The sequence below is a fragment of the Luteimonas sp. RIT-PG2_3 genome (genome assembly GCF_054902115.1).
The window spans coordinates 57,672-98,605 of sequence record NZ_JBUBPF010000013.1 but is presented as its reverse complement, the minus strand read 5'-3'; the positions used below and the strand labels follow the sequence as shown (position 1 = coordinate 98,605).

The 40,934-nt window shown below is 67.9% G+C and carries 45 protein-coding genes, 2 tRNA genes, 2 other RNA genes and 1 pseudogene (1 of these 50 only partly in view); 33 read left to right on the top strand and 17 right to left on the bottom strand.

What is annotated here, in order from left to right:
* Positions 1 to 114 precede the first annotated feature (114 nt).
* Positions 115 to 753 (bottom strand): N-acetylmuramoyl-L-alanine amidase, encoded by a 639-nt coding sequence (locus ACYX7E_RS16840; RefSeq protein WP_462081753.1) that lies wholly within the window; start codon positions 751 to 753, stop codon positions 115 to 117.
* A gap of 22 nt (positions 754 to 775) precedes the next feature.
* Between ACYX7E_RS16840 and ACYX7E_RS16835 the strand changes: the two genes are divergently transcribed.
* The 4 genes from ACYX7E_RS16835 to ACYX7E_RS16820 all read left to right on the top strand — a co-directional run bounded on the left by ACYX7E_RS16835 (position 776) and on the right by ACYX7E_RS16820 (position 4,988).
* Complete coding sequence (locus ACYX7E_RS16835; RefSeq protein WP_462081752.1) at positions 776 to 1,276, top strand: MOSC domain-containing protein; 501 nt, start codon at positions 776 to 778, stop codon at positions 1,274 to 1,276.
* The gene (locus ACYX7E_RS16830) at positions 1,273 to 1,803 is read left to right on the top strand and encodes an alpha/beta hydrolase (protein WP_462081751.1); all 531 of its coding nucleotides are present in this window, start codon (positions 1,273 to 1,275) and stop codon (positions 1,801 to 1,803) included. The genes ACYX7E_RS16835 and ACYX7E_RS16830 overlap by 4 nt, the downstream gene beginning before the upstream one ends.
* Positions 1,804 to 1,850: 47 nt before the next feature.
* Positions 1,851 to 3,989, top strand: coding sequence for a bifunctional 23S rRNA (guanine(2069)-N(7))-methyltransferase RlmK/23S rRNA (guanine(2445)-N(2))-methyltransferase RlmL (gene rlmKL / locus ACYX7E_RS16825; RefSeq protein WP_462081750.1), 2,139 nt, complete (start codon positions 1,851 to 1,853; stop codon positions 3,987 to 3,989).
* A gap of 126 nt (positions 3,990 to 4,115) precedes the next feature.
* The gene (locus ACYX7E_RS16820; RefSeq protein ID WP_462081749.1) at positions 4,116 to 4,988 is read left to right on the top strand and encodes a pirin family protein; all 873 of its coding nucleotides are present in this window, start codon (positions 4,116 to 4,118) and stop codon (positions 4,986 to 4,988) included.
* 163 nt (positions 4,989 to 5,151) lie between these two features.
* Here ACYX7E_RS16820 and aqpZ read toward each other — a convergent pair whose 3' ends face one another.
* The 5 genes from aqpZ to ACYX7E_RS16795 form a co-directional block, all read right to left on the bottom strand.
* Positions 5,152 to 5,880 (bottom strand): aquaporin Z, encoded by a 729-nt coding sequence (gene aqpZ, locus ACYX7E_RS16815; protein WP_462081758.1) that lies wholly within the window; start codon positions 5,878 to 5,880, stop codon positions 5,152 to 5,154.
* A 110-nt stretch (positions 5,881 to 5,990) separates the two neighbouring features.
* Entirely contained in the window at positions 5,991 to 6,434 is a 444-nt protein-coding gene (locus tag ACYX7E_RS16810; protein WP_462081748.1) for a hypothetical protein, read from the bottom strand.
* Between the two features lie 110 nt (positions 6,435 to 6,544).
* The gene (locus ACYX7E_RS16805; protein WP_462081747.1) at positions 6,545 to 7,405 is read right to left on the bottom strand and encodes a pirin family protein; all 861 of its coding nucleotides are present in this window, start codon (positions 7,403 to 7,405) and stop codon (positions 6,545 to 6,547) included.
* A 193-nt stretch (positions 7,406 to 7,598) separates the two neighbouring features.
* A complete protein-coding gene (locus ACYX7E_RS16800; RefSeq protein WP_462081746.1) occupies positions 7,599 to 8,144 on the bottom strand; it encodes a DNA-deoxyinosine glycosylase in 546 nt (181 codons plus the stop codon).
* Between the two features lie 125 nt (positions 8,145 to 8,269).
* Complete coding sequence (locus tag ACYX7E_RS16795) at positions 8,270 to 8,800, bottom strand: SixA phosphatase family protein (protein ID WP_462081745.1); 531 nt, start codon at positions 8,798 to 8,800, stop codon at positions 8,270 to 8,272.
* Positions 8,801 to 9,181: 381 nt separating this feature from the next.
* Between ACYX7E_RS16795 and ACYX7E_RS16790 the strand changes: the two genes are divergently transcribed.
* On the top strand, positions 9,182 to 9,751 hold the full coding sequence (locus ACYX7E_RS16790) for a manganese efflux pump MntP (RefSeq protein WP_462081744.1): 570 nt from the start codon (positions 9,182 to 9,184) through the stop codon (positions 9,749 to 9,751).
* A gap of 108 nt (positions 9,752 to 9,859) precedes the next feature.
* Positions 9,860 to 10,054: a hypothetical protein gene (locus ACYX7E_RS16785; protein ID WP_462081743.1), complete on the top strand. Its 195-nt coding sequence runs from the start codon at positions 9,860 to 9,862 to the stop codon at positions 10,052 to 10,054.
* A gap of 136 nt (positions 10,055 to 10,190) precedes the next feature.
* On the opposite strand, the gene ACYX7E_RS16780 is transcribed toward ACYX7E_RS16785, so the two are convergent.
* The gene (locus tag ACYX7E_RS16780; protein ID WP_462081742.1) at positions 10,191 to 10,604 is read right to left on the bottom strand and encodes a DUF6165 family protein; all 414 of its coding nucleotides are present in this window, start codon (positions 10,602 to 10,604) and stop codon (positions 10,191 to 10,193) included.
* A gap of 108 nt (positions 10,605 to 10,712) precedes the next feature.
* Here ACYX7E_RS16780 and ACYX7E_RS16775 point away from each other — a divergent pair.
* Positions 10,713 to 10,803: transfer RNA gene (locus tag ACYX7E_RS16775), tRNA-Ser, on the top strand.
* Positions 10,804 to 11,136: 333 nt separating this feature from the next.
* Complete coding sequence (locus tag ACYX7E_RS16770; protein ID WP_462081741.1) at positions 11,137 to 11,400, top strand: hypothetical protein; 264 nt, start codon at positions 11,137 to 11,139, stop codon at positions 11,398 to 11,400.
* Positions 11,401 to 11,549: 149 nt separating this feature from the next.
* Here ACYX7E_RS16770 and ACYX7E_RS16765 read toward each other — a convergent pair whose 3' ends face one another.
* Positions 11,550 to 12,617, bottom strand: coding sequence for a glycosyltransferase family 9 protein (locus ACYX7E_RS16765; protein WP_462081757.1), 1,068 nt, complete (start codon positions 12,615 to 12,617; stop codon positions 11,550 to 11,552).
* Between the two features lie 28 nt (positions 12,618 to 12,645).
* Here ACYX7E_RS16765 and ACYX7E_RS16760 point away from each other — a divergent pair, with 28 nt between their 5' ends.
* The 6 genes and pseudogenes from ACYX7E_RS16760 (at position 12,646) to ACYX7E_RS16735 (ending at position 16,604) form a co-directional block, all read left to right on the top strand.
* Positions 12,646 to 13,404 carry a 3-deoxy-D-manno-octulosonic acid kinase gene (locus tag ACYX7E_RS16760; protein WP_462081740.1) on the top strand — a complete coding sequence of 253 codons (759 nt, stop codon included), beginning with the start codon at positions 12,646 to 12,648 and terminating at the stop codon, positions 13,402 to 13,404.
* Entirely contained in the window at positions 13,404 to 14,207 is an 804-nt protein-coding gene (locus tag ACYX7E_RS16755; protein WP_462081739.1) for an MBL fold metallo-hydrolase, read from the top strand. Before ACYX7E_RS16760 ends, ACYX7E_RS16755 begins: the two co-directional genes overlap by 1 nt.
* On the top strand, positions 14,204 to 15,238 hold the full coding sequence (gene moaA, locus ACYX7E_RS16750; RefSeq protein WP_462081738.1) for a GTP 3',8-cyclase MoaA: 1,035 nt from the start codon (positions 14,204 to 14,206) through the stop codon (positions 15,236 to 15,238). The genes ACYX7E_RS16755 and moaA overlap by 4 nt, the downstream gene beginning before the upstream one ends.
* A gap of 72 nt (positions 15,239 to 15,310) precedes the next feature.
* A pseudogene (gene moaC / locus ACYX7E_RS16745) lies at positions 15,311 to 15,793 on the top strand (cyclic pyranopterin monophosphate synthase MoaC); the annotation flags it as partial.
* Positions 15,794 to 15,900: 107 nt separating this feature from the next.
* Positions 15,901 to 16,143: a MoaD/ThiS family protein gene (locus ACYX7E_RS16740; protein WP_462081737.1), complete on the top strand. Its 243-nt coding sequence runs from the start codon at positions 15,901 to 15,903 to the stop codon at positions 16,141 to 16,143.
* Positions 16,140 to 16,604, top strand: a complete 465-nt coding sequence (locus ACYX7E_RS16735; RefSeq protein ID WP_462081736.1) for a molybdenum cofactor biosynthesis protein MoaE — start codon at positions 16,140 to 16,142, stop codon at positions 16,602 to 16,604. The genes ACYX7E_RS16740 and ACYX7E_RS16735 overlap by 4 nt, the downstream gene beginning before the upstream one ends.
* A gap of 301 nt (positions 16,605 to 16,905) precedes the next feature.
* Here ACYX7E_RS16735 and ffs (ACYX7E_RS16730) read toward each other — a convergent pair.
* The 3 genes from ffs (ACYX7E_RS16730) to ACYX7E_RS16720 form a co-directional block, all read right to left on the bottom strand.
* An RNA gene (gene ffs / locus ACYX7E_RS16730) (signal recognition particle sRNA small type) lies at positions 16,906 to 16,982 on the bottom strand.
* Between the two features lie 93 nt (positions 16,983 to 17,075).
* An RNA gene (ffs, locus tag ACYX7E_RS16725) (signal recognition particle sRNA small type) lies at positions 17,076 to 17,172 on the bottom strand.
* Between the two features lie 60 nt (positions 17,173 to 17,232).
* Positions 17,233 to 17,325 (bottom strand) — tRNA-Ser (locus ACYX7E_RS16720).
* Between the two features lie 120 nt (positions 17,326 to 17,445).
* Between ACYX7E_RS16720 and dnaX the strand changes: the two genes are divergently transcribed.
* From dnaX to ACYX7E_RS16700, 4 genes are all read left to right on the top strand, one after another.
* Positions 17,446 to 19,311, top strand: coding sequence for a DNA polymerase III subunit gamma/tau (gene dnaX, locus ACYX7E_RS16715; RefSeq protein WP_462081735.1), 1,866 nt, complete (start codon positions 17,446 to 17,448; stop codon positions 19,309 to 19,311).
* Between the two features lie 9 nt (positions 19,312 to 19,320).
* A complete protein-coding gene (locus ACYX7E_RS16710) occupies positions 19,321 to 19,641 on the top strand; it encodes a YbaB/EbfC family nucleoid-associated protein (protein WP_462081734.1) in 321 nt (106 codons plus the stop codon).
* Positions 19,642 to 19,723: 82 nt separating this feature from the next.
* Positions 19,724 to 20,320, top strand: a complete 597-nt coding sequence (gene recR, locus ACYX7E_RS16705) for a recombination mediator RecR (RefSeq protein WP_462081733.1) — start codon at positions 19,724 to 19,726, stop codon at positions 20,318 to 20,320.
* Positions 20,321 to 20,439: 119 nt separating this feature from the next.
* Positions 20,440 to 20,787, top strand: coding sequence for a histidine triad nucleotide-binding protein (locus tag ACYX7E_RS16700; RefSeq protein WP_462081732.1), 348 nt, complete (start codon positions 20,440 to 20,442; stop codon positions 20,785 to 20,787).
* 102 nt (positions 20,788 to 20,889) lie between these two features.
* Here ACYX7E_RS16700 and ACYX7E_RS16695 read toward each other — a convergent pair whose 3' ends face one another.
* The 4 genes from ACYX7E_RS16695 to ACYX7E_RS16680 are packed head-to-tail and all read right to left on the bottom strand — an operon-like array spanning position 20,890 to position 25,327.
* Positions 20,890 to 21,378: a Slp family lipoprotein gene (locus tag ACYX7E_RS16695; RefSeq protein ID WP_462081731.1), complete on the bottom strand. Its 489-nt coding sequence runs from the start codon at positions 21,376 to 21,378 to the stop codon at positions 20,890 to 20,892.
* Between the two features lie 13 nt (positions 21,379 to 21,391).
* Positions 21,392 to 23,389, bottom strand: coding sequence for a transglutaminase TgpA family protein (locus ACYX7E_RS16690; protein ID WP_462081730.1), 1,998 nt, complete (start codon positions 23,387 to 23,389; stop codon positions 21,392 to 21,394).
* Positions 23,382 to 24,368 carry a DUF58 domain-containing protein gene (locus ACYX7E_RS16685; protein ID WP_462081729.1) on the bottom strand — a complete coding sequence of 329 codons (987 nt, stop codon included), beginning with the start codon at positions 24,366 to 24,368 and terminating at the stop codon, positions 23,382 to 23,384. The genes ACYX7E_RS16690 and ACYX7E_RS16685 overlap by 8 nt, the downstream gene beginning before the upstream one ends.
* A 5-nt stretch (positions 24,369 to 24,373) precedes the next feature.
* Positions 24,374 to 25,327: an AAA family ATPase gene (locus tag ACYX7E_RS16680; protein WP_462081728.1), complete on the bottom strand. Its 954-nt coding sequence runs from the start codon at positions 25,325 to 25,327 to the stop codon at positions 24,374 to 24,376.
* Positions 25,328 to 25,454: 127 nt separating this feature from the next.
* Between ACYX7E_RS16680 and ACYX7E_RS16675 the strand changes: the two genes are divergently transcribed.
* Positions 25,455 to 27,299 carry an ArnT family glycosyltransferase gene (locus tag ACYX7E_RS16675; RefSeq protein WP_462081727.1) on the top strand — a complete coding sequence of 615 codons (1,845 nt, stop codon included), beginning with the start codon at positions 25,455 to 25,457 and terminating at the stop codon, positions 27,297 to 27,299.
* 60 nt (positions 27,300 to 27,359) lie between these two features.
* A complete protein-coding gene (locus ACYX7E_RS16670; RefSeq protein ID WP_462081726.1) occupies positions 27,360 to 28,685 on the top strand; it encodes a hypothetical protein in 1,326 nt (441 codons plus the stop codon).
* A gap of 181 nt (positions 28,686 to 28,866) precedes the next feature.
* Here the strand turns inward: ACYX7E_RS16670 and ACYX7E_RS16665 are convergent, their stop codons facing one another.
* Positions 28,867 to 29,475 carry a Maf family protein gene (locus ACYX7E_RS16665; protein WP_462081725.1) on the bottom strand — a complete coding sequence of 203 codons (609 nt, stop codon included), beginning with the start codon at positions 29,473 to 29,475 and terminating at the stop codon, positions 28,867 to 28,869.
* A 77-nt stretch (positions 29,476 to 29,552) separates the two neighbouring features.
* On the bottom strand, positions 29,553 to 29,909 hold the full coding sequence (locus ACYX7E_RS16660; protein WP_462081724.1) for a hypothetical protein: 357 nt from the start codon (positions 29,907 to 29,909) through the stop codon (positions 29,553 to 29,555).
* A gap of 170 nt (positions 29,910 to 30,079) precedes the next feature.
* Here ACYX7E_RS16660 and ACYX7E_RS16655 point away from each other — a divergent pair, with 170 nt between their 5' ends.
* The 13 genes from ACYX7E_RS16655 to ACYX7E_RS16595 all read left to right on the top strand — a co-directional run.
* Complete coding sequence (locus tag ACYX7E_RS16655) at positions 30,080 to 30,589, top strand: YceD family protein (protein ID WP_462081723.1); 510 nt, start codon at positions 30,080 to 30,082, stop codon at positions 30,587 to 30,589.
* Positions 30,590 to 30,621: 32 nt separating this feature from the next.
* Positions 30,622 to 30,816: a 50S ribosomal protein L32 gene (gene rpmF / locus ACYX7E_RS16650; protein ID WP_462081722.1), complete on the top strand. Its 195-nt coding sequence runs from the start codon at positions 30,622 to 30,624 to the stop codon at positions 30,814 to 30,816.
* Positions 30,817 to 30,963: 147 nt separating this feature from the next.
* Entirely contained in the window at positions 30,964 to 31,947 is a 984-nt protein-coding gene (locus ACYX7E_RS16645) for a beta-ketoacyl-ACP synthase III (protein ID WP_462081721.1), read from the top strand.
* Between the two features lie 164 nt (positions 31,948 to 32,111).
* The gene (locus ACYX7E_RS16640) at positions 32,112 to 32,909 is read left to right on the top strand and encodes a BUD32 family EKC/KEOPS complex subunit (RefSeq protein WP_462081720.1); all 798 of its coding nucleotides are present in this window, start codon (positions 32,112 to 32,114) and stop codon (positions 32,907 to 32,909) included.
* 93 nt (positions 32,910 to 33,002) lie between these two features.
* Positions 33,003 to 33,947 carry an ACP S-malonyltransferase gene (gene fabD / locus ACYX7E_RS16635; RefSeq protein WP_462081719.1) on the top strand — a complete coding sequence of 315 codons (945 nt, stop codon included), beginning with the start codon at positions 33,003 to 33,005 and terminating at the stop codon, positions 33,945 to 33,947.
* A gap of 117 nt (positions 33,948 to 34,064) precedes the next feature.
* Positions 34,065 to 34,808 (top strand): 3-oxoacyl-ACP reductase FabG, encoded by a 744-nt coding sequence (gene fabG, locus ACYX7E_RS16630; RefSeq protein WP_462081718.1) that lies wholly within the window; start codon positions 34,065 to 34,067, stop codon positions 34,806 to 34,808.
* Positions 34,809 to 34,983: 175 nt separating this feature from the next.
* Positions 34,984 to 35,223 carry an acyl carrier protein gene (acpP, locus tag ACYX7E_RS16625; protein WP_462081717.1) on the top strand — a complete coding sequence of 80 codons (240 nt, stop codon included), beginning with the start codon at positions 34,984 to 34,986 and terminating at the stop codon, positions 35,221 to 35,223.
* A gap of 187 nt (positions 35,224 to 35,410) precedes the next feature.
* Positions 35,411 to 36,649, top strand: coding sequence for a beta-ketoacyl-ACP synthase II (gene fabF / locus ACYX7E_RS16620; RefSeq protein WP_462081716.1), 1,239 nt, complete (start codon positions 35,411 to 35,413; stop codon positions 36,647 to 36,649).
* A gap of 55 nt (positions 36,650 to 36,704) precedes the next feature.
* Positions 36,705 to 38,054, top strand: a complete 1,350-nt coding sequence (locus tag ACYX7E_RS16615; RefSeq protein ID WP_462081715.1) for an aminodeoxychorismate synthase component I — start codon at positions 36,705 to 36,707, stop codon at positions 38,052 to 38,054.
* A gap of 154 nt (positions 38,055 to 38,208) precedes the next feature.
* A complete protein-coding gene (gene mltG / locus ACYX7E_RS16610) occupies positions 38,209 to 39,261 on the top strand; it encodes an endolytic transglycosylase MltG (protein ID WP_462081714.1) in 1,053 nt (350 codons plus the stop codon).
* Positions 39,262 to 39,263: 2 nt separating this feature from the next.
* Positions 39,264 to 39,923, top strand: coding sequence for a dTMP kinase (tmk, locus tag ACYX7E_RS16605; protein ID WP_462081756.1), 660 nt, complete (start codon positions 39,264 to 39,266; stop codon positions 39,921 to 39,923).
* Entirely contained in the window at positions 39,920 to 40,870 is a 951-nt protein-coding gene (locus ACYX7E_RS16600; protein WP_462081713.1) for a DNA polymerase III subunit delta', read from the top strand. Before tmk ends, ACYX7E_RS16600 begins: the two co-directional genes overlap by 4 nt.
* 13 nt (positions 40,871 to 40,883) lie before the next feature.
* Positions 40,884 to 40,934 carry the beginning of a PilZ domain-containing protein gene (locus ACYX7E_RS16595; protein WP_462081712.1) on the top strand. The gene runs 309 nt beyond the window's last position, so only the first 51 of its 360 coding nucleotides appear in the window; the start codon lies at positions 40,884 to 40,886; its stop codon lies off the right edge, out of view.

Here is a 40,934-nt window from a genome sequence, read left to right as displayed (position 1 = left end):
GTGGAGGCGGGGAGCGCCGGGGCAATGCTGCGACAGAGCTGGGGTCGACGGCCCGATTATAAAGTGGATGCCGGGGTTGCCGCCGACATCGCCGACATCGCCGGTGCCGCGCAGTCAGCGCAGGCGTTGCAGCGTGCTGGCCGCCAGCACCCGATCCCAGGGGAAACGGGGGCCGGGGTCGCGCTTGCGGCGCACCTTCAGGCCGGGATCGTCGCTGGCGGCGACCTCGTCGGTGTCGAGGTCCTCGTGGCCGGCGATCCAGCGCAGTGCCGGCAGGCGCACCTGCAGCACGTCCAGCCAGGCGACCAGGCTGGCGATCTGGAGGTCGGGATAGGCCTCGCCCGGTTGCTGGCAACGTGAATCCAGCCAGTCGGGATAGCGCCCGGTATTGACCAGCTCGATGCCGACCGAGCGCGGGTTGTAGCCGCGTACATGGTGGGCGATGCGGTCGGGCGGCACGTATTCGACGACGCTGCCGTCGCGGTCGATGTACCAGTGCCCGCTGTTGCCGGTACCCGAGCCCGCATACAGCACGCGTTCGCCATAACTGCGCGCGGTCGCCAGGTCGGGCAGCTCGGTGCAGTGGATCACCACCAGGTCGATCGCGTCGAGCGGACGCGCATCCAGTTGCGCCACGTAGGGCAGCGGTTGTAGGCGTGCGGTCGCCGTCGGGGCCTGTTGCGACGCGGCTTCGGGCGCCTGGTCAGGTGCGCGCGACCGCGCGGGATCGGCATTGAAAGGCGGTTGGCGCATGCGTCGATGCTAGCATTCCACCATGAGCACGACGTCGACCGGATCCGCGCAGCAGCGCCTGATCAAGCAATTTCCACGCAGCGGAGAAGTCCGCTGGATCGGCGTGCGTCCCGCCCGCGGCGTCAGCATGCGATCGCTGGCATCGGTGGCGGCCACCGCCGGCGCCGGCCTGGACGGCGACCGCTATCCCGGCGGCAGCGGCAAGCGCGGCGTCACCCTGATCCAGGCCGAGCACCTGCCGGTCATCGCGGCCCTGAGCGGGCACGCCCAGGTCGAGCCGGCGACGCTGCGGCGCAACCTGGTGGTGTCGGGCATTCCGCTGGTGGCCCTGAAGGGGCAGCGTTTCCGCATCGGCGAAGTGCTGCTGGAAGGCACCGACGACTGCGATCCCTGCGCGATGATGGAAGCCGCGCTGGGTCCCGGCGGCTACAACGCGATGGTCGGCATGGGCGGACTGTGCGCCCGCGTGATCGAGGGTGGACTGCTGCAGGTCGGCGCCCCGCTGACATGGGTGGCGTCATGAGCCTGCGCGGTCATTGCATCCTGTCGCATGGTTTCGAGAGCGGTCCCGATGCCACCAAGGTGACCGCGCTGGCGGAGGTCGCCGAGCGCCTGGGCTGGAGCCACGAACGCCCGGACTACACCGACCTGGATGCCCGCCGCGAGGTCAGCGACCTCGGCGACGTGCCCGCACGGGTCGCGCGTCTGCTCGGACTGGCGCAGGCCGCCGCCGCGCGCGGTCCGGTGCTGCTGGCCGGCTCCAGCCTGGGCGCGTGGATTTCAGGGCGGGTGTCGCAGCAGGTCGCGGTCGAAGGCCTGTTCCTGATGGCACCGCCGATCCGCATGGGCTCGGCGCCGCCGTTCGAGGCGGCCGATGTCCCGGTCAGCATCATCCATGGCTGGCACGACGAGCTGATCCCGGTGCAGCACGTGGTCGAATGGGCGCTGCACAGGCAGGCTTCGTTGCTGCTGGTCAACGATTCGCATCGCCTGTCCGATCACGTCGCCGCGTCGGCAAGCGCCTTCGCCGCATTGCTGGGCCGGCTTTGAACACCGCCGCCGACCGCCCTGGCCCACACCCCGAGACTGCATCGCCAATGAAGCTTTTCGTCAGCTGCGCAAAGGGGCTGGAATACCTGCTGGCCGATGAACTCGCCGCGCTCGGGTTCGCGCGCGCCACCGCGACCATGGCCGGCGTCAATGCCGAAGGCACGCTGCAGGACGCGCAGCGCGCGGTGCTGTGGTCGCGACTGGCCAGCCGCGTGCTGTGGCCGATCGCCGAATACGCCTGCGACGACGAACAGATGCTCTATGACGGCGCCCGCGCCGTGGACTGGGAGCAGCACCTCGACCCGACGATGACGCTGGCGATCGATGCGCACGTCTCCGGCGACGGCATCACCCACGCGCGCTTTGCCGCGCTGCGGGTCAAGGACGCCGTGGTGGATGCCCTGCGCGAAAGCACCGGCGTGCGTCCCGACATCGATACCGAATCGCCCGACCTGCGGCTGAACCTGGTGGTGCGCCGTGGCCGCGCGATCGTGTCGATCGATCTTGGCGGCGGGCCCTTGCACCGGCGTGGCTGGCGGCGCGCGCAGGGCGAGGCGCCGCTGAAGGAAAACCTGGCGGCGGCCGTGCTGATGCGTGGCGGCTGGCTGCAACGCTATGCCGACGGCGGCCAATTGATCGACCCGATGTGCGGCAGCGGCACCTTGCTGATCGAAGGCGCGCTGATGGCGGCCGACGTCGCACCAGGCCTGTTGCGGCATGGCGACCGGCTGCCGTCGCGTTGGCGCGGCTTCGATGTCGAGGGCTGGCACGCGCTGCGCGAGGAGGCGATGCGCCGCGAACGCGCCGGACGCGACGCCTTGCGACTGGCGTTCGACGGCAGCGACCTCGATCCGCATGCGATCCGTGCCGCGCGCGAGAACGCGACGGCGGCCGGCCTGCGCGACATGATCGGTTTCGATGTCCGCGACCTGACCGCGTTGCCTGCGGTGGATCCGCAACGGCCTGCCGGCCTGGTGGTGTGCAACCCGCCCTACGACGCGCGCCTTGCCGCCGATGCCGCGCTGTACCGCGCGCTGGGCCAGACCCTGCAGCGCGCCTTGCCGCACTGGAAGGCCAGCCTGTTGTGCGGAGATGCCGAGCTTGCCTATGCAACCGGTCTGCGTGCGAAGAAGACCTACCAGCTGTTCAACGGCGCGATCGAATGCACGCTGCTGGTCTGCGATCCGCTGCAGCCGCCGCAACGCGTGTCGACCACGCCGCGCGAGCTGTCGGAAGGCGCGCAGATGGTCGCCAACCGCCTGCGCAAGAACCTCAAGAAGCTCAAGTCCTGGCGCGAACGCGAAGGCATCGACGCCTTTCGCGCCTATGACGCCGACATTCCCGAGTACTCGGCGGCGGTCGACGTGTATGTCGAAGCCGATACACGCGAGACCTGGCTGCACGTGCAGGAATACGCGGCGCCCGCGGAAATCCCCGAGGCCGTCACCCGCAAGCGTTTCGGCGACGTGCTGGCCGGTGTGGCCGATGTGTTCGGCGTGCCGCGCGAGCGCATCGCGGTCAAGACCCGTACGCGCGGCAAGGGCGGCAGCAAGTACGGCAGGTTCTCCCAGCGCAACGAATTCATCCACGTCCGCGAAGGCGATGTCCGCGTCCGCGTGAACCTGTTCGACCATCTCGATACCGGCCTGTTCCTCGACCATCGGCCGCTGCGCCTGCGCATCGCCGAGGACGCCGGCGATACCCGTTTCCTGAACCTGTTCGCCTATACCGGCGTCGCGACCTTGCACGCCGCCGCCGGTGGTGCGCGCGCGACCACGACCGTCGACCTGTCAGGGACCTACCTGCAGTGGTGCGCCGACAACCTGCGTGAGAACGGCCATGCCGGTGGCCGGCATACCCTGGTGCAGGCGGACGCGATGCAGTGGCTGCTGGCCGAGCGGAGCGAGTTCGATCTGATTTTCTGCGATCCGCCGACGTTCTCCAACTCGGCGCGCGCCAAGGATTTCGACATCCAACGCGAGCACGTCGCCCTGCTGCAGGCGGCCGTGGCCAGGCTGGCGCGCGGTGGCGTGCTGTATTTCTCCAACAATTTCCGCCGCTTCCGACTCGATGCCGAGGCGGTGGCGGCGTTCGCCGATTGCCAGGAGATCAGTGCGCAGACGATCCCGGTCGACTTCGAGCGCAACCCGCGCATCCACCGCGCCTGGCGGCTGACGCGACGTTGAGCCGCAGGCCGGCGCCCGGCCTGCCGCCCACCTGCGCGGCGTAACCTTGCGTTCCATCGGTGGCGATGGTGGCGCCTGGCGCGCGGCCGCATGTTGTCGGGGTTCATCGATTCCCAGGAGCCTGTCATGACCGCTGTTGTCCCCAGCTACGCCCGCATCGCCCGCAAGATCCGCGGCAGCGCCGCCTCCGATGGCGCCGGCGTCAAGCTGACGCGCGTGATCGGCGGCCATGAACTGCCAGACCTGGATCCGTTCCTGTTGCTCGACGAGTTCGGTACCGATCGCGCCGAGGATTACCTGGCGGGTTTTCCGGATCATCCGCATCGCGGTTTCGAGACCGTGACCTACATGCTCGATGGCCGCATGCGCCATCGCGACAACCACGGCAACGAGGGCCTGCTGGTGCCCGGCAGCGTGCAGTGGATGACCGCCGGCCGTGGCCTGGTCCATTCGGAAATGCCCGAGCAGCAGGAAGGCCGGATGCGCGGCTTCCAGCTGTGGGTCAACCTGCCTGCCAAGGACAAGATGAGCGACCCGCAGTACCAGGAGTTTCCGCCGGAGCAGTTGCCGGTGGCGACGCCTGCGCAGGGCGTGCAGGTCAAGCTGATCGCGGGTGAGGTCGTGGCCGCCGACGGCAGCCTCGTGCGTGGCCCGATCGTGCAGCCGGCGACCGCGCCGGTCTATCTCGACATCACCCTGGCGCCCGGCGCGACCTGGTCCTATGGCTTGCCCGACGGCCACAACGCGTTCGCCTATGCCTTCGAAGGCGCGCTCGAGATCGGCGAGGGTGAGGATGCGCGCGGACTGTCCGCGCAGGAACTGGCCGTGCTGGGCAGTGGCGATCTGCTGCAACTGCGTGCCGGCGATGCCGGTGCCAGGCTGATCCTGGTGGCGGGTCGTCCGTTGCGCGAACCGGTGGTGCGCCACGGTCCGTTCGTGATGAACAGCAAGCAGGAAATCATGCAGGCGTTCGTCGATTTCCAGGAAGGCCGTTTTTGAAACACGGGCCTGGATGACAGGCCTGCGTCACGCCTCCCGGCGCAGCTCGTCGCCAGGGGTGTACCCAGCTCGGCACCCAGTTCCGCGCAGAAAAGAAGAAAAAAAGCACGCCCCCGTCGGGGCGTGCTTTTCCGTCATGCAGACGCGGCGTGCGGATGCGACGTCAGCGCGGCTGGTCGGTGCTGCCCAGCCACTTGTAGGCGATGCCGCCGATCATGCCGCCCAGGATCGGCGCGAGCCAGAACAGCCACAGCTGATTCACCGCGCCCGCGCCCGCGAACAACGCGACGCCGGTGGAGCGCGCCGGATTCACTGAGGTATTGGTGACCGGGATGCTGATCAGATGGATCAGGGTCAGGCCGAGGCCGATCGCGATCGGTGCAAATCCTGCCGGCGCCAGCTTGTGCGTTGCGCCCATGATGATCAGCAGGAACACCGCCGTCAGCACCACCTCGATCAGGAAGGCCGCTGCGACCGAATAGCCGCCTGGCGACAGCGCACCGTAGCCGTTGCTGGCGAAGGCGCCGGCTGCGGTCGGGTCGATGGCGAATGTGGGACTGCCGCTGGCGATCTGGAACAGGATCCAGCCCGCGAAGATCGCCCCCAGCACCTGGGCGACGATGTAGGGCAACAGATCCTTCGCCGGGAAGCGACCGCCGGCCCAGAGGCCGAAGCTCACCGCCGGATTGAAGTGTCCGCCGGAGATGTGGCCGAACGCGTAGGCACCGGTCAGCACCGTCAGGCCGAACGCCAGTGCGACCCCGAGGAAGCCGATCCCCAGCGGATTGCCGTCGCCCCCGAAATTCGCAGCCAGCACCGCGCTGCCACACCCCCCCAGGACCAGCCAGAACGTGCCGAGGAACTCGGCCGCGAGTTTCTTGATCATGCGTATTTCCCCTTTGCTTGAGTCAGGCCCGAGGGCCGTTGGAAAAGCCTGATGATCGTCATGCTTTCGCTGTTTGAAAATCGTTAAACGCGGTCTGACGGGCGATGGCGCCCGGGTTATTGGCTACCCACCCTGGCGTCTGCGAACTGCAGGCCCTCGGCGGTCTGCCGGATCTGCGCGAGTTCGGCCTCGGAGGAGGCGCGCAGGATGATGTGGGCGACCCGCTCGCGGTCCAGTTCGAGCAGGGCCTCGCGGATCATCGCCTGTGGCTGGAAGGGGTCTTGTCCGGCGTACCAGCGCACGTCCTGGCCGTCGATGACCGAGGCTTCCGCGCGCTGGCTGCGGCTCGGCTTGAACGCGGCATCGGCACTGATGCGGACGGCGAACGCCTGCTGGCCGTCGTCGCGCATGGCCTTGCAGAACAGGAAGCCGGGGCCATCGATGCGTTCCCAGGTCAGGTCAGATCCTGCCGGCAGGGCCGGGCAGGCGGCGCGCGCCTGTGCGGGCACGGCCAACAACGGCAACGCCGCAAACAGCGGCAGCAGCGTCAGGATTCTCATCGATGTCCCCAGTTCGGCACGTTCTGCACGATGGATGGAGCACCCGGCAGGGGCGCGTCCAGCAGTCGGCTAGGGATACCCGCTGGGTGCCCGCCGTGCCGTGACTGCAGTCACCGTTCCGGCAAGGGGATGAACTCGGGATCGCCCTCGATCTGGCCGAAGCGGCCTTCGAGCCAATCCTGCTTGGCCTGTTCGATGCGTTCCTTCGAGGACGACACGAAGTTCCACCACAGGTGGCGGGGGCCATCGAGGGGCTCGCCGCCGAACAGCATCGCCTTCAACGGCGTCTTGGCCCGCAGGATCGCCGGTGAGCCCGGATCGAGCACCAGCAGGTGACGGTTGGGCACGTCGACGCCATCGAGCTGGGCCTCGCCATCGAGGATGTAGAGCGCACGTTCCGGGTGCGAGGGGGCGATGACGGTCTCCGCGTCGGGCGCCAGGTCCAGCGCCACGTTCAAGGTATCGGCGAACACGCGCACCGGCGATTCCTCGCCGTCGCTGCGGCCGGCAATGATCCGCGCGAGCACACCCTTGCGTTCGATCCTCGGAAGCGTCGCCGCGGCATGGTGGTGGAACGCCGGAGCGGTTTCCTCGTGCGCCTTCGGCAGCGCGACCCAGGTCTGCATGCCGTGCAGCGGATGCCCGTCTTCGCGCTGGATCGTCGGCGTGCGTTCGGAATGGGCGATGCCGCGTCCCGCGGTCATCCAGTTGACGTCGCCGGGATGGATGTCTTGCCGCGAGCCCAGGGTGTCGCGATGGCCGATCGCGCCGGACCACAGGAAGGTCACCGTGGCCAGCCCGATATGCGGATGCGGGCGCACGTCGATGCCGCTGCCGGGTTCGAACACGGCCGGCCCCATGTGGTCGACGAACACGAACGGACCGATGCTGCGCGCCTGCAGGGTCGGCACGGCGCGACGGACCTGCAGTCCGCCGATGTCGTGGACGCGGGGGGCGATGATCGTGGTCATGGCAGGCTTCCGGTTCGGTGGCGAAGGCGCAGGATGGCACGCATGGCGTCGATCGATCGAGCGGTCCGGGAAACGGATCGTTCCGGCATCCGGCGGCGTGGTTGCGCGTGGCCGCCCAGGCCCGCCCACATGCCAGCTCGGGCCGCTCGCGCCGCTCGTGCGCAGCCGTAGGGGGCGCTTGGCCGGGACAGGTTCAGCGCAGGCGGCGCGCGTCTCCGTTCTGCAGCGCTGCGGTCACTGCACGCCAGGCCTCGAGTTTGTCCCCGAATCCGCGCGCGGCGTGCGCGGGGCTGGTCGACGGCAGCCGGTGCAAGGCAGGCATGCGCGGCAATGCGTTCAACGTCGGCAGCACGTGCCGGCGGAACGCGGTCTCGGCCGCGGCACCGTTGAAGAACACACTGTGGATCGCCGCATGCGCTTCGAGGAAGCCGACGATGTCGTTCGCGACCACGCTGCTGCTGTCGATGCGCGCGTCCAGGCTGCCGGGCCGCACGCACGAGGCCATGACATCCCACAGCGCGATGCGTGCGCCCTGCAATGCCAGCAGTCGGTCGGGATACGGCAATGCGGCATCGGCACCGACCAGAGCGCCCATGATCGGCCAGAACTGGTTGCGCGGATGCGCGTAGTAACGCACGGCTGCTAATGAGGCCGTCCCGGGCATGCTGCCGAGGATCAGCACCTGCGCATCGGCACGCGCTGCGGGCGGGAAACTCTGGACGGGCGTTGTTGCTGGCATGCGGGAACCGGTTCCGGGGGGCGCGCTTCAGCGTGGCATGCGCGGTGTCGAGCGCGTGCATGGCCGGCATCGCGTGACTGCGTTGGCCGCGCGCCGGTACATGCCTTGCATGCCAACCAGCGAGGTCACGGCATCTGCAACGCGCGCAGCCGCGGCGGCTGGCCCGCGCCGACCTCGACCTCATACAGCTGGTCGTAGACCGCGTCGTCCATGTCCGGCACCGGACACTGACAGAGCGCGGACACGATCGCCGGCACGGTGTTGCTGTGTCCGGCGATCAGCACGCTGCCGTTGGCATGGTCGCGTTGCAGTTGCGCGGCAAACACGCCGGCATCCACCGCAGCATCGTAGGTCGTGATCGCAACCGCATGCGCGGTGGCGGTCGGCTCGACGGTCTGCTGCGTCCTGCGATAGCCCGAGGCATACGCCGCGACGATGTCGCGAGCGGCCATCCGCTGGGCAAGCCGTTGTGCCCTGGCATGGCCTTGCGCGCTCAGGTCCGGATCGCGCGCGGTATCGCTGGCCTTCTCGGCGTGGCGGACCACGATGAAGGTGCTGGTCGGCGCCGTCGATAACGACTGCGCCAAGGCCTCCATGGCCGCTCCGCAGGCAAGGCCCGCGAGCAGGCTGGTGGTGATCAGGATGTGTGTACGCATGCGCGCACTGTAAGCCATGCCGGGCGGGTGCAGATATGCCGGCAAACACGCGTCTCAAGGCTCGCCATATAGCCGCCGCTATATTTGTTTGTGTCGACGTGCATTGTTCGCCCGGTCTTTCCGTGCAGCCGGAAACAGCTGTTTTTGCAGGTGCGCGGTTACAATTCGTCCCGCACATCGTGCTTCTGCCGATGCGTATCCTCTCTGGGGAGTAGCCTGCGTCCGGTTCGCGGACGCGCATCCGTCAACATGCTTGGCCTGCACCGGCCATGGCGGACGCAACCACTCGGTTGGCGAGACCAGCGGGCAATCGGCGTGGCCACGGTCGGGCGCGTCGGCTGCTTGTCTGTCCGCAAGCCCCGACCGCCGAACCCCCTGCAGATGAATCCTGTTTCGATGTTGTTGCTTGGGCTGGCCATGTCCACCGACGCGTTTGCCGCGGCGCTGGGCAAGGGTGCAGCGATGTCACGACCGCGCTGGTCGCAGGCCTTGCGCGTCGGCCTGATCTTCGGCGTGGTCGAAGCGATCACGCCAGCGATCGGATGGTTGCTCGGCTACGCCGCCTCGAGCTACATCGAAGCCTGGGATCACTGGATCGCCTTCGGCCTGCTGTCGCTGCTGGGACTGCACATGATCTGGAAGTCGCTGGCGGCCGATGCCGACCAAGCGCCGGCCGAGGGCCTGCGCGGTGGCACGTTCGCGGTCGCACTGACCGGTCTGGCGACCAGCATCGACGCGATGGCGGTCGGCGTGGGTTTGGCCTTCGTCGACGTCAGCATCGTGGCCGTGGCCCTCGTCATCGGTCTGTGCACCTTTGGCATGGTCACGCTGGGCGTCATGGCCGGCCGCGTGCTCGGCACGCTGATCGGGAAACGCGCGGAAATGCTGGGCGGCCTGGTCCTGATCGCGGTCGGTGCGACGATCCTCTACGAGCACCTCTCGGCGACATGAGGCGACAGCGCTGGCGTCTGCCGGGCCTCACCCAGGTTTTCGCCCGCCTTCACGATGCGCCGACGGCCGTCTGTTCAGGATGGACGGTGCGGAACCGAGGGCAGGTACATGGGCAGATGGCTGCGCGACAGGAAGGGGCGGGAGGTCAGGCTGGCACCGGATTTCGATCTGGTCGAGAACGTGCTGCACGCCGACGGTGTCCCGCTGCTCAGGCTGGAATCACCGGACAACATGGATCCGATGATTTTCCAGGCCATATCCCGCGCACAACGCGAGCTGGCAGGCGCCGAGGCAGAGGCCTGACGAAGGGGAGCGGTAGTTCCGGTAGTTCAAGGATCGAGGCCGCCTGAAGATCATTCGGGCGTATGGCGCGCTTGCTGCCTGCTAGCCCTGCGATGCCGGGGCTGTCCGGTGACGCGACCGGGAGGCCTTGGCGCCATCAGCTCTTCGAGGACTGCCCGGCCCGGTAGTCCTGGTAGGACTTCTCTTCGACATAGCTCGAGCCCAGCGCCAGGTTGATCTCTTTCTTGATCCGGGCACGCTCGTCGTTCTCGAAATAGACGCTGCGCGCCAGCGCCACGAAGGCCTCGTCGAAGGCGCCGGCCTTCTCTTTGAGGCGGATATCGTCTTCGATGACCCACAGGCGCTCGTTGACGGCCTTGAGCTGGGCGCGCAACTGCACGATGTCGCGTCCGGCGGCGGGGTGCACCATCCAGGTGTTTTCGAGCGCGGTCAGCTCATTGCGGACGTTCGTCAGCTTGGCGGCGTCGCTCATGCGCTCGGATTTGATCTGCAGGATGGCGATCTTGTCGAGCAGTTCGCCAAAGGACACGGGCACGGAAATCTCGGACATGGCGGGCTTCGTGAAAAAAGAGGCACCCAGTGTACCCGCCCGCCTTGTCGGTCAGCCTTCGCCCCCGTATGATTGCGCCCCCGGTGTTCATTCGCCGGGACCGCACACGGAGAGGTGGCAGAGCGGTTGAATGTACCTGACTCGAAATCAGGCAGGCGTTTATAGCGCCTCGGGGGTTCGAATCCCCCCCTCTCCGCCAGATACGCAAAGCGCCCCCTCGTGGGGCGTTTTGCGTATCTGGGCATGCGGGCGGATGAGAAGTCCCGCCGGGGTTCGACAGATCGGCAGGATGCCGATCTGCACGGCCCGCGCCGAGTAGCGATCGGACTGCCTCGGAGAGGAGAGGGCGATGATCAAGTGATTGATCGATAAGGTGGTTGCCGGGATGGTCGGGATGGGGAGCTTCCGCCAGGTCCAACCGATCCCGTGCGCGATCCTGATTCCGGGGTTTTTCGCTTTTCGGACCCTCTGGCGTCACATGGAGCGCACAGCCGCTGCCGCATCGTGACTGGCAGCCAACTGGAGCAGGGCCATGGACAGTCGGGTTCGAGCAACGCTGATGCTGATCTCTGGTCAGATCGCAGCGATTGGCGTCGCCCTGAATCGACTGATCGTGCGGTCATCGAATCGTGGCGCGACGGAAGCCGACATCGCCCGCTCGATCAATCGGGTGGCAGACGATGCAGAGGAAGAGGGCTCAACCGACCGGAAAAATGTAGCGAAGGGACTCCGGGAGCAACTGAACCTCATGGTCGGGCCGGATCGCCATAACGATGAGAACTCCTCCCCTCATTGAAACGGGGTGTAGCGCCTCGACGGCAGGATGCCATTGATTTCGGTGATTCAGATCCTGGACGCAGGTTCGCTGGCTCACATCACCTGTCTTCGTCCTTTCGGTCATCACCCTGTCCAGGGTGGTCGGCCTGAACCTGCGCGCGGTTGGCCTCAGACCGGGCGACTGCCGTGATTGGCGACATAGCGCTCGAATGCGGCGATCGCGTCGTCCACGGTGACCAGGGCCATGACGTCGTCGAATTCGATCTTGGTGCCCCATTTCAGCGCCGTCGCCGGCACGTTGCGGAACTTGCGCGCGGCGTCGTCGTAGCGGTCCACGCAGTAGCGCAGGTCGGAGTAGGGACCACTGCGCACGGGGTTGCTGGCCGCGTGCAGGCCCAGCACCCGGGTCCCCATCGCATTGGCGATGTGCATCGGACCGGAATCGGGGGTCATCACCAGGTCCGCGCGGGCCAGCAGGGCAGGGAGCTGCTTCAGGGTGTCCTTGCCGACCAGGTCCAGGGCCGGGGCCCGCATCGCCGCCAGGATCGCGTCGCTGGTGTCGCGTTCGAGCTGGCTGCGGCCCCCGCACAGCACGATCCGCCAGCCGCGCGCGGCGGCATGGTCGGCCACCGCGGCGTAGCGGTCGGGGTACCAGTTGCGGCGCACATGGCTGGAGCAGGGGGAAATGACCAGCGTCGGCTGGCCGTCGTCCGGCCATTGCGCGTGCGCCCAGGCATGCGCATCCACGGGCACCGGCATCGTCCAGACGACATCGCGCTGCACCAGCCCCAATGGCTCGCAGAAGCTGCCGATGGCGTCCAGCACATGGATGCCGGGCCGGTCGGGGATGCGTTCGTTGATGAACAGCCCATGCAGGTCCTTCGACCGCGCGCGGTCGTAGCCGACGCGCCTGCGCGCAGGGATGAAGCCCGACAGCAGGTTCGCGCGGGCCGCCACTTGCATCTGCAGCAGCACGTCGAAGCGCCCGCCCGCCAGGCGTCGCTTGAGGTCGGCGCGCAGTGCGCGCATGCCGGCCAGTCCGCTCTTCTTGTCGTAGACGACCAGTTCCACGTCCTTCAGCCCGTCCAGCAGGCGCTGTTCGCCCTTGCCGATGACCCAGGTCAGCGCGACCTCCGGCCAGGCCGAGCGCAAGGTGTGGATCAGCGGCAGCACGTGGGTGACGTCGCCCAGCGCGGACAGCCGCAGCAGGCAGATCGAACGCGGCGGTTGGGGCAGGTTGCTCAAGGCTTGTTAGACTCTTTGGATGGTCGCGTTCGACGCCACTGAAAGCCTGACGCCGTTCCACGATCCTCGTGGAAGCGGGGAGTATGGCGCGATTCTGTTCGACGCCACGCAGCTGCGGCAAGTCGATCCGCGCTGGTTCGATCCCGAGCAGTGGGGCGCGCGTGCGCAGCAGGTCAGCGGCAGTGGGCGGGGCGGGGCCTGGTTCATCGATGCCAGCCATGGTCCCTGCGTGCTGCGCCAGTACCTGCGTGGGGGTCTGGTGGCGAACTTCAGCCGCGAACGCTACCTTTGGCAGGGTGCGCACAAGGTCCGCAGCTTCGCCGAGTTCCGGCTGTTGCGCGAGCTGCTGAAGCTGCGCCTGCCGGTGCCGCAGCCGATCACCGCCTGTTACCTGCGCAACGGCCTGAGCTACCGCGCCTGGATCCTGATCGAACGCCTGGTCGACGTGACCTCGCTGGCCGAGCTTGCGGCGCAGTCGCAGGGCGAGGGCGTCTGGGGCGACACCGGCCGGCTGATCGCGCGCTTCCATCGCGCCGGCCTGGATCATGCCGACCTCAATGCCCACAACATCCTGTTCGACGCCAGCGGAAAGGGCTGGATCATCGATCTCGATCGGGGCCAGTTGCGCATCCCGGAGACCAGATGGCGCGAGGGCAACCTGGCCCGCCTCAAGCGCTCGCTGCTGAAATTGCGCGGATCGCGCCCGACCGAAGCGGTCGAAGACGACTTCAGGCTGCTGCGCGAGGCCTACGACGCCTACTGGGCGAAGGGGTTCTGATGTCCTGGGCCCTGCGCTTCCATGGTGTCGGCAATGCCTCGGCGACCGAACTCGGATCGCCGATGGCGACAATCGAGCGCGACGGCGCGCCGTGGTTGACGATCGACTGCGGCAATGAAGGCCTGAGCGCCTGCCTGCAGCGCTACGGCGCACCGCCGGATGCACTGTTCATTACCCATACCCATCTCGACCACGTCGGCGGGTTCGAGCGTCTGTTTGTCGCCAACTATTTCGATCCGGCGCGCCGTGGCCGCACCCGGCTCTATGTGCCGGCCAGCGTCGTGCCGCTGCTGCACCAGCGCGTCGGTGCGTATCCCAATGTGCTGGCCGAGGGCGGCGCGAACTTCTGGGACGCCTTCCAGCTGATCGCAGTTGGCGATGCCTTCTGGCACGACGGCGTGCGTCTCGAGGTTTTCCCGGTGCGCCACCATTGGCCGGACTCCGCCTATGGCCTGCGCCTGCCCGGCAGCCTGCTGTGGAGCGGGGACACCCGGCCGATTCCTGAAATGCTGCGCAAGTACGCGGCCGAAGACGAGCTGATCGCGCACGACTGCGGCCTGCATGGCAATCCCTCGCACAGCGGCATCGACGACCTGGAGCGTGAGTACCTGCCGCAATGGTTGCAGCGCTGCGTGCTGTACCACTACGCCAGCGCTGCCGATGGCGACGCATTGCAGGCGCGCGGCTACCGGATCGCGCGCCAGCACGACCTGTTGCCTTTGAAGGCGCCGACATCCGCGATGGATGCGACGACCACGGGTCCCCCCTCCGCGGAACATCCCTCAGCGGAGCCGGCGACATGAACGCGCTGACGGATCCCGGACTGCATGCGGCCTCGCTGCCGTTGGACCGGCTGGGCCGCCCCTTGCGCGATCTGCGGCTGTCGGTGATCGAGGCCTGCAATTTCCGCTGCGGCTACTGCATGCCGGCCGACCGCGTGCCCGACGACTACGGCTTCGATGCCAGTGGCCGGCTGGGCTTCGACGAGATCGAAACCCTGGTGCGCGGCGCCGCCCGGCTCGGCGTGCACAAGCTGCGCATCACGGGTGGCGAGCCCCTGCTGCGCAAGGGATTACCGGAGTTGATCGAGCGGCTCGGCCGCGTGCCCGGTATCGACGACCTGGCGATGACCACCAACGGCAGCCTGCTGGCGCGCCACGCGCAGGCGCTGCGCGACGCCGGCCTGCGCCGGCTGACCGTCAGCCTGGATGCGCTGGATCCTGCGCTGTTCCATCGCCTGTCCGGCGGCCGTGGTCGCATTGGCGACGTGCTCGATGGCATTGCCGCGGCCGAGGCGGCGGGGTTCGCGTCGCTGAAGATCAACTGCGTGGTCCAGCGAGGCGTCAACGAGGCCCAGTTGTTCCCGCTGCTGGAACGCTTCCGCGGTAGCGGCCATGTGCTGCGCTTCATCGAGTACATGGACGTGGGCACCTGCAACGACTGGCAGGCCGCCGACGTGCTGACTTCGCGCCAGTTGCACGACCGCATCCACGCCCGTTGGCCGTTGCGCGCGCTGGACGGGAACTATCGCGGCGAAGTCGCCGAGCGCCACGCCTTCGTCGATGGCGCAGGCGAGATCGGCTTCGTCAGTTCGATCAGCAAGCCGTTCTGCGGCGACTGCCATCGCGCCCGCGTCTCCGCCGACGGCCGGCTGTATACCTGCCTGTTCGCCGGCGAAGGCCACGACCTGCGCCCCACGTTGCAGCACGGCGAACTGGCGCTGGCCGAGCACCTGTCCGGGCTGTGGACGCGCCGTGGCGACCGTTACAGCGAACTGCGCGGCAGCCCGGTGGCATCGCGCCGGCATGTCGAGATGTTCCTGGTGGGCGGTTGATGCGCAGCGGGTGTCCCGTGACTGCGATCCCGCCTCATCGCCCTTCGTTCCTCTTCAACAGAGATTGAGCCTTTGAGCAAGAAGACCCCGCCGTCATTGACCCATATCGACGCCGCCGGGCGGCCGACGATGGTCGATGTCTCCGCCAAGGCGGTGACCGCGCGCGTCGCGACCGCCGAATGCCGTGTGCGCTTCCCGGCGCCGGTGGCCGCGCAGTTGCATGCCTCGGGCCTGCGCAGCGCCAAGGGCGGCATCGTTGATACCGCGATCATCGCCGGCACGATGGCGGTCAAGCGCACGCATGAGCTGATCCCGTTCTGCCATCCGCTGCCGATCGACGGCGTGAACCTGGTCATCGATTGGCAGGGCGAGCGCGAACTGTCGATTTCATGCACCGTCCGCACCACGCATCGCACCGGCGTCGAGATGGAAGCGCTGACCGGTGCGACGGTGGCTGCGCTGACGGTCTACGACATGTGCAAGGCGCTGTCGCATGCGATCGTGCTCGGGCCGGCGAAGCTGGTGGGCAAGCGCGGCGGCAAGCGCGATGTCGGCGAGATCGTGCCTGCCGGGGCTGCGGTGGCTCCCGTCAAGGCGGATCGGGTCGCGAAGGCGAAGCCTGCTGCCAAGGCCGTCACAGCCGGACGCGCGGGCGCACGGCGATGACCACAGTCACCGTGCTCTATTTCGCCAGCCTGCGCGATGCGGCCGGCGTCGACAGCGAGATGCTGCAGACCGACGCCCTGGACCTGCAGGCCCTGTACCTCGAACTCCAGGCCAGGCATGGACTGGCGATGCCGCTGTCGCGGTTGCGCGTGGCTGTCGACGGCGCCTTCGCGTCCTGGCAGTCGCCCGTTAACGATGGCGCCGAGATCGCGTTCATCCCGCCGGTGTCGGGAGGATGAGCGGCATGAAACGTTTCTCGATCGCCGACGCGCCGTTCGATATCGCCCCCTTGCGTGCCTCGCTGCTCAATGCCCACGCCGGGGCCTACGCCAGCTTCGAAGGCTGGGTGCGCGACCATAACGATGGACGCAAGGTCGATGGGCTGCGGTACGAAGCCTATGTCGCGCTGGCAGAAACCGAAGGCGAACGCATCGTCGAGGAAGCCATCGCGCGTTTCGGGGTCGTCGATGCGCGCTGTGTGCATCGCATCGGCGACCTGGCGATCGGCGACCTCGCGGTCTGGGCGGGCGCCTCGGCCGCGCATCGCGGCACGACCTTCGATGCCTGTCGCTACATCGTCGACGAGGTCAAGCGCAGGGTGCCGATCTGGAAGCACGAGCGTTATCTGGACGGTGATGCCGGCTGGCTGCACCCGGAGCCGGCAGACGGCCAGCCTGGACCAGGTGCCGACGGACGTTGACGCTTCGCCGTGCCGCGCCGAGTGGACAGTCCCGTCGCGGCATGGCCTGACCCGTCGCCACGGGTACGCGCAATGAAGCGTCGCAGTTCACAGAATGTGTGAGGGGCAGAAGCGTGGCAGCCCCGCCAACTGACCGCGCCGAGTGGACAGTTCCGTCGTGGTACGGCCTGACCCGTCGTCACGGGCCCGCGCCAGTCGAACGCATCTGTGCCCATCGTGCCTGGCCCGTCGCCACGGGCCCATGCAAAGAAGTGCCGCTCTAAACGACGTAGCTTCGGCTAAAAGGGTGGCAGCCCCGCCAACTGACCTCGGCGCCCGCGTCAATCGATACCGTTGCTGCCTTCCGGCCCTGGCGGGATTTTCGATCGCGCCGAGTGGGCAGCCCCGTCGTGGCACGGCCTGACCCGTCGCCACGGGCCCATGCAAAGAAGTGCCGCTCTAAACGACGTAGCTTCGGCTAAAAGGGTGGCAGCCCCGCCAACTTGCCTCGGCGCCCGCGTCAATCGATACCGTTGCTGCCTTCCGGCCCTGGCGGGATTTTCGATCTAGCGTCGCGAGGGGCCGACGGGGCCGCCATAGACGTGCATCTTCAGGATGCGGCGGCCCATGAGGGGACGCTTTGTGGAATTGGCGGAGAGAGGGGGATTCGAACCCCCGAAGCGCGGTTTAGACGCTTACACACTTTCCAGGCGTGCTCCTTCAACCACTCGGACACCTCTCCGCTGGACCCGACCGACGCTTGCGCGGCGATCAGGGCCGCAAATTCTAGCCGCGACAGGCACTTGTCACAAGCGGCATCCGATCCGGGTACGCGGGAGGGCGGGCATGGCAGAATGACGGCATGTCCTACCTCGTCCTCGCCCGCAAGTGGCGGCCCAAGCGATTCGCCGAGTTGGTGGGTCAGGAGCACGTGGTCCGTGCGCTGACCAACGCCCTGGATTCAGGCCGCGTCCACCATGCCTACCTGTTCACCGGCACCCGTGGCGTCGGCAAGACCACGATCGCCCGCATCTTCGCCAAGTCGCTGAACTGCGAACGCGGCAGCGGCGCCGATCCCTGTGGTGAATGCGAGACCTGCCTGGCCATCGACGCCGGGCGGTACATCGACCTGCTGGAGATCGACGCGGCCTCCAATACCGGCGTCGACAACGTCCGCGACCTGATCGACAACGCGCAGTACATGCCGTCGCGCGGGCGTTACAAGGTCTACCTGATCGACGAAGTCCACATGCTGTCCAAGCCGGCGTTCAATGCGTTGCTGAAGACGCTGGAGGAACCGCCGGAGCACGTGAAGTTCCTGTTCGCGACGACCGATCCCGAGAAGCTGCTGGTGACGGTGCTGTCGCGCTGCCTGCAGTTCAATCTCAAGCGGCTCGACGAGGCGCAGATCCAGGGCCAGATCGGCCGCATCCTCGAGGCCGAAGGCATCGCCGTCGAGCCCGGCGCGGTGCGACAGCTGGCCAAGGCCGCCGACGGCAGCCTGCGCGACGGCCTGTCGCTGCTGGACCAGGCGATCGCCTACACCGGTGCCAACACCGGCACCGGCATCCTGTCCGACGAGGCCGTGGCGACGATGCTGGGTACGGTCGACCGGACTCGCGTCGGCCACCTGCTGGAAGCCCTGTCGGATGCCGATGGCGAACGCCTGCTGGGCGAGGTCGCGATCCTGGCCGACTTCTCGCCCGATTGGGGCGGCGTCCTGGATGCGCTGGCGCATGCCCTGCATCGCATCCAGGTACGGCAACTGGTGCCGAACGTCGAGATCGAGGTCGATGGCATCGATGTCGATGCCCTCGCGGGACAGCTGCGACCCGAGCTGGTGCAGCTGTGGTACCAGATGGCCTTGAACGGTCGCCGCGACCTGCCGCTGGCGCCCAGCCCGCGCGCCGGTTTTGAAATGAGCGTGCTGCGGATGCTGGCGTTCCGCCCGGCGGAAGGCGGTGCGTCCACGGCGACATCGGGTACGTCCCCGGCGACGGCCTCGACCGGCGGTCCGCACCTGTCCGCCGCTGCCGCTGCCCGCGCCGCACTGGAGGCCGACCAGGCAGGCGGCGCGTCGCGCGCGGCCGAACCGCGTGCCGTGCCTCCCGCCGCCGCATCGGCGCCGGTCTCCGCCGCGAGGCCGATGCCGGCGGCGGCCCCTACGCCGGCACCGACTCCGCCGGCACCGACCATGACACCACCGGTCGCCGCCGCCCCTGTTGCAGCGGCGCCTATGGCCGCAGCGCCGCCGCCCGCAGCAGCACCGACCGCGCTCGCACCGCCGTCACCCGCATCGCCACCGCCACCGGCGGCCTCGCGTGCTGCGATCGCGATCGACGCCGCCGGCTGGATCGACGTGCTGGCCGGCCTGCAGTTGCGCGGTCCGGTCCGCGAGCTTGGCTCGCATGCGGGCTTCATCGATTACGCCGGTGGCGTGCTGCGGCTGTCGCTGCCCGAAACCGACGACCACCTGAAGGCGCCGTTCCTGGTGTCGCAGCTGGCCAACGCGCTGGCACCGCATTTTGGCGGCAGCGCGCCGCAGATCCGCTTCGAGGTCGGCAATGCGGTGGCCGGCGAGACCCTGCACGAACGCAATGTGCGGGCGCGCGACCAGCGCCAGTCGGCGGCGGAAACCACCTTCATGGCCGATCCCGACGTGCAGCGATTGATGTCGCAGCAGGGCGCGCGGATCGTGCCGGATTCGATTCGACCTTACGAAGATTGAGGATTAGACATGCGTGGAAACATTGCCCAGTTGATGCAGCAGGCGCAGAAGATGCAGGAAAACATGCAGCGCGTGCAGCAGGAGCTCGCGAGCATGGAAGTCACCGGCAACGCCGGCGGTGGCATGGTCAGCGTCACGCTGACCGGCGCCAAGGAGTGCCGCAAGGTCCGGATCGATCCCAGCGTGCTGTCGGACCAGGAAATGGTCGAGGACCTGATCGCGGCGGCCTTCAACGATGCCTCCAACAAGATCGACGCCGCCTCCAAGGACAAGATGGCCTCGGCGACCGCCGGAATGCCGTTGCCGCCGGGAATGAAGCTGCCGTTCTGAGTGCGTGCGTGTGGGCCGCGTTCGCGCGCGGCCTGCCTGTCTGTTTGACCCTGATGTCGCCCCTTTCCAGGTGTCCGCCCGCATGAGCGTCTCCCTGCTCGATCAGCTGATCGAAGCCTTCCGGATCCTGCCTGGCGTGGGCCAGAAGACCGCGCAGCGCATGGCCTATCACGTGCTCGAACGCGAGCGCGATGGCGGGCGCCGCCTGTCCGACGCGCTGGCCGAAGCGGTCGAGCACATCCGCCATTGCGAGCGCTGCCGCGATTTCAGCGAAACCCCGGTCTGCGCGACCTGCGCCAATGCATCGCGCGATGGCCACCAGTTGTGTGTGGTCGAATCGCCGGCCGATCGACTGGCGATCGAGCAGGCCACTGGTTATCGCGGGCTGTATTTCGTGTTGCAGGGGCGGCTGAGCCCGCTCGATGGCGTCGGTCCGCGCGAGCTGGGGCTGGACCTGCTGGGCGCCCGCCTGGGCGAAGGCCAGGTGCAGGAACTGATCATCGCGACCAATCCCACCGTCGAAGGCGAGGCCACCGCGCATTACTTGGCGCAGCTGGCGCGCCAGCACAACGTCCGCCCCAGCCGGCCCACCCACGGCGTGCCGTTGGGCGGGGAGATCGAGTACGTCGATCGTGGGACGCTGTCGCACGCATTCGGATCGCGCAGCGAAATGGTGTGAGGCTGCGCGCGTGCCCGGCAGGGCATTCCCGCGGCGGGATGACATCGATGCCCCGGCAGGTCGCGGCCGTTGCGTTTACGATGCCCCGTTCCCGACCCCCCGATTCCTGGCCAACGCCCATGTCCACCATCTTCCACAAGATCATCCGACGCGAGATTCCCGCCGACATCGTCTTCGAGGACGAGCACCTGATCGCATTCCGCGACATCGCGCCGCAGGCGCCGGTGCATGTGCTGTTCGTGCCCAAGCAGACGATCGCCACGCTCAACGACCTCCCGGCCGCACAGCCCGAGATCGTCGGACGGCTGGCGCTGGCCGCGGCCCACTATGCCAAGGCGCAGGGCTTCGACGAGGACGGCTACCGCATCGTTATGAACTGCAACGGCGACGGCGGGCAGACCGTGTTCCAGATCCACCTGCACCTGCTCGCCGGTGCGCCGCTGGGACGTTTCGGCACCGCGCAATAGGCCGCCTCATGGGCTGCCTGTCGCGACAACGCCCGGCATCGCCGGGCGTTGGATGATCTGGACAGGCAGGTCCGCTTCGCGGGACGGCTCAGCGGATGACGATCACCACCAGCCCCACCACGGCCACGGTGCCGGGCGGGCGATCACGTTGACGGTATCGCGGACCGGCCACAGGTAGACCACCTCGGCCGCCACGCGCGGGAAGCGGTAGTCGTACTCGCCGATGCGGCGGTTCTCGTAGCCATCGACGCGACCGGTGAAGGTCACCTCGCGGTTCTTCTCGAAGATCGCCGGATCGTAGAAGCCGGCGCGACAGGCGATGAAGCGGCCGTTGGTGTCGTCGTCGGCCCAGTACGGGCGGCCGCTGGCGGTCAGCCGGGTCGAGATCATCTCGAAGCAGGTCGCGTCCGCGCGCGGTTCGACCTGCACGATGCGGCCGCCCCAGCGCACCTGGGTGCCGGTGCTGTCGCCCTGCATGGCGGCATGCGGCGTGGTCTCGACGTAGGCGCCCTGCAGCGGCTTGGGTTGGGAGGCGCAGGCTGACAGCAGCGCGGCGGCTGCGATGGCAACAGCGGAAAGTCGGAAGCTCATGTCGGCGACTCCATCAGGCCGGGCGGGGGATGCGAAGGTGGGGGCGATGGCGGCGGAGGTCGCGGACCAGGGTCCGCTGGCCGTCGACATCACCCTGACCGCGAGCGTAACGCCATTCTACGAAACGCTGGCTGAGTGCCTGCAGATCCGGGTCGGGGCCGGCAAGGCGCGTGATCCGCCGCACCCAGTCCGCTGCCGGCTCATGGGCGTCGGGCGCGAGTCCGCGCCGGGCATACCGCGCCTGCAACTGGTGCCAGGCGCGCAGCACCACATCGTGTTCGCGCTCGCCGCGCGCGCTGAGCCACAGCATCCAGCCCAGCGTCAGCATGGCCATCAGCGCGAACAGGCCGGCCAGTCCGCGCGCGCCGGTCCCGGACAGGCCCAGCGGTTTCAGGATCGCTTCCTGGCGGGTGGCGTTGAAGCCCAGCACCAGGTCGTTCCAGCCACGCCGCATCCAGTCGCTGGCATCGAACATCGGCGACAGCGTGCGGTTGCCGAGGCCGCCGCCGAGACGGTCTTCGATGGTGTCGTAGACGCGTTCCGGCGCGACGGCGGCGGTGGGGTCCACGCGCACCCAGCCGCGGCCCTGCAGCCAGACTTCGTTCCAGGCATGCGCATCCATACGCCGCACCACCCAGTAGTTGCCGAAGGTATTGCGGTAGCCGCCGACATAGCCGGTGACGACGCGTGTGGGAATGCCGGCGGCCCGCATCAGGATCGCGAACGCGCTGCTGTAGTGCTCGCAGAAGCCTTGCTTCCAGTCGAACAGGAATTCGTCGGCGACATGCCGCCCGGGCAGCGGCGTGCTGAGGGTGTAGCCGAACTCGCCGCGGATCCACTGCAGGGCGTGTTCGACGATCGCCGCGTCGTCGTTGCCGAAGTCGCCGCGCCAATTGCGCGCCAGCGCGACGCTGCGCGGGTTGTAGCCCTCGGGCAGATGCAGCATCAGCTGGCGCAGCGTTGGCGGCAGGTCCGGTTCGAAGCGCACCGCTGGCGACGATCGCAGGCGCCAGCGGCTGACGCTGCGCAGCGGCTGTTCCGCCAGCAGGCTGTGCTCGTGGCTCAGGCGGCTGCCGGCGGGTGCGTCGCGCAGCAGGTCCAGCGCCAGCAACTGCGGCCGGTCGGTGGGTTCGATCTCGACTTCGTAATCCCAGGTCGACCGCGCATGCGTCACGCTGGCCGCCGGTTGCGCGCGCAACCACAGCGAGCGGCTCCAGGTCCGGCCGTCGAAGTCCGACAGCACCGGGCCGCGCCAATACATCTGGTCCGGTGCCGGCGTCGGCCCGAAAAACTGCACGCGCAGCGCGGGAGTATCGTCGCCCATCAGGTCCAGCCACTGGCCGGGTGACATTTCGTCCGACAGGCCCGGTCGCGCCTGCGACAGTTCGGGCACGCCCCACAGCGGCGATGCGATCCGCGGGAACAGCCAGAACGCTGCCAGCGCGAGCGGCAGTCCGATCGCGACCAGTCGCAGCACCATCGACAAGCGTTGGCGGGTCGAGAGGCTGCCGGCGTCCGTGGCGGTGCGTGCGTCGCCGATCTCCGCCACGTCGCCGACATCCTGTTCCGCCAGCCGCGTCATCGCGGCCAGCACCAGCAGCGCGCCCGCCAGGCCGAGCAGCAACGACAGCGCGCCCTGGTCGAGCAGGAAGGTCGCGAACGGCGCGAACAGGGCGAAGCCGAGCAGGCTGCGGGCATCGCGCACGGTCGGCAGTTCGACCGGCTTCAGTGCCAGCATCGCGGCCAGCAGGGCGCAGCCGGTGTCGCGCCCGAACGAGAAGCCGAACGTGGCCAGCACGATGCCCAGCAGCGACAGCGACAGCAGCAGGCGCATCCATCCCGGCGGACGGTACTTCCAGCTCGAACCGCCCACGGCGATGGCGACGATGGCGATACCCGCAGACACATGCGCCGGCAACTGCAGCAGCAGCGGCAACAGGCAGGCGACCGCTGCCAGGACCGTCCAGACATGGCTGGCACGCGTCAGTCGTGGCGAGGAGGTTTCAGCCATGCCCGTGTCCATCGCCGGTGGCCGGCGCGAACGGCAGCAGCGCAAGCGCGCGCAGGCAGGCGTGGCGATGCTGCGGTCCCTGGCCCGGCCCGATCGCGGGCTGTCCGGGCAGCAGCAGGCGATAGCGCCGGGCTTCGCGCTCGGCCTCGTCGACCCAGCGCGCAAGCCGCCGGATGCGGTCTTCGTAATCGAGTTCGCGTGTCTGCGGCCAGTCGATGACCAGGTCGGCGGCGACCGCGTGTTCGTACTCGCGCACCATCAGCACGTCGCGTCGCGCCGAAGGCTTCCATGCGATCGCCCTGCGCGCATCGCCCTGTCGCCAACCGCGCAGCTGGTGCACATCGTCGCCACTGGGATGGACACGCGACCGTGCGTTCTCACCGATGCCCTGCGGGATCGGCGGGCCATACGCTTCGGGCGCGGGATAGACCAGCAGCGTGGTGTCGGGGCGGGCATAGGCCCAGGCGCGCGCGAGGCCGAACGGATGGGTGGTCGCGAACACGAGCCGCGGCACGTCCATCCAGCCGCGCTGTAGTCCGGGCAGTGACAGCACGGCTTCGCCGGCATCGTTGCTCAGGCGCAACCGTGCATGGCTGCCTTCGATGGCGACCCGCAGGGCATGCCGGCGCCGGCCGGGCGCGGCACGGACATGCACCCGCAGTTGCAGCGGGTTGCCCGCGGCGACCGGTTCTGCGCCGATGGCGTGGATCGTCAGTCCGCCCAGTTGCAGCTGCGCCGCCAGCAGGCTGGCAATGGCCGCGCCGGCGAGCAGCAGGCACAACAGCAGGGCGGGGTTGTTGTTGTAGTTCAGCGCGCCCACGCCCATCGCCAGCAGCAGCGCTAGGAAGAACGCGCCGAAACGCGAGGGCAGGATGTAGATGCGTTTGCGGTCGAAGCGCACCGGCAAGGTTTCATGGGCGCGCGGACGCGCCAGTGATTCGAACAGGCGACGCCATCGTCGGCGCAGGGCCGCAGGCACGCGGATCAGTCCACCGGCACGCTGTGCAGGATCGCTTTTGCCAGCGCGAGATCGTGGCCGCCGTCGCTGTCGGGCACCAGCCGATGCGCGGCCACCGTGGCGAACAGCGCCTGCACGTCATCGGGCAGGACATGTGCGCGTCCCAGCAGCAGGGCGTAGGCGCGCGCGGCGCGCAGCAGGGCGATGCCCGCACGCGGCGACAGGCCAACGCGGACGCCGGCCTGGTGGCGGCTGCGGGTCAGCAGCGCCTGCACGTAGTCGACCAAGGCCGGGCTGGCGTGTACCTGATCGACCGCCTGCCGCAGTTGCAGGATCGCGTCGGCATCGAGCAGGGGTTGCGCGCGGGCAATCATCGCGCGGCGGTCGCTGCCGGCCAGCAGTGCGCGCTCGGCATCGGCGTCGGGATAGCCCAGCGACAGCCGCAACAGGAAACGGTCGAGCTGTGAGTCGGGCAAGGGATAGGTACCGGCCAGGTCGGTCGGATTCTGCGTGGCGATGACGAAGAACGGCTCGGGCAGCACGTGCGTGTTGCCGTCGACGGTGACCTGGTGCTCGGCCATGGCCTCGAGCAGCGCACTCTGGGTACGCGGCGGTGCCCGGTTGATCTCGTCGGCGAGCAGCACATGAGTGAACACCGGTCCCGGGTGGAACTCGAAACGCCGTGCATGCGCATCGAAGATCGAGACACCGACGATATCCGACGGCAACAGGTCGGAAGTGAACTGCACGCGCTGGAAACCCAGTCCCAGCGTGGCGGCCATCGCATGCGCCAGCGTGGTCTTGCCGAGGCCGGGCAGGTCCTCGATCAGCACATGGCCATCGGAGAGCAGGGCGACGAAGGCCAGGCGGACCTCATGCGACTTGCCGAGCAGCAGCGCGTTGACCTGGGCCTGGGCCGATGTCAACGCGTCTTTCAATGTGTCGGTTAGCATGTGCATCGCAGGGGGCGTCGCCGGCATCGGTAGGTCCTGTGTGGATCGAAGGTCCTGACAAGGATCGACAGGGCGCACGGCCATGGATCAGCGCCGCGCCGGTCGCATCCGTCCTGAAGTGTAGCGAGCCGAAGTGTAGCGAGGGCAACAACGGATGCGGGACCCCATCGACGTACGCAAGGTGTTCATCGCGCTGTGGGCTGCGATCGCACTGCTGAAACTGGCCATCGCCTGGCAATTGCCGCTGTTCGTGGACGAGGCCTTTTACTGGCAGGAAGGCCAGCGCCTGTCATGGGCCTATTCGGACCTGCCGGGACTGACGGCGTGGTTGATCCGGCTCGGCGTCGAAGTGGCGGGTGGGCAGGTCATCGGCGTGCGCTGGCCGTTCCTGCTGATGTCGTTGTGGCTGCCCTGGCTGGTGGTGCGTATCGGCGCACGCGAGGTCGGCGAGCGCGAGGGCTGGATCGCTGGCTGTGCGGCATTGCTGCTGCCGCTGTTCGGCACGCTCGGGGTCATGGCCTTGCCCGACACCGCGATGACGCTGGCCACGCTGTTGTGCCTGGACGCCTGCACGCGCCTGTTGCGCGGGGTGCAGATCGACACCGTGCTGCAGCTGGCGATGGGGCTGGCGATCGGCGCGCTGAGCCACTACCGCTTCATTGCCGTGATCGGGGCCGGCCTGGTCGCCCTGATGCTGTTGCCGCGCGGACGCGACGTATTGCGCGATGCGCGGGTCTGGGTCGCCATCGCGTTCGGCGCCGCGGCCTGGGTGCCGTTGCTGGCATGGAACATCGAGAACGCCGAGGCGGGCTTGCGCTTCCAGCTGGTGGATCGCCATCCCTGGGCGTGGCATCTCGATGGCGTGACGTTCGCCGTGATCCAGGCGTTCTTCGTCACGCCGCTGATGTTTGTCGCGCTGCTGTGGACGGCATGGCGTCATCGCCGCGATCAGAGTGAGGGCGTGCGCCTGCTGGCGATCTCCGGTGCCCTGGTCGTGCTGGGGTTCTTCGTGCTGGGATTCTTCGCCGACACCGAGCGCGTCAGTTTCCATTGGCCGCTGCCGGGCTATGTCGCGCTGCTGCCGTTGCTGCCGCTGGTACTGGTGCGCTGGCCGCGCTGGCTGACGGCGGCGACCTGGGTGGTCGCGGTCGCGGGCTTCGTGGTGATCTCGAGCTATTACTTCGCGGTCTCGCAACCTGCCTTCCGCCAGCATCCGGCGCTGGCCAAGTGGTATCCCTCCAATTTCTCCGGCTGGGACGTGCTGGCCCGCGAGGTGAAGGCGCTGCGCGCGACGATGCCGGCCGACACGCTGATCGTCGCCGACAACTTCAAGATCGGCGCGGAGCTGGGTTTCGCGCTCGACGATCCGTCGATCCAGGTCTTCGAACACCCGTTGAACACGCACCATGGCCGCGCCCCGCAACTGCAGTTGTGGGGCCTGCAGACGCCCGGGCGCGAAGCTTGGGGGCAGCGTCCGGTGCTGATCGTCATCAGCTCGACCGACGTCAAGCTCGCGGCCCTGCAACAGCATTACCAGCAGTTGTGCGCCCGCGCAGGTGCCTTGCCGGTCGCCAAGGTGGTCAATGTCGACCATGGCGCGCAGCGCTTCCTGCTGGTGCGATTGGACGAGCCTGCAACGGCCGACACCAAGTGCGCGACGCCGGTGCTGGCGAACATCGACCGGCCCGCGCCCGCGCAAGTGCTGAGCGGGCCTTTCAAGGTCGAAGGCTGGGCGGTCAAGGACGTGGCCGGCGTGGCGTCGGTGACGGTGACGCTCGATGGCAAGCCGGTGACGGAGGCGGAATACGGGGTCTCGAATGCCTGGGTGGCGACCTTCCTCGGATCGGACTCGCGCGATCCTTCGCATCCGCACGTGGGATTCACCGCTGAGGTGGATCCCGGTCGACTGCCTGCGGGACAATACTGGCTGGGGCTCGAGATTCGTGGCAAGGACGGCGCGGTGGAGCGCTGGGCCGAGCGACCGATCGAGATCGAATGAGGACACCCTGCGTCGCGTCGCATGACCGATGCAGCGCGAAGGACCAGGGAGAGGGGAGCGATGGCGCAGTTGATGCGGGACGGGCGCTGGACGCCCGCAGTGGCGGGCGCGCTGGCGGTCCTGCTGCTTGTGGCTACGTTGGCGTGGCATGTGCCGATGATGCTGTGGGATCACCTGGACCTGGTGCCGATGTACGAGGCCTGGCAGCAGGGCGACCTGTGGGCATCGGAGATCGCGCGCGTCCATGACGGCAGTCACCTGCATGTGGCGGCCTATCTGGTGCTGCTGGCCACGACGTGGCTTTCGGGTGGCCAACCCTGGCTCGATTGCCTGGTCAACTGGTGCCTGCTGGTGGTCTATGCGCTGCTGATGCTGCAGCTGATGGCGCGTCATCTGCCCGACGGTGCGCCCACCTGGCTGCGGCTGGCGATGCTGGGGCTCGTGCTGTATCCGGGGCACCTGGCCAATCTGCAATGGGGCTGGCAGGTCGCGGTGTTCCTGTGCCTGTTCGGCATCGCGGTCGCGGTGTTGATGCTGGCCGGCCGCAGCCTGTCCTGGCGCGGCAACCTGCTGGCCGTGGCGGCGACGGCGCTGGCGGGCCTGAGTTTCACGACCGGGCTGGCGCTGATCCCGATGGCATTGTGCTTGCTCCTGCTGAGACCGGAGCTGTCGCGGGGGCAGCTTGCGGGACTGGCCTTGCCCTGGTGCGTGCTGGGCGCAGGCTTCGTCTGGCTGCTGATGCCCGCTTCGGTCGACATGTCGGGCAACTCGGGCACCACGTTGGCGCCTGGCCTGTTACTGTCCTACGCACTGAATTTCATCGGCGGGGGCATTGCCCGTTTCGCGACAGGTGCGGCACCGGTGCTGTCGCTGCTGGCGATCGCCAGTGGCGCCTGGTTCGCCCTGCGCCTGCCTCATGATCCGCGTCGCCTGGGCTGGACCGGCCTGATGGTGTTCGCGATGGGTGCCGGGCTGTTGACGGCGTTCGGACGCGCGGCGGTGTTCGGGGCTGACCATGCGTTCGTGACCCGCTACGTCAGTTTTTCATCCCTGTTCTGGATCGGCTGGTTCGGCTTGATGCTGCTGGCCTTGCCCGGCCTGTCGCGCACATGGCGGCGCGTGATGCTGGGGCTGGTGGGCCTGTTCGTGACCTGCGCGCTGTTCAATGCGGTGCACATGGTCAAGAAGGCCGCCGAGGTCGCTGCCCGCGCGGACGCCACCGCAGCCCTGATCCGCAGCCAGTACCCGCAGGTCGATGAGGCCGTGCTTGGCGAGATCTATTTTGGTCGCGTGGAGCTGGCCGCGCAGAGGCTGCAACGCCTGCATGCGCTCGGGTTCGCGCCGTTCCGTTCAGTGCCGGCCGAAGCCGCGCAGGAATCGCGCTGAGGGGGCGTGTCGACGTCGCTGCAGTGATGTCGCCTTTCAGAACCTGTTCAAGATTTTGCTGCGTTTGCCATCTGGCGCGCGTGCGGTGCTCGAAATGCTCATGCACCTGCACGTACACTGCGCTTTCTGCGCTCCGCCACGCGCCATCTGGCTGCGCTCGCGACAGATCGTGAACAGGTTCTCAGGGAAGGGCGAATCCCGATGTCCGCAGCAGGCGCGCGGTCGCGATCAGCGGCAGGCCGATCAGCGCGCTCGGGTCGCTCGATTCGATCGCATCGAACAGCGTGATGCCCAGTCCTTCGGACTTGAAGCTGCCGGCACAGTCGTAGGGCGTTTCCGCCAGCAGGTAACGTTCGATCTCGGCATCGTGCAGCGTGCGGAAGCGCACGGTGGTGGTGTCGAGTTCGCTGAGGCATTGGCCGTCTGGGGCGACCACGACGACGGCGGTCAGGAAGACCAGCGAGCGGCCGGACATCGCCTGCAATTGCGCGCGCGCAGCCGCATGTGTGCCTGGCTTGCCCAGCGTGTGCGCGTCGAGCGCGGCGGTCTGGTCGGACCCGATGACCCAGGCCCCGGGATGTTGGCGCGCGACGTCCCGGGCCTTGGCGGCCGCCAGTCGCATGGCCAGGTCGGCAGGCGATTCCCCCGGGAGGGCGGACTCGTCCGTGCCGGGGCTGCTGACCTCGAAAGACAATCCCAGCCGGGACAGCAGCCCGGCCCGGTAGCGCGAGGTCGATGCCAGCAGCAGGTGGCGGGGCTCGGGCTGATCTGGCAGAGCAGTGGCTGGCATGGAAGGCGTGGGCATGGAGGGGTCGTTGACGGGGCAGGGTTGGCGCAGGGGCTGGGGCCGTTCAGGGCCGGCATCGTTCAGGGTATGGAATGGCGCGACAGCGGCAGCGTATTCAGTGTGTGGTCGATGCGCCGGCTGGCATCCGCGATCGCCGTTTCGACGGTGCCGAGCTCGGTGATCGACGCCGAAGGGCCATGCTGTTGCAGCCACAGGCGCTGGCGTAGCATTTCCTGCATCGCGGCCTGGACCGGCTGCGGATCGGCACCGATCGCCCGGAGTTCTGCGCGGACCCCGCGCAGCCGGGTTTCCAGGGCGTCGGCGGCGTCGAGCAGCCGCGACATCGCGCGCTGCCGCTTGCGGCTGCGCAGGCGCAACCAGCCTGCGTACAGGGCCATGGCGGCGGCCAGCAGCAGGGCGAGCAGGGGCAGGCTCAACGGTCTGGCGGCTCGCAGCGACGGGGAGGGCAGTCTGCCGGGTCGCCGCCGGCGCGGCAAATCCCAGCCGCAACAAGGGCTTGGCGGCCCCGGTGGGGGCGGGCGCCGGCAAGGCGCAGGAACGGGGATGTTTGACATGCAGGGGTCGGATCCTTAACATTCCGCGGCTTATGTCCGCAGAAGTACCCGAGGTGCTCGACGCGTGGCGCATGGTCACGGCGCGGCGTGTCTTTGAAGGCCGCCTGCCGTTGTCTGCGATGCCGCGTCTGCACGAAGCGTTGATCGATCCGGAAGGCGACGTCTCGTTCGTCCTGGAATTCGATCGCGATGCGTTGCAGGTGCCCTACGTGGAGCTCAGCATCGATGCCGCGTTGCCGCTGCAGTGTCAGCGCTCGTTGCAGCGGTTCCTGTATCCCGTCCAGATCCGGCAACGGATGGGCTTGATCCGGGATGAGGCGGACGAGGCGGCCATGCCGCCAGGCTATGAGGCATTGCTGCTGCCGGACGATGGCACCCTGCGACCTGCGGATCTGGTCGAGGACGAGCTGATCCTGGCGATCCCGGTGGTGCCGGTGGACCCGGCATCCGAGTCGGTCGAGCGTGACTGGCCGGTATCGGCGGAAGAAGAGGTGCGCGCCAATCCGTTTTCGGGGTTGGCAGCGCTGAAGCGACAAAATTGAGACAATAAGCGTTACTGACTGGAGTTTTTCCAATGGCTGTGCAGAAATCCCGCGTTTCCCCGTCCCGCCGTGGCCAGCGTCGTTCGCACGACGCGCTGACCGCCAAGCAGCTGTCGACCGACCCGACCTCGGGTGAGACCCATTTGCGTCACCACGTGACGGCCGACGGTTACTACCGTGGCAAGCAGGTGATCCAGCCGAAGGTCCGGATCGCTGAAGAAGACTGATACCGGTCCCGGGCCTGTCGACTCGCGACGGGCTCCATCGGTAGCGGCCACGCGTCTCGCGGGCCGCGTCAGCCCAGGGCGTACGGATCCGGCAAGCCGCGGTCCGGCCGCCCTGTCGGTTTTTCCTTTCCGAGGGCCATCCACGCGATGAGCAGCGAACGCATCTATTCCCGCATTGCCGGTACCGGCAGCTATCTGCCCGCCAAGGTACTGACCAACGACGATCTGTCCAAGTTCGTCGACACCAGTGATGAATGGATTGCGTCCCGGACCGGCATCCGCCAGCGGCACATTGCGGCGGAAGGCGAAACCACCTGCGACCTCGCGTTCCACGCGGCGGTACGCGCGATGGAATCGGCCGGCGTGTCGGCCGACGAGCTGGACCTGATCATCCTCGGCACCACCACGCCGGACCTGATCTTCCCGTCGACCGCCTGCCTGCTGCAGCATCGGCTGGGCGCGAACGGCTGTGGCGCCTTCGACGTCAACGCCGCCTGTTCGGGCTTCCTGTACGCCTTGACCGTGGCCGACAAGTTCATCGCGTCGGGCGCGGCCAGGACCGTGCTCGTGGTCGGTGCGGAAACCCTGACCCGCATGGTCGACTGGAGCGAGCGCACCACCTGCGTGCTGTTCGGCGACGGTGCAGGCGCGGTCGTGCTCAAGGCCGATACCGAAACCGGCATCCTCAGCACCCATCTGCATGCCGATGGCGGCAAGAAGGAACTGTTGTGGAACCCGGTCGGCGTCTCGGTCGGTTTCAAGGAAAACGAGAAGAACGCAGGCCTGCGCATCCAGATGGCGGGCAGCGATGTCTTCAAGTACGCGGTCAAGGCACTGGATTCGGTGGTCGAAGAGACCCTGGAAGCCAATGGGCTCGATCGCCGCGACATCGACTGGCTGATCCCGCACCAGGCCAACCTGCGCATCATCGAAGCCACCGCCAAGCGGTTGGAAATGCCGATGGATCGCGTCATCGTCACCGTCGACAAGCATGGCAACACGTCGTCGGGTTCGGTGCCGCTGGCGCTCGACGAGGCCGTGCGCTCGGGCAGGGTCCAGCGCGGCCAACTGCTGCTGCTGGAAGCGTTTGGCGGCGGCTTCACATGGGGTTCGGCGCTGCTGCGCTATTGATATCCGCCCAGGCGTTGATGACCCATCCTTGAGAGACGGCCTGCTGCCTCGACCGGGCTTCTTGCCTCGAACGGTCCTCAGGGCCGGCCTGCCTGCGTCAGGCATGGTCGCCACAGGCACGATCACCACGGGATGCGGTCTGCGCGTTGCCAACAGGTAGAAGCGTGGCGGTCGAATCCATCCTCGTACAAGGCCAGGCAGCCTGGCTGAAGGCTTATGGCACCGGAGAGCGGCGCGTGCTGCGCTTGGGCGCGCTCGATGCCCTCGCACGCATGCTGCGCATCCGCGCGCTGCGTCCCCCGCCACATGCCGGTGGTGCCGAGGCGCGCCGGGTCGAGGCGCGTCGCCTGGCCGAACTCGATGCGCTGGGCGTGCGCGTTCCCCGGATCATGGGCGAGAGCCAATCCGCGCTGGTGCTCAGCGACCTCGGCCAGACGTTGGCACAGCGTCTGCGCGAGGCCGGCGATGACGACGAGCGCATCGATGCGTTGACGGCATCCGTGATCGCCGCGATCGCGCGCGCCCATCGTGGCGGCGCCTATTTCGGTCAACTGCTTCCGCGCAATATCGCGATCGACGATGACGGTGTCGTCGGCTTCCTCGATTTCGAGGAGGATCCACTGCAGGTCATGAGCCTGCGCGACGCGCAGACCCGCGACTGGCTGCTGTTCGCCTTCGGCATGACCCGTTATTACGACCGGCGCCCGCAGGTGCTGGCGGACCTGATCGCCGGCGCGTTGCGCGACGCCCTGCAGGAGGTCGGCGAGCAGACCGCGCAGGCGGGCCGGCAACTGGACCGGATCGCACGCAGCGTGCGCTGGATGGGACGCGTGGCGCGGCCGTTGGTGACCTCGGTCGTGGTCCTGCAGTCGGTGGCCTCGCTGCTGTCGCTGGCGCTGCTGGTCATGCTGGTGGACTGGTGGCCCGATCGCGAGCTCGACCTGCTGCAGCTGATGTTCTGACCGATGTGCTGATCGGGCGGCAATACGCCACAGTACAGACAGCTGCATCGGTTGCCGCTTATCATCGCCCCGGTTTTCAGGCAGGAAGGTCGCGTGAGCGCATCGCAACTCGCATTCGTGTTTCCCGGACAGGGCTCGCAGTCGGTCGGCATGCTGGCGGAACTGTCCGAGGTACATCCGCAGGTGCGTGCCACCTTCGACGAGGCGTCCGAGGGCGCGGGCGTCGATCTCTGGGCGCTGTCACAGGGTGGCCCGGAAGAACAGCTCAACCGTACCGAATACACCCAGCCGGCCTTGCTGGCTGCCTCGATCGCCGTGTGGCGCGTCTGGCAGCACCAAGGTGGTACCGCGCCGGCCGTGCTCGCCGGCCATAGCCTGGGCGAATACAGCGCGCTGGTCGCCGCGCAGGCGCTGAGCCTGCATGACGCCGCGCACCTGGTGCGCATCCGCGGTCAGTTGATGCAGGATGCCGCCCCGGCGGGCACCGGCGCGATGGCCGCGGTGCTGGGCGCCGACGATCAACTGGTGGCCGATCTGTGCGTGCAGGCCTCGTCCACCGAGGTCGTGGTGCCGGCCAACTACAACTCGCCGGGGCAGATCGTCATCGGCGGCCATGCCGCGGCGGTGGATCGCGCGCTGGCGCTGCTGGCCGAGAATGGCGTGCGCAAGACGGTCAAGCTGGCCGTCAGCGTGCCCTCGCACACGCCGCTGATGCGCGAGGCCGCGAACCGGTTGGCGCAGACCATGGCCGGCCTGGCCTGGCGGGAACCCGTGCTGCCGGTAGTGCAGAACGTGGACGCCCAGGTGCATGCCGGCGTGGATGCGATCCGCGACGCGCTGGTGCGCCAGCTCTACCTGCCGGTGCAGTGGACCGGCTGCGTGCAGGCGCTGGCGGGCAGGGGCGTGACGCGTCTCGCCGAATGCGGGCCCGGCAAGGTACTGTCCGGCCTGATCAAGCGCATCGACAAGGCCATCGACGCCCGCCCCCTGGGTGGCGTGGGCGAATTCGAGGCTGCGCTGGACGACTGGAAGGGCTGACGCCCGCTGACATTGTTGTCGCGGGCGCCTCCGTTACGGGGTGTCGACGCGGCGATATCGGATTCTTTACATGGCGCACGTCATCGTGCGCTGGCTGACGGTTTCAACAGGAACGCCATGGACCAGACATTGCAAGGTGAGATCGCCCTCGTGACCGGCGCCAGCCGCGGCATCGGTGCGGCCATCGCCGACACGCTCGCCGCCCGCGGCGCCACCGTCATCGGCACCGCCACTTCGGAGGCCGGTGCCCAGGCCATCGGTGAGCGCCTGGCGGCCCAGGGTGGCCACGGCCGCGTGCTCGACGTCGGCAAGCCCGGCGAGATCGAAGTGCTGATCGAAGGCATCGGCAAGGAGATCGGCGCGCTGTCGATCCTGGTCAACAATGCCGGGATCACCCGCGACGGCCTGCTGATGCGCATGCGCGACGAAGACTGGCAGGCGATCCTCGACACCAACCTGACCAGCGTCTACCGGGCGTCGAAGGCGGCGATGCGCGGCATGATGAAGGCGCGCAAGGGCCGCATCATCTCGATCGCCTCGGTCGTCGGCGTGACCGGCAATGCGGGGCAGACCAATTACGCGGCGGCCAAGGCCGGCATCATCGCCTTCAGCAAGTCGCTGGCCAAGGAGATCGGTTCGCGCGGGGTCACCGTCAATGTGGTGGCGCCGGGCTTCATCGCCACCGACATGACCCGCGACCTGCCCGACGACATCAAGGCCGCGCTGGCGACCCAGATCGCGCTCGGCCAGCTCGGCGAACCCAAGGACATCGCCAATGCGGTGGCCTTCCTGGCAGGTCCGGACGCGTCCTACATCACCGGCGAGACGCTGCACGTCAACGGCGGCATGTACATGCCCTGAGCGGCCTGTCCGCCCAGGTGCGCACCCTGTTCCCAGTCAGACCCCCCAGGGTCGGGCTGAACACCGAAGCCGCCAGCAAGCCATTGAACCCAAAGACAATCGGTTCGATTGCGCCCAATGCCCGGCTTTCCCTTTACACTATTCCCTGAAATATCCTCCGTGGAGTCAAACAACCATGAGCAGCATCGAAGAACGCGTCAAGAAAATCGTCGTCGAACAACTCGGCGTCAAGGAAGAGGAAGTCAGCAACAGCGCTTCCTTCGTTGAGGACCTCGGCGCCGATTCGCTGGACACCGTCGAGCTGGTGATGGCGCTGGAAGAAGAGTTCGAGTGCGAGATCCCGGACGAAGAAGCCGAGAAGATCACCTCCGTGCAGCAGGCGATCGATTACATCAAGGCGCACGTCAAGAGCTGATCTTGCCCGCCCGGATGACGCCCCGCTTTTTCGCGGAAACGTCCACGGAGCGCATGCGTTTTCGTGACAGAGGCTGCATCCGGAGTGCTTTGATCGTCGTGTGACAGACACGGGGCCGCTACGCGGCCTCGTGTGTTTCCGGTGCGCGATCCGCGCGCCCTGCAACCGTATCCGCTGGGAGTCCGCAATGTCCAAACGTCGTGTCGTCATAACCGGTATGGGCATCCTGTCACCGCTGGGCAATGACCTGGCCAGCAGCTGGGATGGCATTTCCAACGGTCGTTCGGGCATCGGCCCGATCACGCATTTCGATGCCTCGGCCTTCGGTACCCGCATCGCCGGAGAGGTCAAGGGTTTCGACGTCCAGAAATGGGTGTCCGCCAAGGACGTCAAGAAGATGGATCCGTTCGTGCACTACGGTGTCGCGACGGCGTTGATGGCTATCGAAGACGCCGGCCTGGAGATCAACGACGCCAATGCCGAGCGCATCGGTGTGGCGATCGGCGCCGGCATCGGTGGCCTCAAGGGCATCGAGGAAACCTCGATCAAGTACAGCGAGGGCGGCCCGCGCAAGATCTCGCCGTTCTACGTGCCCAGCACGATCATCAACATGATCTCGGGGCATGTGTCGATCATGACCGGCGCCAAGGGTCCCAACATCGCCGTGGTCACGGCCTGCACCACGGCCACCCACAACATCGGCCTGGCCGCGCGCATGATCCAGTACGGCGATGCCGACGCGATGATCGCCGGTGGCGCCGAGTTCGCGACCACGTTCACCTCGCTGGGTGGATTCAGCGCGATGAAGGCGTTGTCGACGCGCAACGACGACCCCGAGCGCGCTTCGCGCCCGTGGGACAAGGAGCGCGACGGCTTCGTCATGGGCGACGGTGCCGGCGTGCTGATCCTCGAGGAATATGAAGCAGCCAAGGCGCGCGGTGCGCGCATCTATGCCGAACTCGCCGGTTTCGGCATGAGTGGCGACGCCCACCACATGACCGCGCCCAGCGAGAACGGTGAAGGCGGCGGTCGTTGCATGGTGTCGGCGATCCGCGACGCCGGCATCGACGTCAGCCAGGTCGGCTACATCAATGCCCACGGCACGTCGACCCCGGCTGGCGACCTTGCCGAGACGATGGGCATCAAGACCGTGTTCGGTGCGCATGCCGACAAGCTGATGGTCAGCTCGACCAAGTCGATGACCGGTCACCTGCTGGGTGCGGCCGGTGGCGTCGAGGCCGTGTTCTCGGTCATGGCGCTGCACACCGGCGTGATCCCGCCGACGATCAATCTCGACAATCCTTCCGAAGGTTGCGACCTGGACTACGTGGCGCACACCGCACGCCAGCACCAGGTCGACGTGGCGCTGTCGAACTCGTTCGGGTTCGGTGGAACCAACGGCACCCTGGTGTTCCGTCGGGTCTGATCCATACGCAGGGACGCGGCCCTCGGTCGCGTCCCGCGCTCAACGCGGCCACCCCATGTTGCTGTCCCAGACATTGCCGGTCGAGACCGACCTGCTGGCGTTGCATCGTGCCGCGCCGGCACGCTTCCCGATGTTGCTGCAGTCGGTCGCCCACGGCACCGCGCAGTCGCGTTGGGACATGCTGCTGATCGGCAACGGGCAACAGTGGACGCTGGACGCCGACGGCGTCACCCGTGACGAACATGGCATCGCCCAGGCGGGCGGATTCCTCGACACCCTGGATGCCGGCTGGCGCGCGCTGCGCGTGCCCGTGAACGACGATGTCCAGCGTTGGCCGTTCCGTGGCGGCTGGGCGCTGTTCCTGGGCTATGAGCTGGCCAGCGAAGTGGAACCGGTGCTGCGCTTGCCGCCGGCGCTGGGCGATGTCCCGGTGGCGATCGCGTTGCGCTGCCCGGCGGCGATCCTGCGCGACCACGCCAGCGGCGAATGCCTTGCGGTTGCCGAAGCCGGGCATGCCGGGCTGCTGGACGAACTCCAGACCTGGATTGCCCGCGTGCCGACGCCATTGCCGGCATGGTGTCCGCCAGCGACGCTGGACGAAGACGCGCCCGTGCAGTTCACCGATGGCGTCGAACGCATCCTCGATTACCTGCGTGCGGGCGACATCTTCCAGGTCAACCTGTCGCGTGGCTGGCAGGCGCGGTTCGACGACGCGGTCGAGCCTGCGGCGCTGTACGCGCGCATGCGCGACGCCAATCCCGCGCCGTTCGCGGGCCTACTCGCCGGCGACGGCTGGGCGGTCGCCAGCGCATCACCGGAGCGGCTGGTCTCGGTGCGCGGCGATCTGGTCGAGGCCCGTCCGATCGCCGGTACCCGTCCGCGCGTAGCCGGCGACGACGATGCCGCGCGCATCCGCGAACTGGTCGGGCATCCCAAGGAACGCGCCGAACACATCATGCTGGTCGACCTGGAGCGCAACGACCTCGGGCGCGTCTGCACGCCGGGCAGCGTGGAGGTCGACGAGCTGATGACGATCGAAAGCTATGCCCATGTCCACCACATCGTCAGCAACGTGCGCGGCCAGCTGCGTGTCGACGTGACGCCGGGTGACGTGATCCGCGCGGTGTTTCCCGGCGGCACGATCACCGGTTGTCCGAAGGTCCGCTGCATGGAGATCATCGCCGAACTGGAAGGGGCGGGCCGGGGTGCCTACACGGGCGGTTTCGGCTGGCTCAACCGAGACGGCGACCTCGACATCAATATCCTGATCCGCAGCGCCGAGCTATGCGGTCGGACGCTGCGCTTCCGGACCGGCGCCGGCATCGTGGCCGACTCGGATCCGCAGCGCGAACTCGACGAGACCCGCGCGAAGGCGCAGGGCATGCTGCGCGCGCTGATCCCTTGAGGCCGGCCCGCGGCATCGTCAGCGCCAGCCGTGCCGGCGCTGCTGCGTGCGATGGCCGCGGCCTGCGCCCGGGGTTGTGGCGGGTTTGGCCTGCGCGCATGGTCGCGGGGTATCCTGTCGGCCCAAGCCTCGACCGGCCGCCGACCGCCCACGCATGACTGCGCCTGCCCGCAAACGCCGCTTCCTGCTGTTCTTCGTATTCTCCGCCCTGATCGCGGGCGCGCTGGCGTGGTGGGCCTATGACCGCCACCTCGGTTTCGCCGACCGTGGCCTGAGCGGGATCGCGCCGGGGCAGAGCCTGGTCGTCGAGCGTGGCGACTCGTTCAAGCGGGTATTGTCCAAGCTCCGCCAGGCCGGCATCGACGATGGCCACGACCTGGAATGGCAATGGCTGTCGCGCCAGTTGGGTGCGGCCGGCAAGATCCAGGTCGGCGAGTACGCGCTGGAACCCGGGATCTCTCCGCGCACGCTGCTGCAACGGATGCGCGACGGCAAGGTCGTCAGCTACCGGTTCACGATCGTCGAAGGCTGGAACATCCGCGAGCTGCGTGCGGCGTTGGCGCGTGCGACGCCGCTGGTGCAGACGCTGGCGGAACTGGACGACGCCGCCTTGATGAGTCGGCTCGATCGCGCCGGTGTGCATCCGGAAGGACGCTTCCTGCCGGAAACCTATGTCTACACCCGCGGCGACAGCGATCTCGACGTGCTGCGCCGCGCCGCCGATGCGCTCGATCGCGCGCTGGCGGTCGCATGGGAAACGCGGGCCGCAGACATTCCGCTGCGCTCGGCCGAGGAGGCGCTGGTCATGGCTTCGGTCATCGAGAAGGAAACCGGGATCGCCGAGGAGCGTCCACAGATTTCCGGCGTGTTCGCGCGCCGGCTGAAGATCGGCATGCGCCTGCAGACCGATCCCACGGTGATCTACGGCATGGGCAGCCTTTACAGCGGCAACATCCGCCGCAGCGACCTGCTGACCGACACGCCATACAACACTTACACCCGCGACGGCCTGCCGCCGACGCCGATCGCGATGGCCGGGGCCGAGGCGCTGCAGGCCGCGACCCATCCCGCCGAAGGCGATGCGCTGTACTTCGTGGCGGTCGGCGACGGCAGTGGCCGGCATGTGTTCTCGCCGTCGCTGGATGCGCACAACGCTGCGGTCCGCGAGTACGTGCGCCGCTACCGCGAACAGCACGGGCCGCGTTGAACATGTCGATCGTGCATCCGATTCCTTCGCATCCCAGGTTCATCTCGCTGGAAGGCGGCGAGGGCGCTGGCAAGTCCACCGTACTGCATGCGCTGCGCGAGGCGCTGACGTCGGCGGGCGATGAGGTCGTCAGTACCCGCGAGCCCGGTGGCACGCCACTGGCCGAACGCATCCGCGAGCTGCTGCTCGATCCCACGCATGAGCCTGCGGTCGCGGAAACCGAGTTGCTGCTGATGTTCGCCGCGCGCGTGCAGCACGTGCGCGAGACCATCCAGCCGGCGCTGGCGCGTGGCGCCTGGGTGCTGTGTGATCGTTTCACCGACTCCAGTTACGCCTACCAGGGCGCAGCGCGCGGGCTCGACCCGTCGCTGATCCATGAGTTGGAGCGCCGCGTGGTGGGTCTGCGTCCGGCCTTGACGCTGCTGCTCGATCTGGGTGTTGCGCAGGGACGCGAGCGCACGCGTGGTCGCGATCTCGTCCCCGACCGCATCGAGTCCGAGCAGGACGATTTCTTCGAGCGGGTGCGCGCCGGTTATCGGGCGCGTGCCGCTGCCGATCCACAGCGCTTCCGCGTCATCGACGCATCTCATAGCGCTGCCGACGTGGCTGCCGATGCAGTGCACCAGTTGCAGCAGTGGCGGCAGCGGGAGCAGGCCGCATGAGCGGCGTCCTCGCGCCCTGGCAGCAGCGCATGTTCGACCATGCTGTCGCGGCCATCGACAGCGGTCGCATGGGGCATGCGCTGATGATCTGCGGCCCGGCACAACTGGGCAAGCGGGCGGTCGCCGAGCGCCTGGCCGCGCATCTGCTGGGCGTCGACCATGATGCGCGCGCGGCGCAGCTGTTCGCGGCCGGCACCCATCCGGACTATCACCTGGTCAGCTTCATCAACAATCGTGAAGGGACCAAGCTGCGTACCGAGATCGTCATCGAGCAGATCCGCGCGCTGTCCGAGAAGCTGATCCTGACGCCGCAATATGGCGGTGCGCAGATCGCGATCATCGATCCTGCCGATGCGATCAACCATTCGGCCTACAACGCGTTGCTGAAGACACTGGAGGAGCCGCAGCCGGGGCGTTACCTGTGGCTGGTCACCGCCAACCCGGCGCGCATGCCGGCGACGATCCGCAGCCGCTGCCAGCGGCTGGAGTTCCGGATGCCGCCGCGTGATGAGGCACTGGACTGGCTGCGCGCACAGGGGCATTCCGACAGGGCTGCGCTGGACGCGCTGGAGGCCGCACGCGGTCATCCCGGCCTGGCCGATGGCTGGCTGCGCGATGGCGGGCTGCAACTGCGCAAGGATGTGGCTGCCGATCTGCAGAAGCTGTCGCGGGGCGATGTGGCGCCGATCGAGACGGCGCAGCGTTGGGTCGGCGACGAGCACACGTCGGCGCGCCTGCGCCATGCTGCCGATCTGGCCCTGGTCGAGGCTGGCGGCTTGACCGATCCGATGCGAATCCGGAAGCTGGCCACGTGGTTCGATGCGGCCAACAGGACACGCGACCTGCTCAGGACGACGATCCGCGCGGATCTGGCCGTGGCCGAGTTGTTGCTGGCCTGGCGCGACGACGGTACCCGTTCGGGTATCGCGGGCAGGAATCGAGGCTGACGGGGACGATGCAATGAACGCAACCGCAGGTAGTGCACGACAGGGCATCCTGTCCTTGGTGATC

Coding starts and splice junctions, on each gene's coding strand:
- ACYX7E_RS16615 (WP_462081715.1), top strand. CDS start 36,705: ATGTTGCTGTCCCAGACATTGCCGGTCGAGACCGACCTGCTGGCGTTG.
- ACYX7E_RS16675 (WP_462081727.1), top strand. CDS start 25,455: ATGCGGGACCCCATCGACGTACGCAAGGTGTTCATCGCGCTGTGGGCT.
- ACYX7E_RS16655 (WP_462081723.1), top strand. CDS start 30,080: ATGTCCGCAGAAGTACCCGAGGTGCTCGACGCGTGGCGCATGGTCACG.
- rpmF (WP_462081722.1), top strand. CDS start 30,622: ATGGCTGTGCAGAAATCCCGCGTTTCCCCGTCCCGCCGTGGCCAGCGT.
- ACYX7E_RS16695 (WP_462081731.1), bottom strand. CDS start 21,378: ATGAGCTTCCGACTTTCCGCTGTTGCCATCGCAGCCGCCGCGCTGCTG.
- ACYX7E_RS16680 (WP_462081728.1), bottom strand. CDS start 25,327: ATGCCGGCGACGCCCCCTGCGATGCACATGCTAACCGACACATTGAAA.
- tmk (WP_462081756.1), top strand. CDS start 39,264: ATGTCGATCGTGCATCCGATTCCTTCGCATCCCAGGTTCATCTCGCTG.
- ACYX7E_RS16780 (WP_462081742.1), bottom strand. CDS start 10,604: ATGTCCGAGATTTCCGTGCCCGTGTCCTTTGGCGAACTGCTCGACAAG.
- ACYX7E_RS16700 (WP_462081732.1), top strand. CDS start 20,440: ATGTCCACCATCTTCCACAAGATCATCCGACGCGAGATTCCCGCCGAC.
- fabG (WP_462081718.1), top strand. CDS start 34,065: ATGGACCAGACATTGCAAGGTGAGATCGCCCTCGTGACCGGCGCCAGC.
- ACYX7E_RS16805 (WP_462081747.1), bottom strand. CDS start 7,405: ATGACCACGATCATCGCCCCCCGCGTCCACGACATCGGCGGACTGCAG.
- ACYX7E_RS16670 (WP_462081726.1), top strand. CDS start 27,360: ATGGCGCAGTTGATGCGGGACGGGCGCTGGACGCCCGCAGTGGCGGGC.
- rlmKL (WP_462081750.1), top strand. CDS start 1,851: ATGAAGCTTTTCGTCAGCTGCGCAAAGGGGCTGGAATACCTGCTGGCC.
- dnaX (WP_462081735.1), top strand. CDS start 17,446: ATGTCCTACCTCGTCCTCGCCCGCAAGTGGCGGCCCAAGCGATTCGCC.
- ACYX7E_RS16820 (WP_462081749.1), top strand. CDS start 4,116: ATGACCGCTGTTGTCCCCAGCTACGCCCGCATCGCCCGCAAGATCCGC.
- moaA (WP_462081738.1), top strand. CDS start 14,204: ATGAACGCGCTGACGGATCCCGGACTGCATGCGGCCTCGCTGCCGTTG.
- ACYX7E_RS16810 (WP_462081748.1), bottom strand. CDS start 6,434: ATGAGAATCCTGACGCTGCTGCCGCTGTTTGCGGCGTTGCCGTTGTTG.
- ACYX7E_RS16735 (WP_462081736.1), top strand. CDS start 16,140: ATGAGCGGCATGAAACGTTTCTCGATCGCCGACGCGCCGTTCGATATC.
- ACYX7E_RS16645 (WP_462081721.1), top strand. CDS start 30,964: ATGAGCAGCGAACGCATCTATTCCCGCATTGCCGGTACCGGCAGCTAT.
- ACYX7E_RS16755 (WP_462081739.1), top strand. CDS start 13,404: ATGTCCTGGGCCCTGCGCTTCCATGGTGTCGGCAATGCCTCGGCGACC.
- ACYX7E_RS16790 (WP_462081744.1), top strand. CDS start 9,182: ATGAATCCTGTTTCGATGTTGTTGCTTGGGCTGGCCATGTCCACCGAC.
- ACYX7E_RS16785 (WP_462081743.1), top strand. CDS start 9,860: ATGGGCAGATGGCTGCGCGACAGGAAGGGGCGGGAGGTCAGGCTGGCA.
- ACYX7E_RS16800 (WP_462081746.1), bottom strand. CDS start 8,144: ATGCCAGCAACAACGCCCGTCCAGAGTTTCCCGCCCGCAGCGCGTGCC.
- ACYX7E_RS16760 (WP_462081740.1), top strand. CDS start 12,646: ATGGTCGCGTTCGACGCCACTGAAAGCCTGACGCCGTTCCACGATCCT.
- ACYX7E_RS16835 (WP_462081752.1), top strand. CDS start 776: ATGAGCACGACGTCGACCGGATCCGCGCAGCAGCGCCTGATCAAGCAA.
- fabF (WP_462081716.1), top strand. CDS start 35,411: ATGTCCAAACGTCGTGTCGTCATAACCGGTATGGGCATCCTGTCACCG.
- ACYX7E_RS16740 (WP_462081737.1), top strand. CDS start 15,901: ATGACCACAGTCACCGTGCTCTATTTCGCCAGCCTGCGCGATGCGGCC.
- ACYX7E_RS16830 (WP_462081751.1), top strand. CDS start 1,273: ATGAGCCTGCGCGGTCATTGCATCCTGTCGCATGGTTTCGAGAGCGGT.
- ACYX7E_RS16600 (WP_462081713.1), top strand. CDS start 39,920: ATGAGCGGCGTCCTCGCGCCCTGGCAGCAGCGCATGTTCGACCATGCT.
- ACYX7E_RS16840 (WP_462081753.1), bottom strand. CDS start 753: ATGCGCCAACCGCCTTTCAATGCCGATCCCGCGCGGTCGCGCGCACCT.
- ACYX7E_RS16770 (WP_462081741.1), top strand. CDS start 11,137: ATGGACAGTCGGGTTCGAGCAACGCTGATGCTGATCTCTGGTCAGATC.
- ACYX7E_RS16710 (WP_462081734.1), top strand. CDS start 19,321: ATGCGTGGAAACATTGCCCAGTTGATGCAGCAGGCGCAGAAGATGCAG.
- ACYX7E_RS16690 (WP_462081730.1), bottom strand. CDS start 23,389: ATGGCTGAAACCTCCTCGCCACGACTGACGCGTGCCAGCCATGTCTGG.
- ACYX7E_RS16795 (WP_462081745.1), bottom strand. CDS start 8,800: ATGCGTACACACATCCTGATCACCACCAGCCTGCTCGCGGGCCTTGCC.
- mltG (WP_462081714.1), top strand. CDS start 38,209: ATGACTGCGCCTGCCCGCAAACGCCGCTTCCTGCTGTTCTTCGTATTC.
- recR (WP_462081733.1), top strand. CDS start 19,724: ATGAGCGTCTCCCTGCTCGATCAGCTGATCGAAGCCTTCCGGATCCTG.
- acpP (WP_462081717.1), top strand. CDS start 34,984: ATGAGCAGCATCGAAGAACGCGTCAAGAAAATCGTCGTCGAACAACTC.
- ACYX7E_RS16665 (WP_462081725.1), bottom strand. CDS start 29,475: ATGCCAGCCACTGCTCTGCCAGATCAGCCCGAGCCCCGCCACCTGCTG.